General features: G+C 67.7%; 47 protein-coding genes and 2 tRNA genes (2 of these 49 only partly in view). 18 read left to right on the forward strand and 31 right to left on the reverse strand.

What is annotated here, in order from left to right; translation table 11 throughout:
• The 8 genes from FHW78_RS15385 to FHW78_RS15420 form a co-directional block, all read right to left on the reverse strand.
• Positions 1-503: the 5' portion of a glycosyltransferase family 2 protein gene (locus tag FHW78_RS15385; RefSeq protein ID WP_255443365.1), read on the reverse strand. The gene continues 280 nt to the left of window position 1, outside the view; the window shows 503 of its 783 coding nt (coding positions 1-503); it begins with the start codon at positions 501-503; its stop codon lies off the left edge, out of view.
• A gap of 5 nt (positions 504-508) precedes the next feature.
• Positions 509-1,714, reverse strand: a complete 1,206-nt coding sequence (locus FHW78_RS15390) for a hypothetical protein (RefSeq protein WP_183642539.1) — start codon at positions 1,712-1,714, stop codon at positions 509-511.
• 113 nt (positions 1,715-1,827) lie between these two features.
• Entirely contained in the window at positions 1,828-2,466 is a 639-nt protein-coding gene (locus FHW78_RS15395; protein WP_183642543.1) for a polysaccharide deacetylase family protein, read from the reverse strand.
• 109 nt (positions 2,467-2,575) lie between these two features.
• Entirely contained in the window at positions 2,576-3,730 is a 1,155-nt protein-coding gene (locus FHW78_RS15400; RefSeq protein WP_255443314.1) for a glycosyltransferase, read from the reverse strand.
• Complete coding sequence (locus FHW78_RS15405) at positions 3,727-5,067, reverse strand: phenylacetate--CoA ligase family protein (RefSeq protein ID WP_183642546.1); 1,341 nt, start codon at positions 5,065-5,067, stop codon at positions 3,727-3,729. The genes FHW78_RS15400 and FHW78_RS15405 overlap by 4 nt, the downstream gene beginning before the upstream one ends.
• Positions 5,064-6,617, reverse strand: a complete 1,554-nt coding sequence (locus FHW78_RS15410) for an oligosaccharide flippase family protein (protein WP_183642549.1) — start codon at positions 6,615-6,617, stop codon at positions 5,064-5,066. Before FHW78_RS15410 ends, FHW78_RS15405 begins: the two co-directional genes overlap by 4 nt.
• On the reverse strand, positions 6,614-7,909 hold the full coding sequence (locus FHW78_RS15415) for an O-antigen ligase family protein (RefSeq protein WP_183642552.1): 1,296 nt from the start codon (positions 7,907-7,909) through the stop codon (positions 6,614-6,616). The genes FHW78_RS15410 and FHW78_RS15415 overlap by 4 nt, the downstream gene beginning before the upstream one ends.
• A 22-nt stretch (positions 7,910-7,931) precedes the next feature.
• Positions 7,932-9,014: a polysaccharide deacetylase family protein gene (locus FHW78_RS15420; protein ID WP_255443316.1), complete on the reverse strand. Its 1,083-nt coding sequence runs from the start codon at positions 9,012-9,014 to the stop codon at positions 7,932-7,934.
• 168 nt (positions 9,015-9,182) lie between these two features.
• Between FHW78_RS15420 and FHW78_RS15425 the strand changes: the two genes are divergently transcribed.
• The 6 genes from FHW78_RS15425 to FHW78_RS15450 all read left to right on the forward strand — a co-directional run bounded on the left by FHW78_RS15425 (position 9,183) and on the right by FHW78_RS15450 (position 16,196).
• Entirely contained in the window at positions 9,183-9,944 is a 762-nt protein-coding gene (locus FHW78_RS15425; RefSeq protein WP_183642554.1) for a DnaJ domain-containing protein, read from the forward strand.
• Between the two features lie 25 nt (positions 9,945-9,969).
• On the forward strand, positions 9,970-10,581 hold the full coding sequence (locus tag FHW78_RS15430) for a class I SAM-dependent methyltransferase (RefSeq protein WP_183642557.1): 612 nt from the start codon (positions 9,970-9,972) through the stop codon (positions 10,579-10,581).
• Positions 10,574-11,761, forward strand: a complete 1,188-nt coding sequence (locus FHW78_RS15435; protein ID WP_183642560.1) for a glycosyltransferase — start codon at positions 10,574-10,576, stop codon at positions 11,759-11,761. The genes FHW78_RS15430 and FHW78_RS15435 overlap by 8 nt, the downstream gene beginning before the upstream one ends.
• Positions 11,762-11,778: 17 nt before the next feature.
• Positions 11,779-13,839: an NAD-dependent epimerase/dehydratase family protein gene (locus tag FHW78_RS15440; protein WP_183642563.1), complete on the forward strand. Its 2,061-nt coding sequence runs from the start codon at positions 11,779-11,781 to the stop codon at positions 13,837-13,839.
• A 132-nt stretch (positions 13,840-13,971) separates the two neighbouring features.
• Complete coding sequence (locus tag FHW78_RS15445; RefSeq protein WP_183642565.1) at positions 13,972-15,099, forward strand: GNAT family N-acetyltransferase; 1,128 nt, start codon at positions 13,972-13,974, stop codon at positions 15,097-15,099.
• Entirely contained in the window at positions 15,096-16,196 is a 1,101-nt protein-coding gene (locus tag FHW78_RS15450; RefSeq protein WP_183642568.1) for a GNAT family N-acetyltransferase, read from the forward strand. Before FHW78_RS15445 ends, FHW78_RS15450 begins: the two co-directional genes overlap by 4 nt.
• A 27-nt stretch (positions 16,197-16,223) precedes the next feature.
• Here FHW78_RS15450 and FHW78_RS15455 read toward each other — a convergent pair whose 3' ends face one another.
• The 3 genes from FHW78_RS15455 to FHW78_RS15465 form a co-directional block, all read right to left on the reverse strand.
• Positions 16,224-16,853, reverse strand: a complete 630-nt coding sequence (locus FHW78_RS15455) for a hypothetical protein (protein ID WP_183642571.1) — start codon at positions 16,851-16,853, stop codon at positions 16,224-16,226.
• A 78-nt stretch (positions 16,854-16,931) separates the two neighbouring features.
• Positions 16,932-18,404 carry an oligosaccharide flippase family protein gene (locus FHW78_RS15460; RefSeq protein WP_183642574.1) on the reverse strand — a complete coding sequence of 491 codons (1,473 nt, stop codon included), beginning with the start codon at positions 18,402-18,404 and terminating at the stop codon, positions 16,932-16,934.
• Positions 18,405-18,447: 43 nt separating this feature from the next.
• Positions 18,448-19,479, reverse strand: a complete 1,032-nt coding sequence (locus tag FHW78_RS15465) for an acyltransferase (protein ID WP_183642577.1) — start codon at positions 19,477-19,479, stop codon at positions 18,448-18,450.
• A gap of 94 nt (positions 19,480-19,573) precedes the next feature.
• On the opposite strand from FHW78_RS15465, the gene FHW78_RS15470 reads away from it, so the two are divergent.
• Genes FHW78_RS15470 through FHW78_RS15480 form a run of 3 tightly spaced genes read left to right on the forward strand, consistent with a single transcriptional unit; the run spans position 19,574 to position 23,767 of the window.
• Positions 19,574-20,758 carry a glycosyltransferase gene (locus FHW78_RS15470; protein ID WP_183642580.1) on the forward strand — a complete coding sequence of 395 codons (1,185 nt, stop codon included), beginning with the start codon at positions 19,574-19,576 and terminating at the stop codon, positions 20,756-20,758.
• A 24-nt stretch (positions 20,759-20,782) separates the two neighbouring features.
• Complete coding sequence (gene asnB / locus FHW78_RS15475; protein ID WP_183642583.1) at positions 20,783-22,777, forward strand: asparagine synthase (glutamine-hydrolyzing); 1,995 nt, start codon at positions 20,783-20,785, stop codon at positions 22,775-22,777.
• 48 nt (positions 22,778-22,825) lie between these two features.
• Positions 22,826-23,767 (forward strand): class I SAM-dependent methyltransferase, encoded by a 942-nt coding sequence (locus tag FHW78_RS15480; protein WP_218533581.1) that lies wholly within the window; start codon positions 22,826-22,828, stop codon positions 23,765-23,767.
• Here the strand turns inward: FHW78_RS15480 and FHW78_RS15485 are convergent.
• Complete coding sequence (locus tag FHW78_RS15485; RefSeq protein ID WP_183642586.1) at positions 23,764-24,957, reverse strand: PQQ-dependent sugar dehydrogenase; 1,194 nt, start codon at positions 24,955-24,957, stop codon at positions 23,764-23,766. The two genes, FHW78_RS15480 and FHW78_RS15485, sit on opposite strands and share 4 nt — an antisense overlap.
• 139 nt (positions 24,958-25,096) lie before the next feature.
• Between FHW78_RS15485 and FHW78_RS15490 the strand changes: the two genes are divergently transcribed.
• The 4 genes from FHW78_RS15490 to FHW78_RS15505 are packed head-to-tail and all read left to right on the forward strand — an operon-like array spanning position 25,097 to position 28,894.
• Entirely contained in the window at positions 25,097-25,345 is a 249-nt protein-coding gene (locus FHW78_RS15490) for an acyl carrier protein (protein ID WP_183642589.1), read from the forward strand.
• A gap of 10 nt (positions 25,346-25,355) precedes the next feature.
• Positions 25,356-26,864, forward strand: a complete 1,509-nt coding sequence (locus tag FHW78_RS15495) for a class I adenylate-forming enzyme family protein (protein ID WP_183642591.1) — start codon at positions 25,356-25,358, stop codon at positions 26,862-26,864.
• Entirely contained in the window at positions 26,861-27,841 is a 981-nt protein-coding gene (nadE, locus tag FHW78_RS15500) for an NAD(+) synthase (protein ID WP_183642593.1), read from the forward strand. Before FHW78_RS15495 ends, nadE begins: the two co-directional genes overlap by 4 nt.
• Positions 27,842-27,844: 3 nt before the next feature.
• Entirely contained in the window at positions 27,845-28,894 is a 1,050-nt protein-coding gene (locus FHW78_RS15505) for a GNAT family N-acetyltransferase (RefSeq protein WP_183642596.1), read from the forward strand.
• A gap of 16 nt (positions 28,895-28,910) precedes the next feature.
• Here the strand turns inward: FHW78_RS15505 and FHW78_RS15510 are convergent, their stop codons facing one another.
• Entirely contained in the window at positions 28,911-29,933 is a 1,023-nt protein-coding gene (locus FHW78_RS15510; protein WP_183642599.1) for a polysaccharide deacetylase family protein, read from the reverse strand.
• Here FHW78_RS15510 and FHW78_RS15515 point away from each other — a divergent pair.
• Entirely contained in the window at positions 29,932-30,846 is a 915-nt protein-coding gene (locus tag FHW78_RS15515) for a glycosyltransferase (protein WP_183642601.1), read from the forward strand. The two genes, FHW78_RS15510 and FHW78_RS15515, sit on opposite strands and share 2 nt — an antisense overlap.
• A gap of 31 nt (positions 30,847-30,877) precedes the next feature.
• On the opposite strand, the gene FHW78_RS15520 is transcribed toward FHW78_RS15515, so the two are convergent.
• Both FHW78_RS15520 and FHW78_RS15525 read right to left on the reverse strand, forming a co-directional pair.
• Positions 30,878-32,275, reverse strand: a complete 1,398-nt coding sequence (locus FHW78_RS15520; RefSeq protein ID WP_183642604.1) for a TIGR03013 family XrtA/PEP-CTERM system glycosyltransferase — start codon at positions 32,273-32,275, stop codon at positions 30,878-30,880.
• A 430-nt stretch (positions 32,276-32,705) separates the two neighbouring features.
• A complete protein-coding gene (locus FHW78_RS15525) occupies positions 32,706-34,262 on the reverse strand; it encodes a right-handed parallel beta-helix repeat-containing protein (RefSeq protein ID WP_183642607.1) in 1,557 nt (518 codons plus the stop codon).
• Between the two features lie 257 nt (positions 34,263-34,519).
• Between FHW78_RS15525 and FHW78_RS15530 the strand changes: the two genes are divergently transcribed.
• Positions 34,520-34,596, forward strand: a tRNA-Arg gene (locus FHW78_RS15530).
• Between the two features lie 157 nt (positions 34,597-34,753).
• Here FHW78_RS15530 and FHW78_RS15535 read toward each other — a convergent pair.
• The 13 genes from FHW78_RS15535 to FHW78_RS15595 all read right to left on the reverse strand — a co-directional run bounded on the left by FHW78_RS15535 (position 34,754) and on the right by FHW78_RS15595 (position 50,156).
• Entirely contained in the window at positions 34,754-35,335 is a 582-nt protein-coding gene (locus FHW78_RS15535) for a pilin (protein WP_183642610.1), read from the reverse strand.
• 147 nt (positions 35,336-35,482) lie between these two features.
• Positions 35,483-37,174 (reverse strand): M56 family metallopeptidase, encoded by a 1,692-nt coding sequence (locus FHW78_RS15540; RefSeq protein ID WP_183642614.1) that lies wholly within the window; start codon positions 37,172-37,174, stop codon positions 35,483-35,485.
• Between the two features lie 3 nt (positions 37,175-37,177).
• Positions 37,178-37,564 (reverse strand): BlaI/MecI/CopY family transcriptional regulator, encoded by a 387-nt coding sequence (locus FHW78_RS15545; RefSeq protein ID WP_183642616.1) that lies wholly within the window; start codon positions 37,562-37,564, stop codon positions 37,178-37,180.
• A gap of 351 nt (positions 37,565-37,915) precedes the next feature.
• Positions 37,916-38,008, reverse strand: a tRNA-Ser gene (locus FHW78_RS15550).
• Positions 38,009-38,079: 71 nt separating this feature from the next.
• Positions 38,080-38,289: a carbon storage regulator CsrA gene (csrA, locus tag FHW78_RS15555; protein WP_141453448.1), complete on the reverse strand. Its 210-nt coding sequence runs from the start codon at positions 38,287-38,289 to the stop codon at positions 38,080-38,082.
• 147 nt (positions 38,290-38,436) lie between these two features.
• Positions 38,437-41,085, reverse strand: a complete 2,649-nt coding sequence (alaS, locus tag FHW78_RS15560; RefSeq protein ID WP_183644738.1) for an alanine--tRNA ligase — start codon at positions 41,083-41,085, stop codon at positions 38,437-38,439.
• Positions 41,086-41,192: 107 nt separating this feature from the next.
• Positions 41,193-41,687, reverse strand: a complete 495-nt coding sequence (recX, locus tag FHW78_RS15565) for a recombination regulator RecX (protein WP_183642619.1) — start codon at positions 41,685-41,687, stop codon at positions 41,193-41,195.
• Between the two features lie 62 nt (positions 41,688-41,749).
• Positions 41,750-42,787, reverse strand: a complete 1,038-nt coding sequence (recA, locus tag FHW78_RS15570; RefSeq protein ID WP_183642622.1) for a recombinase RecA — start codon at positions 42,785-42,787, stop codon at positions 41,750-41,752.
• Between the two features lie 167 nt (positions 42,788-42,954).
• The gene (gene lexA, locus FHW78_RS15575) at positions 42,955-43,596 is read right to left on the reverse strand and encodes a transcriptional repressor LexA (RefSeq protein WP_141453455.1); all 642 of its coding nucleotides are present in this window, start codon (positions 43,594-43,596) and stop codon (positions 42,955-42,957) included.
• 100 nt (positions 43,597-43,696) lie between these two features.
• Positions 43,697-45,379 carry an AarF/UbiB family protein gene (locus FHW78_RS15580; RefSeq protein ID WP_183642625.1) on the reverse strand — a complete coding sequence of 561 codons (1,683 nt, stop codon included), beginning with the start codon at positions 45,377-45,379 and terminating at the stop codon, positions 43,697-43,699.
• A gap of 33 nt (positions 45,380-45,412) precedes the next feature.
• Positions 45,413-45,916, reverse strand: a complete 504-nt coding sequence (locus FHW78_RS15585) for a CinA family protein (protein WP_181444093.1) — start codon at positions 45,914-45,916, stop codon at positions 45,413-45,415.
• A gap of 125 nt (positions 45,917-46,041) precedes the next feature.
• Positions 46,042-48,627, reverse strand: a complete 2,586-nt coding sequence (locus tag FHW78_RS15590; RefSeq protein ID WP_183642628.1) for a TonB-dependent receptor — start codon at positions 48,625-48,627, stop codon at positions 46,042-46,044.
• A gap of 734 nt (positions 48,628-49,361) precedes the next feature.
• Complete coding sequence (locus FHW78_RS15595; protein ID WP_255443320.1) at positions 49,362-50,156, reverse strand: M15 family metallopeptidase; 795 nt, start codon at positions 50,154-50,156, stop codon at positions 49,362-49,364.
• Positions 50,157-50,413: 257 nt separating this feature from the next.
• Between FHW78_RS15595 and FHW78_RS15600 the strand changes: the two genes are divergently transcribed.
• A complete protein-coding gene (locus FHW78_RS15600; RefSeq protein ID WP_183642631.1) occupies positions 50,414-52,507 on the forward strand; it encodes a hypothetical protein in 2,094 nt (697 codons plus the stop codon).
• A gap of 8 nt (positions 52,508-52,515) precedes the next feature.
• A complete protein-coding gene (locus tag FHW78_RS15605; protein WP_183642634.1) occupies positions 52,516-52,932 on the forward strand; it encodes a hypothetical protein in 417 nt (138 codons plus the stop codon).
• A 63-nt stretch (positions 52,933-52,995) separates the two neighbouring features.
• Here FHW78_RS15605 and FHW78_RS15610 read toward each other — a convergent pair whose 3' ends face one another.
• Positions 52,996-53,580: an ankyrin repeat domain-containing protein gene (locus FHW78_RS15610; RefSeq protein ID WP_183642638.1), complete on the reverse strand. Its 585-nt coding sequence runs from the start codon at positions 53,578-53,580 to the stop codon at positions 52,996-52,998.
• Between the two features lie 117 nt (positions 53,581-53,697).
• Here FHW78_RS15610 and FHW78_RS15615 point away from each other — a divergent pair, with 117 nt between their 5' ends.
• Positions 53,698-54,153 carry a GIY-YIG nuclease family protein gene (locus FHW78_RS15615; RefSeq protein WP_183642641.1) on the forward strand — a complete coding sequence of 152 codons (456 nt, stop codon included), beginning with the start codon at positions 53,698-53,700 and terminating at the stop codon, positions 54,151-54,153.
• On the opposite strand, the gene mobF is transcribed toward FHW78_RS15615, so the two are convergent.
• Both mobF and FHW78_RS15625 read right to left on the reverse strand, forming a co-directional pair.
• Positions 54,143-56,971: a MobF family relaxase gene (gene mobF, locus FHW78_RS15620; RefSeq protein ID WP_183642644.1), complete on the reverse strand. Its 2,829-nt coding sequence runs from the start codon at positions 56,969-56,971 to the stop codon at positions 54,143-54,145. The two genes, FHW78_RS15615 and mobF, sit on opposite strands and share 11 nt — an antisense overlap.
• A gap of 61 nt (positions 56,972-57,032) precedes the next feature.
• Positions 57,033-57,671, reverse strand: partial view of a helicase HerA-like domain-containing protein gene (locus FHW78_RS15625; protein WP_183642647.1) — the 3' end only. 1,239 nt of this gene lie beyond the right edge of the window; the window shows 639 of its 1,878 coding nt (coding positions 1,240-1,878); its start codon lies beyond the right edge, outside the window; it ends in the stop codon at positions 57,033-57,035.

Consider the following 57,671-nt stretch of genomic DNA (forward strand, 5'->3'; position numbering starts at 1 on the left):
CGGCGGTCGTAGATGCCGGTGAGATTGCCGATGTGGTTGCTGCCCAGCATGCGGCGATAGTCGACTTCCAGCGGCGGCGACACCTTCGACAGCAGGCGGCCGTCCTCCGCCACCCGCTGGTAGCTGGCGTAGCAGACCATCGCGCCGGTCTCGCGCATCCACGCGAGCTGCAGTTCCAGCTTGCGCGGTTCCCACCAGTCGTCGCTGTCGAGAAAGGCGATGTGGGTGCCGCGCGCGGCGCGCAGCCCGGTGTTGCGCGCCGCCGCCACCCCGCCGTTGGGCTGGCGCACGGCCACGACGCGTTCGTCGCGGCGCGCCAGTTCCTCGACGATGGCGGCGGAACCATCGCGCGAGCCGTCGTCGATCAGGATCAGTTCCAGCTGCCCGAAGCTCTGCGCCAGCACCGAGTCGGCCGAACGCCGCAGGGTCTGCTCGGCGTTGTAGACCGGCATGATCACGCTCACCAGCGTGTCGGCGTCCTGCGCGGGCAAGCGGGCGGCCATGGTGTTCACGCGGCGTCCCGGGCGACCGTGTTGCGACCCGAGCCCGCCCACGACGAACGCGGCGCCGGCAGGACGAAATCGCGGTAGTCGTTGGGATTGCCCTGGCGCCCGGCCTCGGCGGCCTTGGCGATGTTGTAGGCCTCGCGCGCGCTGACGTAGTGCAGCACGTAGCGCTGGCCATCGTTGTAGACCGATTCCAGATGCGCGTGCATGGCATCCACCGGCGCGCCGAGCAGCGTGTCCATGTCCGCTTCCTGGGTGCCGTGGGTGTGGATCTTGATGAACACCCACTCCGGCCGGCCCTCGACGTGCACGCCGGTACGCACCCACGCGTCCACGCGTTCGGCGGTGGGCGGCTGGCCGCCGCGCACGTCGGCATTCTCGATGCGCGGGATCAGGCCCATCCGGCGGTCCCGCCAGTTCAGTCCCAGCGGTCCCTGGATCAGCATCAGGTCGCCGCTGGGCGTACCACCCACCCGCACCAGGGTGCCGTCGTCGTGCGACTTGGGCGCGTGCGGATCGTCGGTGGCGTAGTAGATCGAGTTGATGATCCGGGTCTGGGTATCGCTCGGCGCCGAGGGCATGGTGAAGTCGGCGTAGCAACCCAGCTCGCGCAGCAGGATCAGTTCGTTGTCGATGCCGCACCAGCGGCCGTCGGGACGCGAATTGTCCAGGCACCAGTTGCCGTGGATGAAGCCGAAGCGCAGTTCACCGCTGGCCGGATCGCGCGGCAGCGCGCCGTGCCGCTCGTGCAGGATATGGCAGAAGCGGGTGATGCTCTGGCGGAAATTGGCCTCGGTGTCGTTGTCGTGGTGCAGGTGCACCTCGATTTCGCCGTAACCATCAGCACACAGTTCGGCCAGCTTCTCCAGGTGTTCCGGCGCGTACTCCTCTTCCGGATAGAAGAAGCTGTGCTGCGGCGGGCGCCCGTCCGCGTCGCGGTGGCGCGCGGCCATGTCCCTGTACTCGCGGCACCAGCGATCCACCCGCGTGCGCTGGGTGGCCAGGTCGGCGCCGCGCCACATCGGTTCGAAGTGATCGACGAAGCAGAACATCACGTGGACCGGCCGGCCGGTGACCTGCGGCGGCTTGCGGCGCAGGTAACTGCCGATCCAGATTTCCATGTTGCGGGCGCGCAGCAGGCGCCAGATCGCGAAGGCACCGAGCGCCACGATGGCGGCCAGCACGGCCACTCCTGTCAGAACGTTCAAGCCTTCCCCCTGTCGCTGCCTTCGTCCGGCGTCTGCCGCCATTCCCAACAACGCGGTGCGGGGGGCGAACCGGCCACGGGCTCACGGGCGGTGGGGCTCTCCCGCCAGTGCATTCATTCCGGCGTGGGCAGTGCCCTCAGCGCGAAGCCGGCCGCCTTCCAGCCCGGGATCAGCTCGCGCAGCAGGTCCAGCGACAGTTGGCTGTCATCGTGCATCAGCACGATTTCGCCGGGCCGCATCGGATGGCGTTCGATGACTTCCAGCAGTTCGCCGGCGGACCGCCGGCTGTAGTCCAGGCTGTCGTAGGACCAGTAGAGGATACGGCGGCGCTCGCGGATGCAGCGGGCGATCATCGGCAGCGACAGCACGCCGCGCGGTGGACGGAAGCCATGTCGCTCGCGGCCGTTGATGGCGGTCAGCAGCCGGTCGGTGCGATCGATCTCCTCGAACTGCTGCCGCAGCGACAGCGTTTCGAATCGCGGATGGGAGAACGAATGGTTGCCCAGCGTGTGCCCCTCGGCGGCAATCCGCCGGGCCAGCTCCGGGTGCCGTTCGATCTGCTGGCCGATCAGGAAGAAGCTGGCCCGCGCATCGTGCTCGGCCAACAGGTCCAGCAGCGGCGCGGTGTGCTCGGGATGCGGGCCGTCGTCGAAGGTCAGATAGATCGCGCGGCCGTCAGCCGGGCCAGCGGTCGTCAGCCAGGCATTGGGCATCCATTGCAGGACTTTCAGGCGGCGCGGCCGGGGGTTCATGCGGCGTAGGGTCCGGATTCGGGGGAATAAATGCCGCGGTGCGCGCCCGCGCACGAAGCCGCACGCGGATCATGACGGTTGCGGATGACAATGTGGCGAATCGCGCGCATCAGCCGACCTCCACCTCGGGAGCCAGCTCGCCCAGCGCGCTCGGCTGGCCGGCATACAGGCGTTCGTAACGCAACGCCATGGTCCGGAACGAACCTTCCGCCAGCACCCAGTCCCGGCCGGCACGGCCCATCCGCATCGCGGTCTCCGGCGCTTCCAGCAGGGCCAGCAGCGCCGCCGCCAGCGCGTCGGGATCTCCCGGGGCGATCAGTTTTCCGTTGTGGCCGTCGCGGACGATCTCGCGATTGCCGCCGACGTCGGTGGCCACGATCGGCAGGCCCGCGGCGCAGGCCTCCAGCAACGCGATCGAATAGCCCTCGCTGCGCGAAGGCAGTGCGAACACTTCCATCCCGGTCAGCAGCCGCGGCACATCGCTGCGGTCGCCAAGGAAACGCACGGCATCGCCCAGGGCCAATTCACCGGCCAGGCGTTCAAGCGGGGCACGCAGGGCGCCATCGCCGACGACCGCCAGCACCGCCTGCGGCATCTCCTCACGCAAGCTCGCGAACGCGCGCAACAGTCCCTGCTGCTCCTTGACCGGCTGCAGCCGCCCGACCGTGCCGATGATGCGGCAGTCGGCGGGCCAGCCCAGCTCCGCGGCCAGCGCCGCGCGCCCGGCCGCATCGGCGGCCTGGAAGCGTTCCAGGCGGATGCCGTTGGGCACCGCCAGCAGGCGCTCGCGCGGGCGCACGCCCTGGTCGTCGAAACACCGGCGCGCGGCTTCGCACACGCCGGCGACGTAGTCGGTCAGGCGCATGCTGCGGCGATACAGCCATTCCTTGCGACTGCGCGGATCCACGGCCCCCATGCTGTGGCGGGTGTTGATCACCCGCACCAGCGGCAGGCCCCACGCCGCCAGCACCGCATGGTAGTGCGCGGTGGCGTTGTGGGTATGCAGCACCGCGCCGGGGTGGCGGCGGAGCAGCGCGCGGGCGCGGCGCACCGCCGACCAGTCCAGGCCACGCCGCTTGTGGCAGGCGGTCACTTCCACGCCCTGCGCGGTCAGTTCCGATGCCAACTGGCCGGGTTCGAACAGGCAGATCACCCGGCACTCGTGGCCGGCGTCGCGCTGGGCCGCGACCAGATCGATGACGGTGCGCTCAAGCCCGCCGCGCTCCAGGTTCTCGACGAAGTGGATGACTTCCATACCCTTCATGTCAGTTCAGATACCGTCACGCGTTGTTTGCCGGTCGCGGTCAGCGGAATGTCGTCGGCGAAGCGGAAATCCAGCGCGACCTGCTGGCCGATCACCTTGCGCAGTTCCGCGCCCATCCGTTCGACCACCGACGGATCGAAATCATGATCGCGCACCAGGGTGATCTCGAAGGCGTCCAGGCGCTTCTGCACCACCTGGTAGCGGCGGATGCCGGTGGCGCCCAGGAAAGCGTACACGATGAACTCGCCGGGAATGTAACGGCCGTCCGGCGTGCGCAGGGCGTCCAGCTTGCGGCCATCGACGCTGGCCAGCAGCGGCAACGCGCGTCCGCAGCTGCAGCGCCCCTGCCCCGGTGTCGCCAGGTCGCCGTTGACGTAGCGCAGCAGCGGCATGCCCAGGTTGTGCAGGTCGGTGACGATGATCTCGCGCGGGCCGGCAGCGTCGTCGCCAACGCCCGCGCCCAGTTCCACGTGCAGGTGGTCGACGTTGATGTGCAGCCCTTTGCGGTGCTCGCACTCGGCCGCGATCAGCATGAACTCGCGGCAGCCGTAGGTGTTGTAGGCGGGACAACCGAAAGCCTGCTCAATCAACGCGCGCTGGCTCTCGTGCAGCGTCTCGGCCGCGCCGAGGATGCGCTGGGGCCGATGCACGCGGCGGCCGTTGGCGATCAGCCATTCGGACATCTTCACGATCGGCGCGACATAGGAAACGATGGTCTCGGGGCGGAACCGGTCGATGGCGTCGGCATACTCGGCCATGCGCGCATCGCTCATCTCGAAGGCGCTGAGCATGTAGCGGTTGAAGGCCGCGTGGTACAGGCGATCCTTGCGCTTCTGCGCGCCGACCGGCGTGCCCCACAGGTACAGCGTGCGCTGGCCCAGGCGCGCGCCGGCCCAGCCGTAGCCGCGCCACATGATCGCCATGCGGCGCTCGTAGCTTTCGTGGGTGTAGCCGAACTTCAGCGGTTCGCCGGTGGATCCGCCGGTGGTCTTGTACAGCAGGCCCTCGCGCCGGTTGGTCGCGATAAGCTCTTCGAAGTTGGCACGGATGGTCGGCTTGTCCAGCAACGGCAGGCGGGCGTAATCGTCCTGGTCGCGGATGTCCTCGGGCGAGCGGATGCCCAGCTCGCTCCAGGTCCGCCGGTAGAACGGCACCTGCTCCCAGCAATGGCGCAGCAGTTGCTGCAGCTTGCGCCATTGCAGCGCGCGCAGCGCCTCCTCGTCCAGTGTCTGGCTGCGCTCGTACTCGTCCAGGTAGCGCAATGTCTTGCGTCGGCGCAGGCCGGATTCGTACAGCGGGAACAACACGCGCCGGAACAGCGGTTCGTACAGGCTCATGAGGTGCCCTCCCCCGGCGCGCGCTGGTAGGCCCAGGCCAGGAAACGTGCGCCCAGCCGTGGACGGCCCGCGGCGAAGCGCTGGTGCAGGTGCTGCAGGTGTTCGATATCGCCGCGGCTCCAGCACCCCAGCAGCAGCGTCAACGGTACGTAGGCCAGGACCAGGACCGTTCCACCGGCCAGCACGGAGGCGATCGGCAGCAGGCCGCGCAACGGCCAGGCGAGCAGGCCGGCCAGCGCGGCGGCGAGCAGGATGCGCGCCAGCCGCGCCCATTCCGGCTGCGCGTGACTGACCCGGGTGGCCAGGGTCATGTAGACCGCCGCGTTGACGGTGGCGACGGTGATGTAGGCGACCACCGCGCCCTTCAGCGCGAAATGCGCGATCAGCACCGCGTCCAGGACCACCTTGAGCAGCGCGCAGATGATCACGAGCACCAGGATGCTGCGCTGGCGGTCGGCGCTGACCAGCAGGCTGGAGCCGCCCTGGGTCATCGCGGTCAGGCAGGCCGCCACCAGGCAGACCGCGAACACCGGTCCGGCCGCGTAGTACTCGCGGCCGTACAGCAAATGGATGACGTCGTTGCAGAACACCACGCCGAACGCCGCCAGCGGCGCGGCCAGCAGGACGAGATAGCCGGTGGTGGCGACGAAGCGCTGCGCGGCGATCTCGCGCCCGCGGCTCAATGCATTGGCCATCATCGGCAGCAGCAGCGCCCCGAACACGCCCGGCACCAGCATCGCCGCGCCGATGGCCAACTGGTAGGCGACCTTGAACTGGCCGGCGGCATGGCTGTCGGCGTACATGTTCAGGAACATCACTTCCACTTCGCTGGCCGCCATGAAGCCGACCGATACCGTCAGCGCGGTCCAGCCCATGTGCCGTCGTACCCGCGCCAGCAGCGGGGCCGGCAACTGCACGCCCGGCTGGCGCGCCGGCACCATCGGTGCGATCTGGCGGAACGAGATGCCGAAGAACACGAAGCTGGAAATGACGAACACCGCCAGCAGCCACTCCACCGGCGCATCCAGCCGCCAAGCCAGCAGCACCAGCAGCAGGTTGATCGGCGTGGATACCAGCGCCACCGTCGCGGTGGCGCGGAAATTCTCGAAGCCCTTGGCCACGCCGATGTTGAACATGTACGACGAGCGCAGCGCCACCGCCACCACCAGGAAACCCAGCAGCAACTTGTGGTTCATGCCCGGGGCGATGTGGTCGCCGCCGAAGATGAATACCGCCGCGCCGGCCAGCAGTACCACCAGCAGGAAAATCCGCTGCGCGCGCCGCAGGTAGTCCAGCAGGTACGGCACCATCTCCGTGCGCTCGGTGCCGCGCAGTTCGGCGACGAACTTGATCGCCGCGCTGGCGGTGCCCGAGTTGGTGATCGCCACGCCCATCGCCACCAGCCAGATGACCAGGCTGTAGGTACCGAAACCGTCCGGCCCCAGGTGCCGGGCGATGACGATCGAGGTGAGCATGCCCAGCACGTACTCGGTGTAGGTGCCCACCGAGGAGAACAGGGTGTTGCTGAGGGTGCGCGACCGACTGTTCATGCCATTGCCAGGAGGACCTTGACCACCACGTACAGCCCGATAACGCCGATTACGGCGTAAATCGGCCAGCGCAGCAGGTCCTTGTCCAGGCTGAACGCGGGCAGGCTCGGGTAGACCTCGCGCAGGCGGGTGTAGTGGGCAACCACGATGGCGATCAGCAGGTACAGGATGATCACGTAGCTGCGGCTGAGGAAGAACGCGGCGGTGATGAAGCCGCTCAGCGACATCAGCAGGGTCAGGGTCAGCGCGCGATCCTTGCGCCAGTCCGCCAGCGCCTCATCGTCCGGCACTTCCGGCGGCACGTCGTTGATGATGTCGTCGCCGCGCTGCAGCGGCGCCAGCATCATCCGGAAGCTGTAGCCGACGATCGCCAGCCACAGGGTGAAACCGATGATGCCCATTTCGGCCAGCACCAGCACGAAGGAGTTGTGCGCGGTCAGCTCGTGCAGATCCGAGTAGCCACCGGCGCCGATGCCGAACACCGGGTTGCCGATGAACATCTGGATGCCTTCGTACCAGGAGTCCACCCGGCCCATCGCGGAGGCTTCGGAGACCTCCATGTCCTGCAGGCGCGAGGGCAGCATCATCAGCCCGCCCAGCGCCGCGACCCCGAGCAGGCCGGCGGTGAAGATGCCGCGCTTGCGCCACACGTACACGCCCAGCAGCGCGACCAGCGCCAGCAGGGTGCCACGCGAGTTGGTCAGGTAGCAGCCATAGACCAGCAGGCCGGCCACCGCCAGCCAGAACAGGCGGCGCAGGCCCATCAGGCCGCCCCGCGCGCTCAGGTAGAAGGCCATCGGCAGGCACATCACGAACAACAGGCCCAGGTCGTTGGGATCATTGAAGATGCCCACGTACTGGATGCGGGTGCCCTGCGAAAGTTCCACCCCCGTCCAGCCGATGCCGATGGTGGCCTGTTCCACGCCATGCAGCGCCAGCACGCCCGCGCAGATGGTCAGCACCGCCATCACCGTTTCCAGCCGCTCGCGGGTGTGGGCCGCGTTGGCCAGCAGCACGTAGGCCAGCAGCACCGGCGCGAAGATGAAGAACACGAACAGCGCGCCGCCCGGCCAGCCGTTCACCACCTTGGAAACCATGGCCACGAACAGGAAGCACGGTATCAGCAGGTACTGCGGCGCCGAGAACGACTTGCGCGCGGAGAACACCCACAGGCCGGCGGCCAGCAGCAGCGCAATCGACTGCAGCGGCGGCCCCGGGTTCTCGGCAATGGCCGGATAGTCCTGGGGCCGGATGATCACCAGCGCCAGATACACCAACAAGAAAAAGAACATCAGCCCCTGTCGCTCCGCTCGTTCAACCTGTGCGCAACCTTGATGTGTAGCTGAACACCTCCGGCACCGCCACCATCGCCTCGAACCATTCCCGGTCCATCTGCCGCTCCACCGGCAACCGCGGCACCGAGTACAGCGTGGTGGCCTCGATCGCGCGCGTGCCGGCCACGTAGCTGCAGGCCATCCGGAATCCCGCCGCCCGCACCGCCTCGACCGTGTCGCCGTCGAACGCGTCCGGCCCGCCGACCGGATAGGACAGCACCGCGACCGGGCCGCCCAGTTCGCGCTCCAGCGCCTGCTTGGAACCCTGCACCTCGGCAACCATCCGATCCCGCGGCAGCTTGGCCAGCATCCGGTGGTCCACGCCGTGCGAACCGATTTCCATGCCCGCCGCGCGCATTTCGCGCAACTGGTCCCAGGTCATCGGCCGGCAATGGGGATGTCCCTCCGAGCGCGGCAGGCTCCACTCGCGCTCCAGCCGCGCGATCAGCGCGCCCTGGCCCTCGTCATCCAGCGACTTGAGCCGGTCCAGCAATTCCGAGGCCTGCGCGCGGCGTTCGCCCAGGTCCGGGCCCAGCGCCCAGTCCACACCCAGCTCCGGCGCCTGCAGGCGCGCGGCCGGGGTCGAACACACCATGTGCACCAGCCAGTCATATGCGTAGGGACGGCCGGAATCGATATGGCCGGTCGATACGAAGAACATCGCCGACATGCCCAACTCGCGCAGGATCGGGAAGGCGATCCGGTAGTTGTCGTCGTAGCCGTCGTCGAAGGTCACCAGCACCGCACCGCGGGGAAGCCGCCGGCCCTGGTCCAGGTGATCCAGCACCTGTGCGAAAGTCATCGGCACGAAGTGGCGCTTCAGGTAGGCCATCTGCTGGCGGAACGCATCCGCCGAGGCGCTGATGAGATCGGTGTCGAAACTGAAGTCGGCCGGTTCGGCCGATTCCAGTACCCGGTGATAGGCCAGCACGCGCACCGCGTCGCCCGAGCGCAGCCGCATCCTGCCGAGCAGCGGCAGCACGCCGGCACGGTGGCACCAGCGCGCCAGCAGTTGCCTGCGGCCCGCACGCTCCCTTGCCTGTTTCGATGCTCCCCTGGCCATCATCCATCCGCATCCGGCAACCATGCCCGATGCCCTGAATACGCGGATTGCCGCCGAATCCGGCCACGCCGGCGCCGGTTGGCCGCATCCGCTCCGGTTTGTCGTCTGGCAGGCGAACGCAAGCGCGCTGCGCTAACGTAAACGGGGATTATCAGGGGCGTGTCCTGCATGTCGGACGATACCGACTTCGTCGCGTTGTACAACGAACTGGGGCTGGACGCGGAGTGCAGCATGCAGCTTTTCAAGCATGCCTACCGGCGCCGGGTGATGCAGTTGCATCCGGATCACCAGCGCCACCCCGCCGACGTCGCGCGACTGCAGCGGCTGAACCGCATGTACGCGGCGGCGCTGGAATTCCACCGCGCCCACGGCCGCCTGCCCGGCGCATCGCGGCCGACACCGGTGTCGCCGGACGACGGCGGCGATGCTCCCGTGCTGGTGGACGATTTCCCTCCTGCCCTGGCGCCGGGTCCCGCGCTCGCGTTCGCCGCCGAGCAGGCGCACTGGACCCGCGATTCCGAACCGGCCAACGATGCCGACGAGGAACCCGTGCCCGACCCGGTGACCGGATTTCCGCGTCGTCGCCGTTACTTACTGATATTGGCGCTGCTCGCGCTGGTGCTGTACTGGTGGGGCGCTCAGAAGAGCGCCACGCCCTCGCTGGATCCCGCAGGTCCCGGTGACGCGGTTTCGCCGGGACTGGGCACGCCGGAGATCACCAGCCGGCTTGCCGTCGGCATGGACACCCGGCAGGCCCGGCGCATCCTCGGCGAGCCCGATGGCGAGCACGCGGCCCGCTGGGACTACGGCCCTTCGTGGGTGGAGTTCCGCTGCGGCAGGGTGGCCGGCTGGTACAGCTCGCCACTGCGGCCGCTGCGGGTGGACGAGGCAAGCGCGCATGCGGCGACCGAGGAGGTGCCGCACTGCTGAAGGACGAAGGTTCAGGGGGATTCGAATGTTTGCTGGCACCGCCGGACTGCTGAAGAAGGCGCAGCGACGCCTGTGGATGAAGTACGCGCTGCGCGGCGTCGGCGGCAGCGACAACCATGCGCGGCTGGACATGGCCTATCGCATGGAGGATCCCTGGAACATGGATTCGGCGATGGAGCGGACCCGCTTCGAGGCCACCAACCGGGTGATCGAACAGGCCTTCGGCCGGGTCGGCAGCGTGCTCGAGATCGGTTGCGGCGAAGGCCACCAGACCGAATACCTGGCGCGCCTGAGCGATGAACAGTACGGCCTGGACGTCAGCGCGCACGCGGTGGCGCGCGCGCAGGCGCGGCTGCCGCGCGCGCATTTCGCCGCCGCCGACCTGTTCCACCAGCCCTGGGGCGAACAGCGCCACCGCTTCGATCTGGTCACCGCCTGCGAAGTGCTCTACTACCTGAGCGAGCCCGCCGCCACGATCGCGCGCATGCGTCACCTGGGCCGCAACGGGCTGGTGACATTCTTCGCGCCGGCCTGCGGGCGGATCGGCCCGCACGTGGAAGACATCCCGGGCGTGCGCAAGGACTGGATCCACCATGGCGCCACTGCCTGGCTGATCGCATGGTGGCGCGATGACTGACGCCGATACGACCCTGCAGGGGCTGGGCGTGGTCTATTTCGGCAACGACTGGAACGCGGAAAACCGCACCAGCAGCCACCACATCGCCACCCGCCTGGCCGGCCACATGCCGGTGCTGTACGTGGATTCCCCCGGCATGCGCGCGCCCAATGCGTCCGGACGGGATCTGAAGAAGGCATGGCGCAAGCTGAGCGCGGCGCTGCGCCGCCCCGAACGCATCCGCGAGGGATTCTGGCGCTGCACCGTGCCGCAGTTGCCGTTCCGGCGCTTTCCCGGCGTGGACGCATTCAACCGCCTGTTCGGGCGCTGGGCCGTGCGTCGCGCGCTGCGCGCGGTCGGCATCCAGCGGCGCATCTCCTGGTTCGCCGTTCCGCATCCGGGCTTCCTGGCCGGGCGCCTGGGCGAGGAGTTCTGCGTGTACTACTGCATCGACGACTACGCCGCGCACCCGGGCGTGGATCCGGAATTGATCGGTCGTCGCGACGAAGCCCTGAGCCGCGCCGCCGACCTCCAGTTCGTCGCCCCGCCGGCGCTGCTGGCGCGCAAGCGCGAACTGAATCCGCGCACGGTCTACTCCCCGCACGGCGTGGACGTGGATCTGTTCCGCCGCGCTAGCGAGGCCGGTACCGAACTGCCCGCCGCCGCGCGCGACCTGCCCGGGCCGGTGATTGGCTACATCGGCTCGCTGCACGAATGGATCGACCTGGACCTGATTGCATGGCTGGCGCGCCAGCGCCCGCAGTGGACCTTCCTGCTGGTCGGCCATGCCGCCGCCGACGTGAGCGAACTGCGCGCGCTGCCCAACGTGCGCCTGGCCGGAGCCCAGCCTTACGCCACCCTGCCGCAATGGGCCAAGGCCTTCGACGTGGCGATCATCCCGTACCGGATGAATCGCCAGGTGGCCAACTCCAATCCGCTCAAGCTGCGCGAGTACCTGGCCACCGGCAAGCCGGTGGTGAGCGTGCACAACCCCGAAATCGAGAAGTTCTCGCGCTGGGTGCGCATCGCCCGCGATCGCGAGGAGTACCTGCGCGCGCTGGAAAGCGCGCTGGCCGAGGACACGCCTCAAGCCGCCGCCGAACGCATCGCCGCGGTCGCCGACCAGACCTGGGATCGCCGCGTGGACACGGTGCTCGAGACCCTCGCGCAAGCCCTGCAACGCCAACGCCCCCTTTCCTGATCATGCTCAATACCCCCATGCCCGCTTCCGCTTCCACCCGGCTGCGCGTCGCCATCGTCGGCGCCGGCTATGTCGCCACCCACCACCTGGCCGCGCTCAAGCGCCTGGATTTCGTCGACGTGGTCGGCATTTGCGACAGCCAGCTGCCGGCGGCGCAGGCGCTGGCCCAGCGCTTCGGCGTGGCGCGCGCGGCCGCGCGCCTGGAGGATCTCGTCGACGCGCAGCCGCAGGCGGTGTACGTGCTCACCCCGCCTTCGTCGCACCCGGCCATCGCCCTGGCGGCGCTGGACATGGGCTGCCACGTGCTGGTCGAAAAGCCGATGGCCGACAGCGTGGCCGATTGCGAAGCGATGATCGCCAGCGCCCGCAGCCGCGGCCTGCTGCTGGGCGTGAATCATTCGGACCTGTTCGACCCGGTGCTGATGCAGGCCCTGCAGGCCGTGCGCGACGGCCAAATCGGCGAAGTGGTGTCGGTCGACATCATCCGCAATTCCGAATATCCGCCCTACGCCGGCGGCCCGCTGCCCGGTTCGGTGACCCAGGGTTCCTATCCGTTCCGCGATCTCGGCGTGCACGGCCTGTACACCATCGAGGCGTTCCTCGGCGACATCGAACATGCCGAGGTCGCGTTCCAGGCCCGCGGCGCCGATCCCAACCTGCACTTCGACGAGTGGCAGGCGCAGGTGCGCGCCGCGCGCGGCACCGGCCGGCTGCTGCTGTCCTGGAACGCGCGGCCGATGGAGAACCGCGTGTTCGTGCGCGGCACCCGCGGCACCATCGAGGTCGATCGTTTCCTGCAGACCTGCCGCGTCCACCGCGTGCTGCCCGGCCCGAAGTTCATCGGCATCGTCGCCAACTCTTTCATCAGCGCGTTCAAGGACGTGTTCCGGATTCCCTGGAACGTGGTGCGCTTCGCCACCGGGATGCTCAAGCCCTCTCCCGGCATCCGCCACGGCGCGCAGGCATTCGCGCAGGCCGCGCGCGATGGCGCCGCACCGCCGTTCACCGGCGAGGACGCGCTGCGCATCGCGCGCCTGCTGGAACCGCTGTGCGCCGAACCGGATCGCCAGCGCCTGGCGTTGCTGGAAAGCCGCTACACCGAATTGCCGCCCGTCGATGCGCTGGTCACCGGCGCCGCCGGTTTCCTCGGCCGCCGGCTGGTCGCGCGCCTGCGCGCCGAGGGCCGCAGCGTGCGCGTGCTGGTGCGTCGTCCGGTCGCCGCCTATGCACTGGATCCCGGCGTGCAGTCGGTGATCGGCGACCTGGGCGACCCGCGCATCGTCGACCACGCGGTCAAGGGCGCGGGCGTGGTCTATCACGTCGGCGCGGCCATGCGCGGCGGACCGCGCGATTTCGAGGCCGGCACGGTGTGGGGAACACGCAACGTCGTCGACGCCTGCCTGGCCCATGGCAGCCGCCGCCTGGTCTACGTCAGTTCGATGAGCGTGTTCGATCACGCCGGCCGCGCGCCGACCGCGGTGATGAACGAATCCTCCGCCTATGAACCGCATCCGGAATGGCGCGGCGCCTACACCCAGACCAAGCTGAGCGCCGAGCGCCATGTGCGCGAGGCGATCGAGCGCCAGGGCCTGCCGGCGGTGATCCTGCGGCCCGGCCAGATCTTCGGCCCCGGCGCGGAAAAGGTCACCCCCAACGGCGTCATCGGCCTGGCCGGTCGCTGGGTCGCGGTGGGCAGCGGCGCGCAGACCCTGCCGCTGGTCTACATCGACGACGTGGTGGACGCGCTGGTGCAGGCGGCCGACGCGCCCGGTGCGCCCGGCCGCATCTTCAACATCGTGGACACCTCCGCCGTCACCCAGGAAGCCTACCTGCAGCGCGCGCAGCGCAAGCTGGGCGGCGAACTCAAGCGGCTGCGGGTGCCGGTGGGGATTTTCATGCTGCTGGGCTGGGGCGTGGAACTGCTGGGCAAGCTGCTCAAGCGCGACGTGCCGTTGACCCGCTACCGCGTGCGTTCGCTGCGGCCGCTGGCCAATTTCGACACCACCGCCGCGCGCGAACAGCTGGGCTGGACGCCGCGCGTGGGCGTGGAGCAGGGGCTGGATGCGACGTTCGGTTGACCGCGTCGCGTTCCTTCCCGCTCCTTCCGCTGATGCGCGCCCGCGTGGCACAGCTCTTGCATCACCCGCCCTGATCCCGCGCGGTCGCGCGGGGTCGTGGTGACGCCTCTCCACGGATACGAGAAACCCGCGATGCTCTCGCCCGCCACCCGCTCATTCGAAGTCCGCCTGGAGCCGCTGCCGGATCTCGAGGTCCTGCGCCTGCGCTGGGAGGAGCTGGAAAGCCGCTCCCACTGCAGCGTGTTCCTCAGCTGGCTGTGGATCGGCACCTGGCTGAAGCTGATCTGCCCGCGCAGGACCGCGCGGCTGGCGTCGGTCTACTTGAACAAGCGCCTGGTCGGGCTGGGCATCGTCACCGCGCGCCGCCGCTTCTTCGGCCTGGGTCCCACCCACCTGCGGCTGCACCAGGTGGGCGATCGCGCGCTCGACAGCCTGACCATCGAATTCAACGGCCTGCTCAGCGAGGCCGGACTGGAAAGCGACACCTTGGTGGCATTCGTGGATCACCTGCATCGCCACGAGCGTCATTGGCTCACCCTGTTCCTGCCGGGCATCGAGGTCGATCGCATTCCGCTGGAACAGATGCGCGCGCCGGATCTCCGCCTGCGCATGTTCAAGCGGCCGACGCCGTACATCGATCTGACCGGCCTGCGCGAAGACCACGGCCTGTACCTGTCCAGCGTGCTCGGACGCAACACCCGCGCCCGCGTGCGCCGCACCGCCCGCAGGCTGGGCGAACGCTGGGGCGAACTGCAGGTGGCCGTGGCGGCCACGGCCCAGGAGCGGCTGGCGTTCTTCGATGGCCTGGTCGCGCTGCATCAGGCGCACTGGACCGCCGAAGCCGGTGAACAGGGCGCGTTCGCCGATCCGCGCATCGTCGCCTTCCATCGCCAGCTGATCGCCGACTCCGAGCCCGGACATGGCGCGCAACTGCTGCGCTTCCAGGCCGGCGGGCATGTGGTCGGCTATCTCTACCACCTGGTGTCGCGCGGCGTGGTCTGCTTCTACCAGGCCGGCATCGACTACCCGCGCATCGGCGACTGCGGCAGTCCCGGACTCCTGTTGCTGACCGAAGCGGTGCAGCACGCGATCCAGGAGGGCCAGTCGCGCTACGAACTGATGGCCGGCGACATGGACTACAAGCGCGTGCTGGCGATGGCCGAAGGCCGCATGGCCTGGCTGTCGGTGGATCGCGTGGGCCTGCGCACGCGGGTGATGGATGCATTGCGCGGCCGCAAGCATGGAACCGTGCCGGCATGACCGCCACGGTCGCCCTGGATCCCTGGGATCGCCTGCAGGCCGCCGACTTCGCGGAATGGGAGGCCCTGGCCGGCACCAGCGCGGCTTCCAATCCATTCCTGATGCCGGGCTTCGTGCAGGCGGCGGCGCGCTGGCTGACGCCGCACGCCCCGCCGACGCTGCTGCGCGTGCGCGACGGCGTCGGCGCACTGATCGGCCTGGCCTGCCTGGAACGCCGGCGGCCCAACCTGTTCGTGCCGCTGCCGCACTGGCGCGGCTATCGCCATGCGCACGCGTTCCAGTCCGGCCTGCTGCATGCGCCCGGCGCCGCCGAGACGGTCGCCGCCGCGATGATCGATCTGATGGCGCAGCCGCGGTCACCGGCCCCGGTACTGCTGTTGCACAACCTGGTGGCCGAATGCCCGCTGTCGGCGGCGCTGTGGGCCACCCGTGATCCACGCCTGCAATGGCACGAAACCCGGCGCTTCCAGCGACCGGTGCTCCGCGCCAGGGCCGGGATCTCCACCGCCGCGCGCATGCGCGCCTCGGTGCTCAAGGACCTGCGCCGACGCCTGCGCCGGCTGCAGGACCAGGGTGAAGTCGCCACCCGCATCCTGCAGGGGGGAGATGCCGACCAGGCCGCGGCCGAACGGCACCTCGCGCTCGAGCACGCCGGCTGGAAGGGCGAGGCCGGCAGCTCGCTGCATGCCAGCGCGGCCCAGCGCGGCTTCTTCCTTGAAATGGCGGCGCGGCTGGCGCCAACCGGCGCGCTGGTGTTCGTCGAGACGCTGTGCGCGGGCAAGGTCATCGCCTCGACCAGCAACCTGATGTCGGGCCAGGTCCTCAGCGGCTTCAAGACCGGTTGGGATCCCGAGTATCGCCAGGCCAGCCCCGGCCGGCTCAACGAGTGGCAGCTTTTCGAAGCGATGCATGCGCGCTGGCCGCACCTGCGCCAGTTCGACAGCCAGGCGCAGGAGAACTCCTACCTGGCCGAGCTGCTGCCGGATCAGCAGGTCATGGTGTCCGGCGTGCTCGCCGCCGGATCCGCGGCCAATCGCTGGCTGTCGGCGGCGCGCGCACTGCGGCCGTTGGCGTACCGGCTGGGCCACGACGACTGAAACCCGCCGTCCGCACGCACCGGCGGCTCAGGCGATCTCGGTGCGATGCCAGGCGCGCTCCTCGGCGCTCAACCACAGCAGGCGCTTGTGCGGATGCAGCGCCGTGGGCGCCGGCAGCAGCGTCGGCGGCTGGCTCCGCCACAGCAACCGCCCACCCAGCATCAGGCTGCACACGGTGGCGAACGGCTTGAAGCCCATCGTCCGGTGCGCACGCAGCGACGGACGATTGATGTAGCTGACATCGGACAGGTACTCCAGCGGCGCGGATTCCACCGTGCTGCCGATCGCCATCATCGCCAGCAGCAAGCGGCGGCCGCGACGGCGCGGCACGACGTAGGCATCGCGCAGCCAGACCTGGGTCCTGTCCAGCGGAAACAGCCAGCCCATCTCGTCGAAGTAACGCGGCACCCCGTGCAGCGCCCAGAACCAGGCGATCACTTCATCGCCCTCCTCGATCGCGAAACAGCGGAAACCGCGCTCGAAGCGCCGGCGCAGGCGCGCCGGGTCGCCGGTGCGGCCCTGCTGCCGGTACACCTTCGACAGCCGCGCCTCGTCGCCCAGCCTCAGCTCGACGAACCGCTGCTCCGGTGCCAGCGGATTGTCGCCCGCGCTGCCGGCCTCGCGTCGCAACAGCACGATGGCATTGAAATCGAACATCCCCTTTCTTCCCCTTCGGCTTCCCTGGAAGCCATGATTCCGCATGCGCGGGGCGATCGCCCCGCACCACCCCGTTCTTCAACCGCGCAACCAGCGTCCCAGCAACGGCAGCCGTCCCAGGCCCGCCGACTGCAGCAGGTTCCCCAGCAACCCGCCGCCAAAAACGCCCAGCGCCACCGGATAGGCCAGCACGCCGGTGGCCACTTCCAGCAGCAGCTGCGCGGAGGCCGGCACCTGGCCGGCGATCAGCGCGCGCGCGCCCCATACCGCCAGCGCCATCGCCACGCAAGCCAGCGCCACCCGTGACAGCGGCGACCACAGGCGTCCCAGCCGCACGCCATCGCGATGGCAGGCCTGGACGGTCAGCAACCACTGCACCAGCATCGCCACCCCGACCGCGAAAGCCGCCGCCATCACTCCCCAACGCGCCAGCACGGCAAACGCGGCCAACAGCACCGCCATCGTCGCGACCTCGATCCACATGAGGATCGCGTTGCGGCCGAGCGAGGTCAGGAACGAGGACAGGATGTAACTGCCCGGTCCCAGCAGGAGCATGAAGGCCAGCACGCCCAGCAGCGGCGCGACCAGCGCCCAGGTCGGCGGCAGCAACGCGGCGACCAGGGTCGGCGCGACCATCGCCAGGCCCGCCCCCATCGGGCACAGCAGCACCGCCGCCACCACCAGTGCGTTGACGATCAGCGGCGCGCGCGCCGCCGGTTCCGCGCGCACGATCGCCGGCACCATCACCGTGCCGATATGGCCGCCCACGTAGACCGCAGGCAATTGCGCCAGGTTGAAGGCCATGCCATAGGCGCCGGCGTCATGCGCGCCGACCAGCCGCAGCATCAGCGGCTTGTCCCAGTAGCGCCCGCCCTCGGCAAGGGTGATTTCGCCGGTGATCGGCGCGCCGAACCGGATGATGTCGCGCACCCGCGCCCAGCGCAGGCGGGCCGGCGCCAGCCAGCTGCGCCAGCCGGTGCCGGTGATGGTGATCCCCGCGATCACGCAGGACTGGGCGATGAAACCCAGGATCATCGCGCGACCGCCGAGATTGGTCGTGCTCACCAGGGTCACCGCGACGGTGGCGTAGGCCACGTCACCCAGCGCGGTGGCCATGGCGATGCGCCCGAACCGCAGTTCGCGCGCCAGCAGCTTGTCGGGGATCGCGCCCAGCCGGCGGATGCCGATGCCCAGCAGGGCACCGGGCAGGTAGGCCGCCAGGTTCGGCGCCTGCAACCAATCGGCCAGCCACGGCGTGGCCCACCAGGTCGCCGCGATCACCAGCGAACCGGCCAGCAGGTAGAACACGCTGGCGGTGAAGATCGCCTCGCGCCCCTCGCCGCCGCGCACCATCACGTACTGGCCGCAGCCCCAGGCACCGATCCAGTTGCCGGTCAGCGCGATGATGGTGGCGACCGTCACCTCGGCGACGATGTCCGGACTCAGGTGGCGGGCGATCAGCAGCGTGCCCAGCAACCCGACGGCACGGCCGGCGAGGCCGGCGCCAATGCTCCACGCGGCGGCGGAAACGATCTTGTGCCTGTCCTTCAAACCCCGTCCCCACCCCGCCCCGCGTGGGCGCCATCGTACGTGCTCACGCGGTCTCCAGACGCATGCCGCGCCGCTTCCACTCCGAACGGATCCAGCGCATCGCCGGCCTCTCCACCCCGTGGCTCAGCAGCACGGCCAGGGCGAACGCCACCCCCACCGCCGCGCCGCAGGCGGCCAGGCTCGGCACGCCCAACTGCTCCAGCCGGTACATCACCGCGAAGCCGATCGCCTGGTGGATCAGGTACAGCGAATAGGACAGCGTGCCCAGCCAGGCGAAGAAGCGCACATTGAGGAAGCGCAGCCAGCCAAGGGTGAAGGCGATGAAGATCGCGCAGCAGACCGTGCCCACCAGCAGGAACACCGGCCGCTCGCCGACCGCGATCGCCAGCAGGCACAGCCCGATCATGGTCGCGTTCAATCGCCATTCCTCCGGATTCTGGCGGATCCGGTAGAACAGGATGCCCATCGCGAAGAACGGGATGAAGCGCAGGATCAGCAGTTCGCGCAGCACGTAGGAAAAGTGCCAGCCATTCTTCTCGCACAGCCCTTCGATGGCGGCCAGCACCAGCCAGCCGGCGATGATCCAGTGGATCCGCTTCAGCAGCCCCAGCATGTACCAGAGCAGCATCTGCGCGTAGAAGAAGAGCTCGATCTGCAAGGTCCAGTACGAACCGTCCAGGTGCTCGCCGCCCAGGAACTCCTGGCACATCGTCAGGTTCAGCGCCCAGTCGTGCAGCGACAACTGCTGCAACGGCAGGCCGATCGAATAGACCACCAGGCTGGTCAGGGCCAGCGCCGCCCAGTAGGCGGGAAACAGCCGGGAAAATCGGGAGACCACGAAATCCATCGCGGTCCGGGTCCGTTCCAGGGTCATGAAGATGACGAAGCCGCTGATCAGGAAGAACAGTTGCACCCCGTACTTGCCGGCCAGCAGGTCCAGCGGCATGCCCCCCGCATGGCCTATCTGCTCCGTGTACCGCGTTGTGTAGTGGTAAGCCATCACGGCCACGGCGGCGATGCCCCGCAGGGCATCCAGCTCCACCACGCGCACGGAAGGCGAATTTTCGCGGACCACTTCAACTCCCGGAACCGGTTCACTGCATGGTCGATATAACGCTAGCGAGTCCCGCAACAGGCCAGTTCCCGGCATCCGGCCGAGGCGGGGCGACATGCGGCTGCTGATCGTCACTTCGCAGTTCCCGATTGCCGGCGAGCCCAACCGCGGCCGCCCGATCTACCAGACCGTGCGCGAGCTTTCGCGGCTGGCACAGGTGCGCGTGCTCAGCCCGGTCGCCACCTATCCGCGCTGGGCGCAGCCGCGCAGCTACCTCTACCGGGCCTCGGACGAGCACCACAGCGTGCCGGGCTGCGACGTCGAATACGTGCGCTACCCCGCCCTGCCGGCGGTCAGCCGCCCGTTCAACGGCCGGCTGTGCGCGCGCGCCATCGCCGCGCCCTTGCGCGCCTTCGCGCCGGACCTGGTGCTGTCCTACTGGCTCTATCCGGATGCTTACGGGGCGATGCTGGCCGCGCGCCAGGCCGAAGTGCCGCTGGTGGTGGGCGCGCGCGGCTCGGACCTGCGCGTGCGCGACGCCATCAGCCGCCGGCTGACCCGCCCGGTGCTGCATGCCGCCCGCCGCCTGCTGGTGGTCAGCGAGGATCTGGGCCGGGTCGCCGAACGCGACTACGGTGCCCATCCGGACCGCATCCGCGCCATCCCCAACGGCTGCGATGCGTCCATCTTCCATCCGGCCGACCGCGCCGAGGCCAGGCGGGCGCTGGATCTGCCCGCGGACGCCGAAGTGGTCACCTACGTGGGCCGGCTGGTGCCCGAGAAGGGACTGCGCGAACTGCTCGCCGCCGCCGGCGCGCTGCGCGCCAGCCGGCCGCGCCTGCAACTGGTGCTGGTGGGCGAAGGCCCGATGCACGGGGAACTGGCGGCGCTGGCCGCGGCCGGCGAGCTGCCGGTGCGTTTCGCCGGCACGCGCCCGCCGGCGGAAGTCGCGCGCTGGATGTGCGCCTCCGATCTGGTCACCCTGCCCAGCTATTCCGAAGGCCATCCCAACGTGCTGGTCGAGGCGCTGGCCTGCGGCCGGCCGGTGGTGGCCACCCCGGTCGGCGGCATTCCCGAGGTGGTCGACGCGGCCAGCGGCGTGCTGGTGCCGGCGCGCGATCCGGCCGCGTTGGCCGAGGGCCTGCGCGAAGCGCTGGAACGCGACTGGGACGAGGCCGCCCTGGCCCGCCGCTTCTCGCGCGACTGGCGCCAGGTCGCCCAGGACACCCTGCTGGCCTGCGAGGAAGTACTGGCCGAAGCCCGGGGCGAGCGTGCGCTGTACGCCGCCGGTTCCACCTGATTCCGCCGCGAAGGAGACCCGACCATGTGCGGAATCGCAGGTTTCAGCGGCGCTGACGTGACCCCGGACGGCGCCCGCCCGGCGCTGGAAAGGATGATCCATCCATTGGCCCATCGCGGCCCGGACGGCTTCGGCTTCCACGCCGAACCCGGCGCGGCGCTGGCGCATGCGCGGCTGTCGATCATCGACCTGGCCACCGGCGATCAACCGATCCACAACGAGCGCCGCACGGCGTGGACGGTGTTCAACGGCGAGATCTTCAACTACGTGGAACTGCGCCGGGATCTGGAAGCCCGCGGCCACCGCTTCTACACCCACTCCGATACCGAAGTGATCGTGCACCTGTACGACCGCTACGGCGACGATTTCGTCCAGCACCTCAACGGCCAGTTCGCGATCGCCCTGTGGGACGGCGAACGCCGGCGGCTGGTGCTGGCGCGGGATCGCGCCGGCATCCGTCCGCTGTACCACGCCCATCGCCATGGCCGGGTGTGGTTCGCCTCGGAAGTGAAGTCGCTGCTGGCGGTACTGCCCGAATGCGCGCAGCTCAATCCGCGCGCGCTGATGCAGACCCTGACCTACTGGGCGCCGGTGGATCCGGACACCCTGTACGACGGCGTGCAGAGCCTGCCGCCGGGTTGCCTGCTGAGCATCGAGGCCGACGGCAGCCAGCACCTGCGTCCCTACTGGAACTGGACGTTTCCGGACGCCGCCGAAACCTCGCCATCGCGCTACCCGCTGTCGGTGGAACAGGCCACCGCCGAACTACGCACGCTGCTGGTCGACGCGGTGCGCCTGCAACTGCGCGCCGACGTCCCGGTCGGCGCCTACCTGAGCGGCGGCCTGGATTCCTCCGGCATCGTCGCGCTGATCAAGGGGTTCACCGACACGCCCGTCCGCACTTTCTCGGTCGCGTTCGAGGACGGCGAGTTCGACGAGAGCGAACACCAGCAGGCGATGGTCCGCCACCTCGGCACCGATCACACCACCCTGCGCTGCACCCGCCGCGATATCGGCGAAGCGTTCCCGCGCCTGATCCGCCACACCGAGACGCCGGTGCTGCGCACCGCGCCGGTGCCGTTGATGCTGCTGGCCGGCAGCGTGCGCGAGCACGGCTACAAGGTGGTGCTGACCGGCGAAGGCGCCGACGAGGTGTTCGGCGGCTACGACCTGTTCAAGGAGGCCAAGGTGCGCCGGTTCTGGGCGCGGCAACCGGATTCGCGCCTGCGCCCGCGCCTGCTGGAACGCCTGTACGGCTACCTGCGCAACTCGCCGGTCAGCCACCCGGGTTTCGCCCAGTCGTTCTTCGGCCAGGGCATGGAGCACCTGCACCGGCCGGTGTTCGCGCACGTGCCGCGCTGGACCACTTCGCAGCGCGCGCTGGGATTCCTCTCGCCGGATCTGCGCGCGGCCTCCACCAGTTGGGATCCGCTCGACGCCTACGAGCAGACCCTGCCACCGGAGATCATGGCGTGGAGTCCGCTGGCGCGCGATCAGTACGTGGAGGCCAAGTCGCTGCTGGCCGGCTACCTGCTGTCCTCGCAGGGCGACCGGGTGGCGATGGCCAATTCCATCGAAGGCCGCTTCCCCTATCTGGATCACCGGGTCATCGAGTTCGCCAACCGGCTGCCGCCGAGCTTCAAGATCCGTGGCATGACCGAAAAGTACCTGTTGCGCCGCGCGCTGGCGGATCTGCTGCCGGCCGACATCGTGCAGCGTACCAAGCAGCCTTATCGCGCGCCGGACAGCCAGAGTTTCTTCTTCGACGGAAAGCCGCTGGACTACGTCGCCGAACTGCTCGCGCCGGCCTCCATCCGCGACGCCGGCTACTTCGAACCGCAGGCGGTGTCGCGGCTGGTGGAGAAATGCCGGCAGGGCCGCGCCACCGGTTTCGCCGACAACCAGGCGTTCGTCGGCATCCTCTCGACCATGCTGGTGCACCGCCAGCTCAACGAAACGCGCACCGCCCCCCACGCCCATCGCGCCACCGACGCGCCGCTGGCCGTCCCGGCGGGCTGAGCGCACCCACCCGATCACGGAGCCGACATGCACTGGCGAGTCAAAGGAATGGTCCAGAAAGTGCTGGGATACCTGCCCGGCGGCCATACCCTGCATTTCCACCTGCAACGCCAGTTCGGCGGCCTGCAGGACTTCGAGCGCGAACTGTCGGTGAAGATCGACGACTGGGCGATCATGGCAGGCCACCTGCGCGATGCCGGCGCGCCGTTCGCCGGCATGCGCGGTTTCGAGATCGGCACCGGCTGGTACCCGACCTTCCCGTTCGCCTGCTACCTGGCCGGCGCGGCGCGCATCACCACCTACGATCTGAACACCCACCTGCGCCGCGACCTCACCGAGCGGTGCGTGGCCATGCTGGAGAAATTCCTGCCGCGCATCGCCGAAGCCGGCGGCGCGGATCCGCATGCGGTGCGCGAGCGTTACCTGCGCCTGCGCAACCGCCTGCTGGCCGGCGATTCGCTGGAAGCGGCCACCGACGGCGTGATCCAGTACCGCGCCCCGGCTGACGCCACCCGCACCTCCCTGGCCGACGGCGAGGTCGACGTGGTGTTCTCCAACAGCGTGCTGGAACACGTGCCGCCGGAAGTCATCGGCGCGATGTATCGCGAGTCGATGCGGATCCTGGCGCCGGGCGGCATCATGTTCCACTCAGTCAACTGCGGCGATCACTACGCCTACGTGGATCGCGAGATTCACCAATTGCACTACCTGCGCTATTCCGATCGCCAGTGGCAACGCTGGAACAACGCCTTCCTGTACCAGAACCGGCTGCGCGCGCACCGCTTCGTCGATGACGCCCGCGACTGCGGCTTCGCCATCGTGCTGGACACCTCGAACGCGCGCCCAGAGCGCCTGCGGCAACTGGCGGCCACGCCGGTGCATCCGCAGTTCGCCGGCATTCCGCCGGAACAGCTTTGCATCACCAGCGTGGACTTCATCGCGCGCAAGCCCGCCATGGCGGTAGCGCCGGCGGTGGCCGCCGCGATCTAGCCGCCCGGCGCACCCGCGGCGCCCGCCGGCGGCGCGATCCGCAACAGCTTGCCGTCCGGCGCGTCCACCAGCACGTACAGCGCGCCGTCCGGTCCCTGGCGCACATCGCGGATGCGCTGGTTGCGCTCGCCCAGCAGGCGCTCTTCGTGCACCACCTTGTCGCCGTCCAGCTCCAGCCGGATCAGCTGCTTGGTCGCCAGCGCGCCCAGGAACAGGTTGCCCTGCCACTGCGGGAACAGGCCACCGGTGTAGAACGCCATGCCGCTGACCGCCGGCGATTTCTCCCAGACGTAATGCGGATCCTCCATCCCCGGCACGCTGCGCCCGCGCGCACCTTCCACCGGCTTGCCGCTGTAGTCGATGCCATGGGTGGCCAGCGGCCAGCCGTAGTTGGCGCCCGGTCGCGGCAGGTTGATCTCGTCGCCGCCCTGCGGGCCATGCTCGCTGGTCCACAGTGCGCGGGTGACCGGGTGCAGCGCCGCGCCCTGCATGTTGCGGTGCCCGTAGGACCAGATTTCCGGGCGCGCGCCGGCCTTGCCCACGAACGGGTTGTCGTCCGGGATGCGCCCGTCCGGCCAGATCCGCACCACCTTGCCCTGCAGCTTGTCCAGTTCCTGCGCGGCGGCGGCGGCCACCCGGTTGTCGCCCTGGGTGACGAACAGGTGGCCGGCGTCGTCGAACACCAGCCGCGCGCCGACGTGGGTGCCATGCGAGAGCTTGGGTTCCTGCCGGTACACCACCTCCACGTCCTTGATCTGGTCGCCCTCCAGCCTTCCGCGCGCCACCGCGGTGCCGGCCTTGTTGCCACGGAAGGTGGGTTCGGCGAACGCCAGATAGACCCAGGGCTCGCGCGCGAACTGCGGCGACAGCGCCACGTCCAGCAGCCCGGCCTGGCCGTCGACGAAGATGTCGGGCAGTCCGCCGATGGGCGCGGACACCTCGCCGTCCGCCGCGATGCGGCGCAGCCGGCCCGGGCGTTCCGTAATCAGGATGCCGCCATCCGGCAGGAAGGCCAGCGCCCAGGGGTGTTCCAGTCCGGTGACCAGTTCGGTCACGGTGTAAGCGCCCTTCTCCGAAACGTAGGGGACGGGGGTCGCCCCGCGGACCACGTGGGGCTGCACGGAAGGCGCCGGCGCATCCTGGCGGCAGGCCGCCAATCCCAGCAGCAGAACCAGTGGCAGACGGCGCATCGCGAGCTTCCCCGGCGTGAAGACCGCCGCGATGGTAACACCGCCACCAACCACGCCAACGCCACCGTACGGACTGGCCGGATGCCCGCCGGGCTTGCGTTTTCAATGACAGCAAGCGAAACCGCCACAGGGGACCCCCATGCAGCAGAAACAACAGATCAAGCAGTTCATCCTGGAGAACTTCCTGTTCTCGGATGACCCCACCGCCATCGGGGACCAGGATTCGCTGATTCGCGGCGGCATCATCGACTCGACCGGCATCCACGAGCTGATCTTCTTCCTGGAGGATCAGTTCAAGCTGCAGATCGTGCCGGAGGAAATGACCCCGGCCAACTTCGACACCATCGACACGGTGGACGAGTTCGTCACCCGCAAGCGGGCCGGCTGATCCATCGCCGATGGAAACCCTCTGCTCCCGGGTCGAACGCGTGGCGCGCGATGTGCCCGCGCGCACGGCCCTCGTCGACGGCGATCGCCACGCCGACTACGCCGGCTTCTGGCGGCAGGCGCGCCGGTTCGCCGCGCGCCTGCGCGAGACCGGCCTGCGCGACGGCGATCGGGTGGCGATCATCCTGCCCAACCGCATCGAGGCCGCGGTCGCCTGCTACGGCACCTGGCTGGCCGGCGGCATCGCGGTGCCGCTGAACGCGCAGGCGCGCCTGCGCGACTTCCTGCCCTGGCTGCAGCACTGCGGCGCACGCCACGTGGTGCATGAAGCCGCGCATCGCGATGTCGTCGAGGCGATCGCGCAGTTGCCCACGCCACCGGCTTGCACCGCGCTGGAAGACGGACAAGCGCTGGTGGACGGGAACGCTGGCGAACCGCCGCCCACCACATTGCTGCCGGAAGCCTCTGATCCGGCGCTGCTCCTGTATACCTCCGGCACCACCGGCGCGCCCAAGGGCGTGATGCTCACCCACGCCAACCTGCTGGCCAACGCACAAGCCATCGTGGATTACCTGCGCCTGGATGCTTCCGATCGCGTGCTCAGCGTGCTGCCGTTCTACTACGCCTATGGCGCATCGGTGCTGCATACCCATCTCATCAGCGGCGCCTGCGTGGTGCTCGGCCCCGGCCTGATGTTCCCGCACCTGGTGCTCGACGCCATCGAGCAGGCCGAAGCGACCGGCTTCTCCGGCGTGCCGTCCACTTTCGCCCTGCTGCTGGAGCCGCTGGCCGCGCGTGCGCGTCCGCTGTCCAGCCTGCGCTATCTCACCCAGGCCGGTGGCGCGATGTCGCCGGCGTTGACCCGCCGGGTACGCGAACTGCTGCCGACGCCGCGGTTGTACGTGATGTACGGGCAGACCGAGGCGACCTCGCGGATCAGCTGGCTGCCACCGGAACGGCTGGACGACAAGCTCGGTTCGGTCGGCATCCCGGTGACCGGCGTGCAATGGCGGATCCGCCGCGAGGACGGCGCCACCGCGGCGCCCGGCGAGGATGGCGAAGTCTGCGTGCGCGGCCCGAACGTGATGGCCGGCTACTGGAACAATCCCGACGCGACCGCGCAGGTGCTGCGCGACGGCTGGCTGCACACCGGTGACCTCGGCCACCTGGATGCGGACGGCTTCCTGTACCTGCAGGGCCGCCGCAGCGACATGATCAAGACCGGCGCCCACCGCGTGCACCCCACCGACGTGGAAGAGGTCATCGCCGAGTTGCCCGTCGTCCGCGAGGTCGCGGTGGTGGGCGTGGACGACGAAGTGATGGGGCAGGTCATCCGTGCCTTCGTCGTCGCCGCCGGCGAACTGCCGCCCCGCGCCGAGGACCGCATCAAGGCGCACTGCCGCGCGCGCCTGGCCCCGTACAAGATTCCCCGACAAGTCACCTTCGTCGACACCCTGCCCCGGACCGCCTCGGGCAAGGTGCGACGCTTCCAACTGATGGAGCAGACCGCAACGCCATGAGCAGCCTCGACCGCCACGTCCTCGACATCGACTACGAACAGGAAGCCGATCGCATCGCCGCGCGCCTGCGTGAAATCACCGCGCGGCAGTTGCACCGGCGCGGCCTGGTGGTCGCCATTTCCGGCGGCATCGACAGCTCGGTCAGCGCGGCGCTGGCCGTGCGCGCGCTGGGTCCGGATCGCGTGTTCACCCTGATCCTGCCGGAACGCGACTCCTCCGACGATAGCGCGGTGCGCGCCCGCCTGCTGGCCGAACACCTCGGCGTGCGCACCGAGACCGTCGACATCGCGCCGGCACTGGAAGCCATCGGCTGCTACCGCGCGCGCGACCAGGCGGTGCGCAACACCCTGCCCGAGTACGGCGAGGGCTGGAAGTTCAAGATCGTCATCGACGGCGGCACCGAGGGCCGCATCAACCGCTTCCGCCTGATCGCCGAATCGCCGGATGGGCGGCGCCACGAGCGCGAACTGGCGCTGGCCGATTACCTGGCCATCGTCGCCGCGACCAATTTCAAGCAGCGCATCCGCAAGACGCTGGAGTACTTCCACGCCGATCGCCTCAACTACGGCGTGGTCGGCACGCCCAACCGGGTCGAATATGACCAGGGCTTCTTCGTCAAGAACGGCGACGGCTCCGCCGACGTCAAGCCCATCGCCCACCTGTACAAATCGCAGGTGTACGGCATGGCGCGCCACCTGGGCCTGCCCGAGCGCGTTTGTGCGGCGATTCCCACCACCGACACCTACAGCCTCAGCCAGGGCCAGGACGAGTTCTACTTCGCCCTGCCCTACCAGCAGATGGATCTGGCGTTGTGGGCGCTCAACCACGCCCGTCCCGCCGGCGAACTGGCCACCGCGCTGGGCATCACCCCGGCGCAGGCCGAGGCGGTCTACGAGGACATCCGCAACAAGCGCCGCACCACCCGCTACCTGCACATGGCACCGGTGCTGGCCGGCGACGTGCCCGAGCTGGACTGATCCGTGAACCAATCCCCGCCCACGCCGCAGTACCTGGTCCATGCCGGCGATCCGCTGCGCGACCGCGACACCGTGCTGTCGATCTGGTGGGGCAATCTGGGCCGCACCGATCGGATCGCCGCCAAGTACGACTGGTTCTACCTGGGTTGCCCGCACGGCGCGCCGTTGCTGCAACTGCTGCAGGAAACCCGGACCGGCCAATGGGTGGGCACCGCCTGCGCCGGCCGCCGCCGGATGCGCCATCGTGGCCGCGATCTGGACGCCGGCGTGCTGGTCGATCTGGCGGTGCTGCCCGAGCACCGCTCGCTCGGCCCGGCGCTGATGCTGCAGCAGGGGCTGATCGACGCCGGCCGGGAGCAGGTGGACGTCCTGTACGGATTCCCCAATCCGAAGGCGGCGGCGGTGTTCAAGCGCATGGGCTACCAGCAGGCGACCCATCTGGTGCGCTATGCGCGGGTGATCCGCCACGCGCGCTACCTGCGCGCGCGGATGCCGGAATGGCTGGCACCCGCCGCGGGCTGGCTGCTTGATACGGGGGTGGCCTTGCGCGACGGCTGGCGCCGCTGGCATGGCCCGCGCCTGCGCACCGAATGGGGCAACCGCGCCGATCCGCGCATGGATGCCCTGTGGGCTGCCGCGTCGCAGGGCGATGGCGTGCTCGCGGTGCGCGACAGCGTGCACGCCAAGTGGCGCTTCGACGACTCGCCGCTGGCGACCACCCGCTACCTCTGGATCACTTCGCCCGGCAGCCACGCACTGAAGGCATGGTTCGCGGTGCAGGTGGAGGACGCCACCCTGCACGTGCGCGACTTCTGGTCCGACAACGGCGCGCACGGACTCACCGTGCACTACGTGCAGGCCCTGATCGCCGCCGCGCGCGCAGCGGGCCATGGCTCGGTATCGGTGGAGATCACCGGGCCGGAAGGCCAGTTGCAGGGATGGCGCGAGGCCGGCTTCAGCGAACGCAGCCAACGCCCGGTGTTCGTGCGCTGGAACCTCGCCAACGCCACCGAACCGGTCTGGTTCCTGACCTCGGCGGATGAGGACGAATGAGGCGCGCGGCCTGGCTTCAGGCCAGCCGCTGCGCCGGTTTGCGGAACAGGTAGAGCGCCAGCCAGTCCGGCCGGAAACGTCCGCGCGCATCGACCACCGCATCGGTCTCGAAGCCGGTGCGCCCCAGCAGCCAGCCAACCCCGCCGGCGACCGGATTGAGCACCGGCACGCTGGTGAAGATCAGCTCGTAGCCGGCATCGCGCGCGCGCTGCGCGATCGCATCGTCGAAGGAACCATGCGGGAAGGACATCGATTCGGCATTGGGCGCCGGCTGTCCCAGCTGCCGCGCCAGCGCGGCGCGCGCGCCGGACAGTTCCGCGTCGAGATCGGCCGCGTGCTTCATCGGCGCGTGGGTCTTGCCGTGCAGGCCCAGCGCCATGCCGCCGGCGGCCAGCCGATGCAATTCCTCCACGGTCACCATGTGCCGGTGGCCATCGTCCAGCGCCGCCATGAACGGCGCCAGCACCGCCTCGCGGTGTTCGGCCGGCATCCGTTCGAGCCGCGCGATCGCCTCGCGCAGCTCGTCCAGCGATTCATCGCGCGGCCGCCACCGTTCGGACAGGTGTGGCTGCATCGCGTCGGCCAGGTCGGCCAGCTTCAACGCGCCGCGGCGCAGCGCGGCGATCAGGCGTTCCTGGAAGAACGGCTGGCGGGTACCGACCGCATCGGACACCACGAACATCAACGCCGGCAGGCCCGCCTTGCGCAATTCGGGCAACGCGTAGTCGGCATTGTCGGCCCAGCCATCGTCGAAGGTGATCAGCAGCGCGCGTGGCGGCAGCGGCGCCCCCGTCCGGCGCGAGGCCAGCACCTGTTCCAGCGATACCACGTGGTAGTGCCTGCGGAAAAACGCCAGCGAATCGGCCAGCCAGCGCGTGGCCAGCGTGTAATCCGGATCGCAGGTCCGCCAGCGCGGATCGTCCGGGCTCAGGGTACGATGGAACATCACCACGGTCAGGCTGTCCGCGTTGCGCACACGGTGGTACAGGCCCAGCAGGCCACTGACGTATAGAAGCTTCTTGGAGAGATCCTTCAGCATGGCGCCAGCTATCGAGGTTTCAACGATTATACCCACCTACAACCGGCGGGACCTGGTGGTGCGCGCGATCGAAACGGTGCTCGCGCAGACCCGCGCCGTCGACGAAATCATCGTCGTCGACGATGGCTCCACCGATGGCACGGAACAACTCCTGCGCACGCGCTACGGCGATCGCGTGCGCTACGTATGGCAGGCCAACGCGGGCGTATCCGCCGCGCGCAACCACGGCATGCGCCTGGCCCGCGGCCGCTACTTCGCGTTGCTGGACAGCGACGACGAATGGCTGCCGGAAAAGACCGAACGGCAACTGGCCTGGCTGGAAGCGCACCCGGAGGCCGGCATGGTCCTGTGCGACGTCGAGCGGGTCGACAGCGAAGGCCGCCTGATCGACGTGTTTCGTCGCCGCGACGTCATCCGCGAAGACGGCCAGGTGCTGCGCTGGGTGATCCACAATCCCGCGCTCGCGCCGGCGTCGGCGATCCTGCGCCGCGAGGTGTTCGAGGACATCGGCGGTTTCGATGAAAGCCTGCGCACCGCCGAGGACATCGACTTCCACCTGCGCATCGCCCAACGCTGGCCGATCGGCGTGGTCGAGCAGTCGCTGGTGCGCGCCATGCGCGGACACGATGGCCTCTCCGCCGAAGCCAGCACCTATGACGACTACGTGCGCGTGGTCGAACGTGCGGTGCGCGCCGCGCGCGGGCAGGTCGCCGATGCGGAACTGGACCGCGCCCTGGCCGGCACCTACGCGCGCAACGCGCGTGGAATGCTGATTCGCGGGCGCTGGCGCGACGGCTGGCGACTGGCGCGCGATGCCTGGCGACTGACGCCGGATCCGGCGGTCCGCCGCGAACTGCTGCGGCTGGCGCCGTTCGCCGCGCGTCGCGCGATCCGCAGCCTGCTTCCCGGTTGAGCCGCGGCGTTCCCGCATCCCGGGAACGCCGTCAGCGCGCGCCACGTCCGAACAGCACGACCTCGACCGTCTGCAGCAGGATCATCAGGTCGAACACCAGGCCGTGGTTCTTCACGTAGAACAGATCGAACTTCAGCTTCTCCTCGGCGTCGCGCACCGAGGCACCGTAGGGATAGCGCAGTTGCGCCCAGCCGGTCAGGCCCGGCTTCACGCTGTGGCGAACGCCGTAGTAGCGGATCTCGTCGTTGAGCATGTCGACGAAGTGCGGCCGCTCCGGGCGCGGCCCGACGAAACTCATGTCGCCGCGGATCACCGCCACCAGTTGCGGCAGCTCGTCCAGGCGGGTCTTGCGGATGAACTTGCCGACCCGGGTACTGCGATCATCGTCCTTGCTCGCCCATATCGCCACGCCGTCCTTTTCCGCATCCACGCGCATGCTGCGGAACTTGGTCAGGGTGAAGTGGCGGCCACGCTCGCCCACCCGGGTCTGGCTGTAGAAAATCGGGCCACCCGATTCCACCCAGACCGCCAGCGCCACCAGCAGCATCAGCGGCCAGGCGATCAGCAGCAGCGCCAGCGCCGCCGCCAGATCGAAGAAGCGCTTGCTCAGCCGCCGCGGCGTCGAATAATCGAATCCGCCCGAGAACACCAGCCAGGAAGGATCCACCACGTTGAGCTGGACCATTCCGGCCTCGCGCTCGAAGAAGCTGGACAGGTCCACCACCGACACGCCGCGCTGCACGCACAGCAGCATCTCTTCCATCGGCAGGCCGCCGCGACGCTCGTCGGGCGCGATCACCAGTTCGTCGATCTGCATGCGCTCGACCAGTTCGGCCAGGCCCTCCTCGCCCGGGCGGACCAGCAGGTCCTCGCTCACCAGCACCGGCTGGCCGGGCACCGGCACGAAGCCGAGCACCAGGAACGAACGCCGATCGGACTTGCGGCGCATGCGTGAATTGATCAGGTCGGCGTTCTTGCCGGCGCCGAAAATCAGGATCCGCTGCTTGAGCACATCCGAGCCGTAGATGCGCATCCAGGCCAGCCGCACCAGGCAGACGCCCAACAGACCGAGCGCCAGCGACATCGCCTGCACGCCGCGGCCGATGTAAGTGGCCGGAATCAGGTAATACAGCACCACCAGGCCAATGCCGCCGAATGCGAACGAGAGGGTCAGCCGCAGGATGAAATCCAGCCGGGTGTGGCGGACGTGCACCTGGTACAGGCCGAACGCCGCCATCGCGCCGGTGAGGAACAGCGCCACCAGCACCGCGCGGATCGGCGCCTGTTCGACGAAGACGACGTGGTACTCGGGCTCGTTGTGGAAACGGATCCAGGCGGCGGCCATCACCGCGGCCATCAGCACGATGGCCTCCGCGATCCACAGGATGCGGGCGGCGCGCGCCTTGCGGCTGGCCTGGCTGGACTTCATGACAACCTCCCGGCCACCGGCATCGGCAGCGCCTTCGTCCGCAAGCCCCGCGGCGCGCGGCACCGGCCGCACGCATTCAAGCAATCCTGCATGTCTCCCCCTGTCCTGGCCCCCGAATCCCTGGTGTTCCTGCGGCCTGCCCGTACTAAGGTCATTCGCGGATACCCACGGTTTCACTTGCATTGGTAACACCGCTATCAACGCGACTTCAGCCGGCACCCGGCCACCTTCCGTCCGCTTCCCGGATCGGGAGTCCGCGCCGGGAAACACCCTGCCCCGACGGCGGGATACCTGTCCGGACAGGCCCCTGGCGATCCGTCCGCGGAGATCTCCCCCGCCCGCGACCACGAAAAAGGCCGGGTCGCCCCGGCCTTTCTTTTTCCGCAAGCGCCGGGAAGGCCGGAGCCTGCCCGGTTACCCGGCGCGTCCGTCAGGGCCTCACCACCGAACGGCGATAACGCGCCGCCGGTGCCTGCCGGTACGGCGACCGCCCGACATACACGCCACGCCCGCTCGACACCGGCTGGACCTGCCCTCCGGCGGTCGGCGGTGCGGCCGACGAAGCCGGCCCCTGTCCGGGAATCATCGGTTGTGCGCCGTTGACCCGGATGCGGGTATCGATGTCGCTCTGCTCCAGCGCACCGATGGCGATCCGGCTCGGCGCCAATCGCGCGTGCGCGTCGCCGATCGCCAGCTTGGCCCGCAGCGGCGGGTCGAACGCCGGCAACAGTTGCGGCGAGGGGAACGGGAACGCCGTCGGGGTCACCGGCGTGTTGTTGCCCGCGGCGAGCAGGGGACTGCCGGCGCGGGGACGCAGGCTGCGCTGGGTGAGATTGGTGAGCATCGGATCCGAGCCACGCACGGTGCCGCTCCACTCCGCCGGCACCAGGGTCGACCCGGTCTGCACCCAGTTGTTGCTGCCGGCGACCTTGCGGCCGTTCGACCACGGCTCGCGGCTCGACGGCCCACAGTAGGGCGCGGCCACGTCGCTGGCCGGGTTCTCACGCACGATCGCCGGGGTGCTGCCGCCATTCTGGTAGATGGCGTTGTTGTGCATCTCCAGCGAGCCCTGGCCCAGTTGCACCAACACCGCGTTGGCGTTGCCGCCGCGATCCAGGATGATCGTGTTGTTGACCAGGCGGGTACGGCCCTGGTTGCGGCCGTTGAGATCGCCGCCGATGCGGAATGCGTTGCCGGAACGGCTGCCGGCACGATGGATGATCACGTTGCCGACCACGTCGGCATCCTCGCGGCGCAGGTCCGCGGTCCAGCCGGACTTCTGGGTTTCGCAGTCCGGCCCGATCAGTTCCACCTCGTGCAGATCCGAGCCTTCGATCCAGTTGTAATAGATCTCCGCACGCTGGTGGCGCACCCGCACCAGCACGCCGCCGGTGGCGTCGTGCACGTAGTTGTAGCGCATCCGGAATACCGTGTCCGGGAACGCGACCTCGTCGGATTGCATGTAGATCGCATGACGGCGATCGCCCTGCCCGGCCCGCGCGACCTCGCTGTATTCGAGCGTGAACGAACCCGAATTCTGATCCGCGCCGAGGATGCCGTGCGACGGGCAGTCGTGGATGTAGGCATCACGCACGGTCGCGTTGTGGGCCTCGCTGAAGACGCAACTCGAACTGCCGCCGGTGATTTCGAATCCTTCCAGCACGACGTGGTTGGATTGTTCGAACTTGATGGTATGGGTGCCACCGCTCAGCACCGGCCGCGTGGCGCCGGCCACCCGCCGCCAGCGGATGGTCACCGGATTGGCTTCGGTGCCGCTGTCGTCGTCACCGATGACGATGTTGCCGCTGTAGGTCGCATTGCCATCCACCTCGACGATGTCGCCGGGGGCGAGATTGACGTTGTTGAACAGCGTGGACAGCTGGGTGTACTGGCGCCCGGACGGGCCGACCGTATAGGTCGCGGCCGCCGCGCTCAGCGGGGCAGCCGCAATCAGCCCCAGGCCGAGCAAGGACTTGGAAAAACGCATTGATTTGGAACTCCCGGAATTCTGGTTGTTCCCCCTGTGGACGGTATTGTCACGGGCCGACCGTGAAAGTCCCGCTAACCGGCGCCGATCGCGTCCCCGGCATTTTCCGAACTGCGACCGGGTCGTCATCCCGGCTCAATGGCGAGAGCGCCGGCGGTGCCCGCCCGCCGCGGGCCGGCATCGGCCCCGGAAATTCGTTACGGAAAAATGATTGACGACCGAAATCGAATCGTGCAGAATTCCGCCTCTAACGCAACGCGCCCGTAGCTCAGCTGGATAGAGTACCTGGCTACGAACCAGGCGGTCGGGAGTTCGAATCTCTCCGGGCGCGCCATTTGCAAGAACAGGCAGACTTCGGTCTGCCTGTTTTTTTATGTCCGCGACGCTGGAAACCTGAGGCATTCGCCCCGCCTTTTTCCCTTCATGGATGGGATGGCCGCACGAGCGGCTGTGCTCCACGACGCGTTCAGGCGATAGCCTGGTCCCCGTCGTCATTCCCTCAGCCACTTTCGCAGATCGTTGTCATCATGCTGGCAGGCGGCGGGCATGCATTTGTAGGCGCGCTCCTTGGCCTGCCAGTAGTAGTAGGCGGATACGCATAGCCAGTCCAGTCCGGACTGGCTGGCATTGAGCTTCGGATACAGCCAGAGCAGGGTGATGTCTTCCCCGCCGCCGATGTATGCCGCGCAACCGGTGTCCTCGGCTTGGACGATGATGACCCCGGTCTCGCTGATGACCGCCTGTTTGACGTGGCGGGTTCCCTGACTTCCCGGAAGATAACCGACCGGCGTGTAGCCGAAGACTTCCATCGGGCTCTTGCCCTGGATCGGCAGGGATGCCAGGAAAGTGGCCGGGTCCCCCTGGGTCATGACTGTCTCAAGTACCGCCGATTTGAGCGGCCCCACTACCGCAAAGGCTTCACTCATGCGCGCCCGGGCCATGAAATCCCGATAGGCCGGCACCACCAGGGCCAGCAAAAGTCCCGCGACGGCGAGCACCACCGCCAATTCGACCAGTGTGACCCCCGATACGTGATTCTTGCTGCCTATCCCCGGGAATGATTTGGACTGCATACGGCACAGTCTGAGAAACCGGGGACCGCCAGAAAATCGGATTCCTCTTAATTTTCCAGGGTGCAACGAAGCTCCGAAAACCGAAAAACCTCGCCGCGGCGAGGCTTTCGGGGCGCGGGTCGGCCAACGCCGGAGGGAGCCGCCCTCTTACTTCCCGATGGGCTGAGCGACGCCACTGGCGAACGCGGTGGCCAGCAGATGCTTCAGTCCCTCATTGGCGCGTTGGGACGCTTCGGCCTGGCGGGTACTGAGCACGGCCTGCTGCTGGCTCAGATCGGCCTGTCGGCGACTCAGGCCTTCCTGGCGCTCGCCCAATGCCTTCTGGCGCGCGGCGAGCTCGGCCTGTTCGCGCTTTTCACTGGCCGATTCATCACGCGAACCTCCGTCCATCGCCCGCTGCGCCGCCGCCAGCGCCAACCGCGCCTGGCGCTGGCCCAGCTCGCCCTGCTCCTGGCCGAGCTTGCCCTGCTGCTGGCCCAACGCGCCCTGGCGCTGGCCCAGGGCGCCCTGCTGATCGCCGAGTTCGCGGATGGGTGCGATCAGCGCGTCAAAGCGCGCCAGCGTCTCCGGATCCCGAATCAGGTAGCGCGCGCCGCCCTGGCGAACCCAGAGCGCGTCTCCCTGCCCGGCGATCGCGCGGCGCGCTTCTTCCAGATCATCGGTGGAGCCGTTCATGACTGTGCGCTCGCCCTTGCCGCGGATGCGCACATAGGCCTGATCCGTACCGGACTTGGACAGGTGGATCTGTCCGCTGACTTCATCCTCCCCGCTCGCGGTGGTGACCAGGGAAGTGGTCGACTGGACGATGACCGTTCCGCCGCCGGCGGACTGCGGGCCCGCCGCGGCGGCACCCTCGCTGGGTGCGGCCACCAGCCGCAACGGCGCCACGCCGATGGCGGCCACCAGGATCAGCAGCGCGAAAGCACCCACGCGCGGAAAGGAAGCGGTGTTCTGCAACATGGTCAATCTCCTTTTGAGGCAGAGGAAAGTGGGAGAGGCGCTGGCCAGCCCGGTGCGCAGCGAGGGCGACGTGCCCAGCCGTACCAACAGGCGGCCGTAGTCATGACGGCAGCGGCGATCCCCCGCCACCACCGCCGCATCGCAGGCGGCTTCGCGGGCGATGCCGTACTCGCGCACCGCCAGGTGGATCAGCGGATGGAAGAAGAACAGGTGGCGCGCCAGGGTCGGGCCCCATCCCCACCACAGATCGCGCCGGTGCAGGTGCACCAGTTCGTGGGTCAGCGCCATGTCGAGGTCGTCGCCACCCAGCACCCGATGCGCGGGCAGCAGCAGGATCGGGCGCCAGGGCCCGACCAGTTGCGGGGAATCGATACCGTCGGAGACGCGCAATCGCGGAGTCCGCCGCAGTCCGTGGGCCTCGGCGGCGAGCGCCAGCGCCTCGACCAGCACTTCATCCGTGCATGGCGCCGAACGCCTGAGCAGTTCGCGGCTGCGCCACCAGTCACGCAGCGTCACGCCGCTCATGACGATCACGCCTGCCAGCCATAGCGCCACCAGGCCAAGCTGCCAGGAAAACCCGGGCGGGACCGCTGGCGCGGCGGTGTTCGCACCCGCCATGGCGTCGCCGCCCGCCGCGGCAAGCGGCATGGTTTCGACGACCGGGACGGCAGGCGCCTGCGCCAGCCACGGCAGTTCCAGCGGAGGCGCGACCAGCCCGAGCAGGGCCTGCAGGGCCACCAGCCACCACAACCAGCACTGGGTCGCCGGCGGCACGCGGGGCAACAGCCGGCAGAGACCCCAGACCAGGGTCACCAGCACCACGGTCTGCACGCTGGTCGCCGCCAGCCGCTCCAGGCACGCAACGATGAAGGCGTCCATCGATCAGTCCTCCTGCCGCTTGGATTGCAGTCGCGCCACCAGTGCTTCCAGTTCGGCCAGTTCCTCGTCGCTGACCTCGCCGCGCTTGGACATCCAGGCGACGAAAGGACTGACCGAGCCCCGCAGCGTCTTCTCCACGAAAGCCGCCACCGCGCCCTGCACCACGTCGTCCTCGCCGGTGGTGGCCGAATAACGGTAGAGGCCGTCGGCCTGGCGCCGCTTCAGATATCCCTTGGCGCGCAGCCGTTCCATCATGGTCAGCACGGTCGAGCGCGCCAGTCCCTGCACCTCGCCGAAACCGGCGGCGACCTCCCCGACCGACGCGTCTCCCTGCTGCCCCACATACTGGAGCAGGGCCAGCTCCTGGTCCCCGATGCTCTTGCGTGCCATGGTCCCCTCCACGGGGATGACTACAGATGTAGTCAAACTAGAACTGACTACATCTGTAGTCAAGCATGACCGATGGCAGGGGTGTCCCCGGATCGCCCTGGAAGGCCCCCAGGCCGCGAGGCGATACGATCGGTGAGCCCCCTGTCGGAGACGTCCCGAGCGACGCCGTGAAGAAAAATGCGAAGAACGAACACGTCGCCCGGTGGCCGGAAAGCATCGGTCACCTGCATGCCGCATGCGGTCGGCGCGTTGCGACCAACGAGCGTCACCGCGTCGGCGCGACTTCGCGCAATCGGATTCGCAGGCGCCGAAAACCAGAAACCCCGCCGAGGCGGGGTTTCTGGATGCAACTGGCGGAGTGAGAGGGATTCGAACCCTCGATAAGGCTTTTGACCCTATACTCCCTTAGCAGGGGAGCCCCTTCGGCCACTCGGGCATCACTCCGGGAAATGTTCCGCAGTCGAACGACGGCGGCCGCATAGGATAACGGCAGACCGGTTCGGCGGCAAACGGAATCAGCTCGAGGACGAATCGTCGTTGTGGGAAGCGGAACCCGCTTCCTCGCCGCGCTGGATGCGCTGGTAGATCTCTTCGCGGTGCACGGCAACGTCCTTGGGCGCGGTGATACCGATGCGCACCTGGTTGCCCTTCACGCCGAGCACAGTCACCGTGACCGAATCACCGATCATCAAGGTTTCGCCGACTCGGCGGGTCAAAATCAACATGTTTCTTCTCCTGAATCCGGCAAGATTAAGGCCGGGGCCGCGTTCCTGCATCGCTGGGCGCGAGGACGCTTCCAGATAGGTTCATCGTCGTGAATCATGGTACGGGCCGAAGCACGCGCCCGCAAGCGCGGGCGCGGGCCGGGCGGTTCATTGCAGGTGCCCGGCGACCCAGTCATTGACGCCCTTGAGGGCAGACACAAGGGCGGGCCCGTCCTCGCCACCACCCTGGGCGAGATCCGGGCGACCACCGCCCTTGCCGCCGATCTGACCGGCGACATGGGAGAGAAGTTCCCCGGCCTTGACCTTGCCGGCGGCCGCGCCGCTGACGCCGGCCACCAGCGCCGCCTTGCCGTCACTGGTACCGGCCAGCACGATCACCGCATCGCCCAATTGCTGCTTGAGCCGGTCGACCGCGTCACGCAAGGCCTTGGCGTCGAAACCTTCCAGTCGCGAAGCCAGCACGCGGACGCCCTTGACGTCCTGCGCCGCTCCGGCCAGATCGGCGGTGGCGCCCGAGGCCGCCTTCGCCTTGAGGACTTCCAGCTCGCGTTCCAGTTTCTTCTGCCGCTCGGCCAGGGCGCGGATCTTCTCAACCACGTCGTTGGCGTTGCCACCCAGCAGTTCGGCGGCCTGTTGCAGCCGGCGCTCCTCGGCGTCCACGTGATCCAGCGCGCCCTGCCCGGTCACCGCCTCGATCCGGCGCACGCCCGCGGAGACGCCGCCTTCGCTGACGATCTTGAACAGTCCGATGTCACCGGTCCGGCCCACATGGGTGCCGCCGCACAGCTCGGTGGAGTACTCGCCCATGCGCAGCACGCGCACGTTTTCGCCGTACTTCTCGCCGAACAACGCCATTGCGCCGAAATCCAATGCTTCCTGCATGCCCATGTGGTGCACTTCGGCCTCATGGTTGGCGCGCACCTGCGCGTTCACGCGACGCTCGACCTCGGCCAGTTCCTGCGGGCTGATGGCCTGGAAATGCGAGAAGTCGAAGCGCAGGCGATCCGGCGCCACCAGCGAGCCCTTCTGTTGCACATGGGTGCCCAGCACTTCGCGCAGCGCCGCATGCAGCAGGTGCGTCGCGGAGTGATTGAGGATGGTGGCCGCGCGCCGCGGCGCATCCACGCTCGCGGCAATCCGGTCGCCCAGCTTGAGGGTGCCGCGGGTCATCCGGCCCACATGGCCGTGGAACTGGCCGGCGAGTTTCTGCGTGTCCGACACTGCGAACTCGGCGTCGGGTCCGGCCAAGCGGCCCACGTCGCCCACCTGTCCGCCGGACTCGGCGTAGAACGGCGTGCGATCCAGCAGGACCAAAGCCTCGTCCCCGCTGCCGATCGACTCGACCGGACGACCGTCCTTCATCAGCGCCACCACACGCAGGTCGCCCGCGTCCAGTTGCTCGTAACCCAGGAACCCGGTCGGCTGCAGCTGCGCCACCAGATCGGCCGGCAGGCTGGCGCCGGAAGCGAATTTGCCGGCGGCGCGCGCGGTTTCGCGCTGCTGCTCCATCGCCGTCTCGAAACCGGCCATGTCCACCGTGAGGCCGCGCTCGCGGGCGATGTCGGCGGTCAGGTCAACCGGGAAGCCATACGTGTCGTACAGGCGGAAAGCCTCGACACCGGGAATCATGCCCTGGGCACGGGCGGCGATGTCGTCGAAGATCCGCATGCCCGAATCCAGCGTCTCGGCAAAGCGCTCCTCTTCGGCCTTCAACGCCCGTTCGACCAGATCGCGGGCGGCCGGCAGTTCGGGATAGGCCTCGCCCATCAGCTCGGACAGCGTGCCCACCATCTTGTGGAAGAACGGCTGGCGCACGCCCAGCATCCAGCCGTGGCGCAGGGCGCGACGGATAATCCGGCGCAGCACGTAGCCGCGGCCCTCGTTGGAAGGCAGCACGCCGTCCACGATGAGGAAACTGCAGGCGCGGATGTGATCGGCGATGACGCGCAGCGACTTGTTCTCGCGATCCTGCGTACCGGTCAGCTCGGCGGCCTTCTCGATCAGGGCCTGGAACAGATCGATTTCGTAGTTGCTGTGGACGTGCTGCAGGATCGCGGTCAGGCGCTCCAGGCCCATGCCGGTATCCACGCACGGCGCCGGCAATGGCACCAGAGTGCCATCCGGCTGGCGGTCGAACTGCATGAACACCAGGTTCCAGATTTCGATGAAACGATCGCCATCCTCATCGGGCGAACCCGGCGGACCACCAGCGATGTGATCGCCGTGATCGTAGAAGATCTCGGTGCACGGACCGCACGGACCGGTGTCGGCCATCTGCCAGAAATTGTCGGAAGCGAACGGCGCCCCCTTGTTGTCGCCGATGCGGACGATCCGCTCGACCGGGATGCCGATGCCCTTGTTCCAGATCTCGAAGGCCTCGTCATCGGTGTGATAGACGGTGACCAGCAGGCGCTCCTTCGGCAGCTTCCACACGCCGGTCAGCAGTTCCCACGCCCAGGCGATGGCTTCCTTCTTGAAGTAGTCGCCGAAGGACCAGTTGCCCAGCATCTCGAAGAAGGTGTGGTGGCGCGCGGTATAGCCCACCGAATCCAGATCGTTGTGCTTGCCACCGGCCCTCAGGCAGCGCTGCACGTCGGCCGCACGCACGTAGCTGCGTTTCTCCGCGCCCAGGAACACGTCCTTGAACTGGACCATGCCCGAGTTGGTGAACAGCAGGGTCGGATCGTTGCCCGGTACCAGCGGCGCCGAGGGCACGATGGTGTGGCCCTTGCTGTGGAAGAAATCGAGGAAATCCTGACGGATCTGGCGGGTGCTGATTTTGGGGAAGCTGGTCATCTGGCTGGCATTGGCTGACGGGCGCATCCGGACGCCGCGTCCCCCACAGATGCGGGCGCGAGCCTGCCGAAGCAACCCAATGCCCTAGATTAACAGGCCCGGCGGGTTCAGTCCTCCCAGTCCAGCCGGGTCGCCGCGCGGACACTGCCGCCGTCGAAACCTCGCCGGATCAGGAAATCGGCGGCCTTGCGCCGCCCGGCCAGATCGGTCAAGCCGGCCGGACCGAAACGGCGGCGGACGAGGTCGCACGCCGTTTCGGTCCAGTCGCCATCAAAAGTGTCCATGGCCGCCGCGATGGCATCGCGATCCAGCCCATGGGTCGCCAACTCCGCGCGGATGCGGAGCGGCCCATAACCGCTGCCAGCCCGGCTGCGGACCAGCAATTCGGCGAACCGGCGGTCATCCTGCCAACCCTCGCTGGCCAGTCGTTCCACCGCCGCCTTGGCCTCCCCTGCATCCACGCCGCGGGAGGCCAGCTTGCGTTCCAGCTCCCGCCGCGAATGCTCGCGACGGGTCAGCAACCCGAGTGCCCGCTGGACCGGCGTCTGCTCGGGACGGGACCGCCGCGGACGCGGCGAGCCCGGCTTTTCATCCCTGCCCATCATTCCATCCGCCGGGCCGGGCGGCCGGCATCCATTCCAGGCCACTTCCCATGCCGAACGGCTCAGTCATCCTGGTCCGCGTCGTCGCTCTCGCCACGCGAGGCTTCGGCCGGCTGGAACTTCTCGCGCAGTTCGCCCTCCAGCTTGGCCGCGATCTGCGGGTTCTCGCGCAGGAAGGTCCGCGAATTGTCCTTGCCCTGGCCGATGCGTTCGCTGCCGTAGCTGTACCAGGCACCGGCCTTCTCGACCAGCTTGGCTTCCACGCCCATGTCGATGAGTTCGCCTTCGCGGCTGATGCCCTCGCCGTAAAGGATCTCGGTGACGACCTGCTTGAACGGGGGCGCCAGCTTGTTCTTGACGACCTTGATCTTGGTCTGGTTGCCGATGATCTCGTCGCCCTTCTTGATCGCGCCGATACGGCGGATGTCCAGGCGCACGGAGGCGTAGAACTTCAGCGCGTTGCCGCCGGTGGTGGTTTCCGGGCTCTGGCCCGGCATCATCACGCCGATCTTCATGCGCAGCTGGTTGATGAAGACCACCAGGGTGTTGGAGCGCTTGATGTTGCCGGTCAGCTTGCGCAGGGCCTGGCTCATCAGGCGGGCCTGCAGGCCCGGCAGCTGGTCGCCCATCTCGCCCTCGATTTCCGCCTTCGGCGTCAGCGCGGCGACCGAGTCGATGACGACGATGTCGATGGAGCCCGAGCGCACCAGCATGTCGGCGATTTCCAGCGCCTGCTCGCCGGTATCCGGCTGCGAGACCAGCAGGTCGTCGACGTTGACGCCCAGCTTGGCGGCGTAGATGGGATCCAGCGCATGCTCGGCGTCGATGAAGGCCGCGGTGCCGCCCTGCTTCTGGCACTCGGCGATGGCCTGCAGGGTCAGGGTGGTCTTGCCCGAGGATTCCGGTCCGTAGATTTCCACCACGCGGCCCTTGGGCAGGCCACCGATGCCGAGGGCGATGTCCAGCATCAGCGAGCCGGTCGGGATGACTTCCACCGGTTCGATCACGCGGTCGCCCATGCGCATCACCGAGCCCTTGCCGAACTGGCGCTCGATCTGGGTCAGGGCCACGGAAAGGGCGCGCTTCTTGTTCTCGTCCATCATCAGTTCCTCGGAAGTATCAATCGTTGAATGCAAGGCTAGCGGGGGTGGATCGCACGGGCTGCGACAGCCCCGGAAAATCTGAAATTAAGGAAATCGCCGTGGTCCGGCCATCGGGGAATCCGGCGGCCGGGCGTCGGACAAACCCGCACGGTTCCGTCGGCCCTTCACCGGTTGGGCCTCACCAGGCCGCAATACAGGCCTTCGATGGCGAAATCCTGATCCGGCTGCACTTCGATGGGCGAATAGTCGGGATTGCGCGGCAGCAGGCGAATCCGGTCCTTGCCGACCTTGAGCAGCTTGACCGTGATCTCGTCGTCGATGCGGGCGACGACGATTTGCCCCGAACGCGCGTCACGGGTGCGGTGCACGCCGATCAGGTCACCGTCGAAGATGCCCTCGTCGCGCATGGAATCGCCCTTGACCCGCAGCAGGTAGTCCGGAGCCGGGGCGAAGAACGCCCGGTCCAGCAGCACGTAGTCATGATGGCCGGCATCTGCGCCAATCGGCGCGCCCGCCGCGACCTGGCCCAACACCGGAATCCGCAGCCCGTCGTCGTTGGCGGAGGGAAACGCCAGCTCCGGCTGCGGCTGCACCGGCGCCTTCAGCAGGCGGATGCCGCGCGCCCGGCCCGGCAGCCGCTCGATGGCGCCGGCCTGCTCCAGGGCTTCCAGGTGGTATTGCGCCGCCCGCACGCCCTTGAACCCGAAGGCCCGGGCAATCTCGGTCTGGGAGGGCGGCATGCCCTCGGCCTCGATGCGCTCGGCAATCAGGGCGAGGATGGCTTGCTGGGTATCGGTCAGGTCCATGGTTAGTAGTATTACTACTAACAAACGCACTTGGCAAGCCTGTGCCCCATTCCCTTTCGGCACGCCGGGGCCCCGCCAGCCTGCCGGCCGCGGAGTCGGCCTACTTCCGCCCGCTGCGCCAGATCGACAGCACGATCCAGACGCCGGTCATCGCCGCGAACACGAAGCCCAGCACGCCCATCGCCATCAGCCAGCGGTTGGAGATGCCGCCGCCCACGCTGTTCATCACAATGGACGAGCCGATGATCAGGGCGGCGGTGACCACGCCGATGGTCAGCCGGTTGGCGGCGCTGTTGAGCTGGTCGCCGAAGGCTTTCAGCGAGGTGATGTCCAGTTGCCCGCGCAGGCGTCCGCGGCGGGCCGCCTGCAGCAGGCGGCGCAGGTCCCGCGGCATGTCGCCGACCAGGTCCAGGGCGCCGGACAGGCTGCGGCGTCCCCGCCGGGCGACCGCGCGCGGTGAATAGCGATCCAGGATCGCCCGCTCCAGGTAGGGGCGCGCCTCGCTGGCCATGTCGAATTCCGGATCCAGTTGCCGGCCCAGGCCTTCCAGGGTCAGGAACGCCTTGATCATCAGCGCCAGATCCGGCGGCAGGCTCAGGCCGTGCCGGCGCAGCAGCGCGGCCACGTCGGTGAGCATCGCGCCCATCCGCAGTTGTTTCAGCGGCACGCCGCGATAGCGATCGGTGAACACGCCGACGTCGGCCTGCAGACGGGTTTCGTCGACCGACGCGTCGCCCTCGGTCCAGTCGAGCAGGATGTCGGTGACGGCCTCCGGGTCCTCGCCGACCAGCCCGTTGAGCAAGCGCGCGACCTGGAATCGCCGCTGTTCGGACACGCCGCCGACCATGCCGAAGTCGATCAGGCCGATGCGACCGTCGCGAAGATAGAACACGTTGCCGGGGTGCGGATCGGCATGGAACAAGCCATCCACCAGCACCATCTTGAGCACGATCGCCGCGCCCGTGCTCGCCAGCGCATGGCGATCCAGTCCCGCCGCGTCGACGGCCGCCAAATCGCAGCCGGGAATGCCGTCCACCCAGTCCTGCACGCTCAGGCGCTCGCTGGTCCATTGCCAGTGCACCGCCGGAATCAGCACTTCGGGATGGTCGCGGAAATTGAACGCGATGCGCTCGGCGTTGCGGCATTCGCTCGCGAAATCCAGTTCCGCGCGCAGCGACGCGGCGAATTGCTGGGCGATGCCCACCGGGTGATAGCGGCGCAGGTCGGGAACCTGCGCCTGGATGATTTCGGCCAACCGCGCCAGCAGGCGCAGATCCGCTTCGACCACTTCGCGGATGCCCGGCCGGCGCACCTTCAGCACCACCGCCGTGCCGTCATCGAGCCAGGCGCGGTGCGCCTGCGCCAGCGACGCGGCCGCGAGTGGTTCCGGATCCAGTCGGGCGAAGATGTTCTCCGGCGCGTCGCCCAGGTCTTCGATCAATTGCGGGCGGATGGCGTCATACGGCAACGCCGGCACCGCGTTCTGCAACCGGCTCAGCTCGGCGATCCATTCCGGCGGCAGCAGGTCGATGCGGGTGGCCAGCACCTGTCCAAGCTTGACGAAGGTCGGGCCCAGCGCTTCCAGCGCGCGGCGCAGGCGCTCGGGCGGCTCCATCCGCAGGGTTTCCTCCGCATGCTGCCAGTGCAGCAGCCGGCCGGCCCGTTCCAGCGCGCCGGCCAGACCGACGCGCCGCACCATGTCGCCGAAACCGTTGCGGATCAGGACCGACGCGATTTCCTGCAGCCGCCCCAGATCGCGTACCGCCCCCAAGGTCTCCCACATGTCAGCGTCGCCCGTCCCTGCCCGTCTGCATCGTCACAGCCGTTCCAGTCCGCGCAGCGCGGAGGCCACGGTCTGCCGGCGCACGGCGTCGCGATCGCCGTCGAACTGGAACACTTCGGCGCGCGCGTAGCCGCCGCGCCGCTTCCAGCCAATCCAGACCGTGCCGACCGGCTTGCCCTCGCTGCCGCCGCCAGGGCCGGCGATGCCGGTCACCGCCACGGCGACGCTGGCGCCGGAATTGACCAGCGCGCCGGACACCATCTCGATGACGGTCTCGCGACTGACCGCGCCATGGGTTTCCAGGGTCTGCGGACGCACCCCCAGCAAGGCCTGCTTGGCCTCGTAGCTGTACGCCACCATGCCGCTGTCGAACCAGTCCGAGGAGCCGGCGATGTCGGTCACCGTCTTGGCGATCCAGCCGCCGGTGCAGCTTTCCGCGGTCACCAGGTGATCGTGCTCGGCGCGCAGGCGGGCGCCAATCAGTTCGGCCTGCTCGCGCAGTTCGGCGTCGGAAGGAATCGCGGCCACGGTCGACATCGGCGAAGCTCGGGGGAAGAAGTCCCCGTTTTAGCCGAATTCGATGTCCCTGTCTGCCCGCCATCGGCATGCACCCGCCCGGAACGGGACGGGTGCATGCGTCATGCCGGCGGAATCGCCCGGGGTCAGTACGTCACGCGCAGGGTCACGCCGTAGGTGCGTGGCGCGCCCAGGAACGCGTTGAACGAATTGGTCGGATCGCCCGGCGTCGGCGAGAAGTTCTGCAGCGGGGCGTCGAAGCCGACCTGCTGGTAGGTCTCGTCGGTCAGGTTCTGTCCCCACAGCTCCACCATCCAGCGCTTGTTATTCGCGCCGAAGCCGATGCGGGCGTTGACCAGCGTGTAGCCCTCCTGGATCTTCTCGATGTCCATGTCCGAACCGGTGTTGTGTTCGGAGATGTACTTGGCGCCGACATTGAAGCGCCCGATCAGGCTGCTGCCGAAGTCCCACTGGTAGGTCAGCGACGCCGAACCCGACCACAGCGGCGCGAAGCTGATGTGGTTGCCCGGCAGCTTGTACAGGGTGCCGCCGGGAGCGGCGAATTCCGAGGTGGGCCTGTCGTTGCCATAGCGGGTGTCGGCATAGGTGAGGCCGGCCTGCAGCATCAGGCCATCCAGTCCGGTCTGCCACAGCACTTCGGCGTCGATGCCCTTGGAGGTGACCTTGGGAATCGAGCGCACCACATAGCTGGTGCCGAGGAAACTGTTGAGCTGGAAGTCGGTGAACTCCTGGTAGAACAGGGTGCCGTTGAGCAGCAGGTTGCCGTCCAGCCAGGTGGATTTGGCGCCGAGCTCATAGCTGTCGACGAATTCGCCGGGGAACGAGGTGTCCCTGACCGGCAGGATGCCGGCGGTGCCGCTGGACAGGCCCGTGTTCGACTGCACGCGATCCAGGTTGAAACCGCCGCCCTTGTAGCCGCGCGCGCCGGACAGGTAGGTCATCAGGTGGTCGTTCCAGCGGTAGGCGAACTTGAGCGTGCCGGACCACTCGCTTTCGGACCGGTCCTGCTTCGTGTGGCGTCCGTTGTGGGCGATGTTGGCCCAGGGCAGGCACATGTAGCCGATCGTGGTTGGCGCGAGCTGTTGGGCGACCGCCTGCGGAATCCCGCGCGCCATCAACGCGCCCACCACCTGCGCCGGAGCCATCAGCGCGGTCGCGCACCCAAGGCTGCCGTTTGGATTGGTGTAGACCGAATCCAGTTCCTTCTTTTCGTGGGTATAGCGCAGGCCGAGCGTGATCGCCAACTGGTCGGTGGCATGCCAGGTGTTGTTGGTGAACAAGGCCGCGGTCCTGGCGTTCTGGTTGTAGGTGTCGTGCGCGCCCTCGCTTTCCCCCGGGAATACGCTGCCGAACGCCCGACCGGTGGCCTGCGAGGCGAACAGGAACGGATTGGCGGTGTTGACGGTGATGCCCAGCGGAGCGAGCTGGCGGGCGAACAGGCTCAACAGCGCAGTCGACAGATACGCTTCGTAGTGCCTGCCAATCATGTACTGGTCGTGGCGCTCCAGGTCCTCATCCGAATAGAAGAAACCCACCATCCAGTCCAGCTTGTCGGTGCTGCCGGTCAGCCGGAGTTCCTGGCTGAAGGTCTTGAACTTGGTCGAGGAGTCATCGAAGTTGTTGCGCCGGTACAGCAGGTCCGCGCCGCTGAAGTCGAAGTCCAGCGCGTTGACCGACTGCCAGTCGCGCGCGGCGGTGATCGAGGTGAGGGTGGCGCCGTTGAACCAGGGCGTGTTCCAGTCGATCTGGGTGGAGAAGCCCTTGTCCAGCACGCTCTGCTCGGTGCCGCGGTTGCTGTAGGCCAGGCGCCGTTCGGGATCGGCGACCGGAATGACCGCGCGCCCCACCCCGCCCGCGAGCGCATCCAGGATGTTGGCGGTCAGGCCGCGCACGGTGGTCACGCCGACGCAGCAGTTCTCGTCACGGCGGGTGTAGTCGGCGATGAAGGTGAAGTCGAGGTCGTCGTTCGGTTCCCACAGCAATTGCGCGCGCAGGGTGCGGAAGTCGCGGTCGCTGTCCTCGCGTTGCGTGCGCGGTCCGGTGCCGGTGTTCACATCGGTCACACCATCGCGGGTGCGCTTGGCGGCATAGATGCGGAAGGCGGCGTGGTCGCTGATGGCGTCGTTGTAGGCGCCCGAAATGCCGAACTCGCCGTAGTTGCCGAAGGTCAGCTCACCTTCCGCGCTCTGGGTGTAGCTGGGACGGCGGGTGATGACATTGATCACGCCGGCGGAGGTGTTCTTGCCGAACACGGTGCCCTGCGGTCCTTTCAGGACCTCGATGCGTTCCAGTTCGCCCAGATCGCCGAAACCCACGCCGGTGCGCGGCCGGTAGACGCCGTCGATCACCACGCCCACCGCCGACTCCAGGCCGGCGTTGTCGCCGTTGGTGCCGACGCCGCGGATGCGCGCGGTGGTCTGCGACTCGTTGGTGGTCGAACTGACATGCAGGCCCGGCACCAGCAACTGCACGTCCTTGATGTCGGACACCCCGGCGTCCTGCAGCAGTTGCTCCGGCAACGCGGTCAGCATGATCGGCACATCCTGCATCGCTTCCTCGCGCTTCTGCGCGGTGACCGTCATGGTCGCGAGCGTGGTCGCCTCCTCGTCGGGTTTGGTCTGGGCTGGCGTGGCTTCCTGCGCTTGCAGATTGGCGGACAGTGCGGCGAAAACGGCGAGCGCGAGTGCGCGGTGCTGCGGTTTGGCGACCATGTGTTCCCCTCCCCCGGGTCATGTCGGATGTAATCAATCGACTGCGATATTCGGACCTGCCTTGCGACTGCTGATATTCATTTGCGCGCATTGCGCGCCCCCTGTGCGAGGGAAGCTAGCACCCCTGGCCGCAACGAAGCATTTTGCAGCGCACCCATACGCAGACCGCGCACTTTGCACGGGAAAATAAGCACGCTCGTGCGGAAAATAGGTTACTCGCGCGATGGCGCGAACCGGGGCCCGACGTCTTCCTTCCAGCCCTTTGAGCGAGGGTGGCCACGCCTTGGCGATGCGATCAGGAACGACCGCATGGCCCATGCATGCCGACGGCGCGCGTGGCAATCCGCCGACCGCGGGTGCCAGCCATCGCCGGCGGCGGCGCGCCCGCTCCTCGGTCCACCAGCGATCCCCTAAACTTGCAGCCTTTCCCCGCCCGGCTGCATGGCCTTTCCGCCGATGTCGGACGGGCGCCCGGCGCGCCGGATGTTTTCCAGAAGGTCACATGAAGCAGGACAAGTCGCAGGAACACACGCCCCTGATGAAGCAGTAAGCGCGTGTGCTTCTTGCTCATATCCATGCCATTGTTTTAAAAGCTTTATTTTTGGCACCAAAGCCGCGTTCACCGTTTTGGCTACCCCTTGGCGACCACTTTTCTAGCTTTTTTAGCTAGGAACACACGCAACTGACGATCGGCAATCGGTGGGTGATGCGACGAGATGAGTGGACTCACCCACTCATCCAAGCCACGGAGTCCTTATGTCCGTGATTGCCGGGCACCGCTGAGGCTCCTCGAACACGGGCATCTGCAACGACCACCACGCGCTCCAGCCCATCATCGAAGTGGACAGGTTCCACTCCAGCTGACTCCGGCACACGAAACCCTCGCACGCCTCAACTGGTGTAATGGCAAGCGGGTCCAGGCCCGGCCAGAGCGGTGGCAAGGGCTCGGGCACCACGGTCGCCACCCTCACCTCCTGTCCAGCCCTGTAAGAGCGAATGGCCATCAAGCAGGGCGCCCGAAGCTCGACGTGGGGCATGTCCTTGAAGTCCGTCCAAGCCCCACCCCACCGCAAGCCGGCCGCCTGGGCCAGTTCCCCATACCGCTCGTATCCCTGGCGAACGTGGTCGTTCTTGAGGTTCCAGCTGGGTCGCCCCCGCTTGTGGATGACCATGTCGGCGGCGAAGCCGTGGTTGTGGCAGCTTCGACCCGGGCCGACCTGAGTCACGCCCTTCTGGCTGGCCAGGAGTTCGGCCTGGCGTTCCTCGGACCGGTAGCCCTCGGCCAGGCGCAGGTCATAGCCCTCCTCTTTCATCTGCTGCTGGATCCTTTCCAGCTTGGCCCGCAGGTCGGGGTGGACGCCGTCCCACTGAGGAGCGTCCTTGTGGCGGTGGAACAGCCGCTTGAACAGCCCCGGCTTCTTGCCGTGGACATCCGCGATCGAGCCGGCAGGAACGTGGGCATGCGCCGGCATGGTGACAACGAAGAACAGGACAGACGCCAGCAGCGCCTTCATTGAACGGGATTTCATGAGTAGGCCTCCTTACTCACATGGGTCTACTCTTCATGCAAAAGGAAAATTGGAAACGCGCAAGGCCCCCTTGCCAATCTGAAATCCTTGTATAGAAAAGAAGAGGCAGGCTTCCTCCTTGCCTGCTGCTTCCCGGCCCGATGAGGTCTCCTGTCGGCCCCGTAGTCGGGTCGGGAAGCTCTTCTACCCCCCCTTGCGCGTTTCCCGCTGCGTGTTACTCGTGAGTAGACACCCCTACTCGTCGGAGGATACCCACCATGAAACGCTCCCTCATTCACTTGGCGCTGCTCGCCTGCCTCTTCTCGGGCACGGCGATGGCGCAGGTCCAGGTTGGCGACAACGCCAACGCCGTGGATCCCGAAAGCACCGCGGTGGGCGACAACGCCACCGCCTTCAACAACTGCGTGGCCGTGGGCGAAAACGCCCTGGCGGGCGCGCCAGGCCCGTTTGGCGACTGCACCGCCATCGGAGCCGACAGCGAGGCTGCCCTCGGCTCCATTGGCATCGGCACCCGCGCAAAGGTGAGAGGCAACGGCACGATCGGCATCGGCAACGACGTCAACGTGCCGGCAGGCGCCGTCGCTGGAACGGTTGTGGTGGGCCACAACAGCTCTGGCAACAACGCGACGGTGCTGGGCAGCAACAGCAGCGTGACCGGCAACCCGTCGAACGCGATGGAAGGTGCCGTGGGCGTGGGCAAGAACGTCTTCGCTCAAGGCGCTGGTGCGGCGGCCATCGGTGACGGCGCCCGTGCCACGAACACCCACCACCTCGGCGTGACCGCGGCGACCACCGCGTTGGGCGCCCAGTCCAACGCGGATGCCGAAGGGTGCGTGGCCTTGGGTGCGACAAGCGATTGCGGTGGGGAAGCCAACACCGTTTCCCTGGGCAACAGCTCGCTCAAGCGCCGGGTGACCAACCTGGCTGACGGCGTCTACGACACGGACGCCGCCTCTGTGAGCCAGCTCAACACGATGGCCAGCGCCATCGGCGGCGGGGCGGGTTTCGTCAACGGTGTCTTCGTGCCGCCGACCATCACCCTGTCCAGCGGCAACACCCACACCAACGTCACGGCCGCCATTTACGACCTGGACGGGCGCCTTCACAACCTGGAGCAGAACCCGGGTGGCGGCTCGCAAGGCCCGGTCGGTCCTGCCGGTGCCAGCGCCTACCAGGTCGCCGTTTCCAACGGCTACGCGGGAACGGAAGCGGAGTGGCTCGTATCGCTGAAGGGCGACAAGGGAGACCGCGGCGAAGTGGGTCCGCAAGGGCCTGCGGGCGCCAACGGTCAAGACGGGCGTGACGGGGTGGACGGTCAAGAGGGCCCCCAAGGTCCTGCCGGGCAAGACGGGCGCGATGGCATCGATGGCCAAGACGCGCAAGGCGACAGCACTAACCCCTACTTCGTCGCCAACGGCAACAACGACGGGTCCGACAACGCGCAGGCGGACAAGCTGGGCGGCGTAGCGGCTGGTCGGAACGCCGCTGCAGCAGGCTTCGGTGATGTGGCCATTGGCGAGGACGCGCGTGCGGACTCTGGTCCGGATGGGTCGGGCGCCGTCACCATCGGCCCCCGCTCCAGCGCCACGGGTGGTGGAACCACCGCTGTGGGCGACCAAGCCACTGCGCAAGACCGTGGTTCCGCCGCGTTCGGCCAGGGCGCCACCGCACGCGATACCAGCTTGGCTGCTGGCATGGGCTCTGCGGCCACCGGTCATGTCAGCACTGCTGTGGGCCCGAACGCCCAGGCTTCCGGCCGCGCGTCCTCGGCCTTCGGAAACAACGCCCAGGCTCAACATGCCAATGCCACGGCCGTGGGCTCCGCCACCGTGGCTCAGCAAAACGGCACGGCGGTTGGCACCGGTTCGGCTGCAGGCGTGAACGGCACGGCTCTGGGTGTGAACGCCAGCGCCTCGCACACCAACTCGGTGGCCATCGGCGCCAACACCCGCACCACGGGATCCAACCAGGTGGCCATGGGCTACCGCCAGGTCACCCAGGTGGCTGATGGCCGAGTGGCGCAAGGCTCCACCGATGCAGTGAACGGGGGCCAGCTGTGGAACCTCCAGCAGTCCCTCGATGACCGGTGGGTTCAGATCGATCGCCGACTTGAGCGAACCGACAAGCGCATGGACGGGCTCGGAGCGCAGATGGGCGCATTCGCCAATATGGCTGCAACACCCGGCGAGGGAGGTGTTGTGATGGGAATGGGTTTGAGCGGCGGTCGAGCTGCTGCCGCCATCGGTTGGAGTCGCCGCTTCAACAACGGCGTTGGCGTGAGCGTTGGCGCTGCCTTTGGGGGCGGAAACAAGCCCGTCTTCGGGGTCGGCATCCGGATTGGTGGTCGTTGATAAAGGAGGTGATGCGTCTCGGCAGGGGCCCTTCGGGGCCCTTGTTTGCTGCCGGATGTATGAATTTATTATTTACTTACATTATCTCCCGCTTGAAAGTTGTTAGTTTTTCGTCTATAATCACCATTAACGAATTCGAGGAGCTGGGGTTCGACTCCCTAGTTAACTCGATGGTCGTGGTAATGCCGACAACTGCCATTGCCTTGGCAATCGCCAAAGAATGGTTCCTCAACCGAAACAAGACTGGTGGTCAACTTAACAACACAAGCGAGGTGAATATGAAAACAGACAACCACTCAAGCAATTTCAATAACAATCTGACACTGAAGACCGCAATCGGCACGGTTCTGAAAGTGGCGTATGACACGACCATCGGGATTGGCGTAGGTAAGCTCCTCGCCGCACCGCAGGTCAGTGCACGGTGAGCTTCGCTCCCTGCTGACCCACACGAAGAGCCCGGGCTGGTCCCGGGCTTTTCTTTTGAGCGCTTACAGCCTCGGCCGGGCGGGAGCGGAATGAGGCGTGGCCCACGCCAGCGCCAAGCGCTCGGCCTTCTTGGCCGCTCGCCAGGCTCGAAGCACTTCCAGTGTTGCGGCGTCGGCCGCCAGATCCATGGCCCCCTCGCCGTCCTGATTGAACGCTTCCAGGTCCGCTCCGTGTTCGAGGAGCAGTTGGCACATGGTCGGCTGGCCCGATCGGGCCGCGGCCAGCAAGGGTGTGTCGCCTGTCATCCCGTCGACGTCGTCCACGTCCGCGCCCGCCTCCAGCAGCAATTCGGCCACCGGTATCGAGCGGCCCCAAACGGCGCGCATCAACGGCGTGTCTCCGCTTTCCATGCGCTCCGTCGGCAAGGTCAACGCATCTACCTCTGCGCCATTCGCAATTAGCATTCGGCAGGCATCGAGGTGGCCCCCGAATGCGGCGAGGTGGAGCGCCGTCACCTGCTCGGCCATCGGGGAGACCATGCCCTGATCGACCAGCACGTAGCGGCCGGGATCCATGCCCGCCTGCAGGAGCTGGCCCAATTCGTCGGTGTCACCCACGCGGGCCGCGCGCATCCATCGGTTGTCCATACATTCTTCTCCCGTGGTCAATAAGCCACCGTAGATCGGCACGGCGAACGCGCAAGGGGTTGCCAGTTCGGGAATCTGATCTATTCGTGAGTGGGTCGTTTTACTCACGGAGAGACCATGGCCCACCGCCACAACCTGGGACGTAGCGAGAAGTATCACGCCCTGCCCCGCACCATTTACGCCCTCTTGTTCGACGATGGGGGCTGCTACATCGGCCAGAGCTCGAACCCGGAGCAGCGGGAGAAGCAACACCGCTCACACCAGGGCGGCTGGCATCGTCCCTTTCGCTTCCATGTGCTGGAGGTGGTGACGGCGACCAGGGCGGAAGCCGAGGCCTACGAGCAGGCTTGGCGCGTGAGGGCGTCGAAGGAAGGCTGGCGCGTCTACGCCAAGCCTCCTGGCGTCGTGATCAATCCCCATCGCCGCGCCACGCCCCACGTGCGCTGGTTGGCGGCGCATCGTCGATGGACGTTGGGCACGCCTGGCAGGCGCCCTTCGGAACGTATGCGGTGGTGGCCGTGGATCTTGGTGGGGGCCAGCGTTTTGCTTCTGGCCCGCTGCGTCACCGGGTGAGCACGGGGCCTTTCTGCTTCTCCACCGGCATCGCGGGCTTGGGCTTCAAGCCGGCCAGCAGCTTTTCCACGTCCTGGACCAGGTTGCGCACGGGAGCGGCCTGGCTTTCCGACAGTCCTGCGCTCAGCGCCATTTCCTTGTGCCGCTCCGTGCCCAAGCGCTCGGCCAAGCGCTCCTTGACCTCGTCGGTCGTATACATCCTGTAGCTGCCCTTCGTCAGGCGCGTGAACGCCACCAGGGCCGATTGCTGGTCCAGCATCCCCAGGTTCGTCGCCAGGTGGTAGATCTCTGCCTTGCCCTGCCCCTGCGCCTTGTGAACCGTCATCGCCCATCGGTGGGCCAGCGCGTTGTGCTCGCTGGTGTTGAACTTCACCAAGCGGCCTTCTTCCTTCGGATTGGTGGACTCGATGCGCACCACCAAGTCATAGCCACCGGCCTTGTCCTTGCGAATGCTCTCCACCGTGCCTTCCGTGCCGTTGATCACACCCAGGTCGTTGTTGGTCGCGGTGAACATGACCCGGTCGCGGCGCGATACGGTCAGGTCTTCCCACGTTCCCTTCACGATCGTGCGAAACGTGAACTCCTCCTTGTCCAGCTCGCCCTTGTCCTGCATCCCCTTGCGGATGCCGGCGGTCAACGCCTTGATCTCCGCCCGTGTGTGGCCGAGCACCAGCTTCTCGTTCAACGGGGTGGGGTCTTTCAAGTAATCGTCCACCAGCGCCTTGATCGCCTGCTTCTCGGTGCCGAAGTCATCGATACACTTGCGCTCCTTGAGGTTACGCAGGGTTTCTGTCCCCATGTCGAGCGTGCCCTGGCGGCTGCGGTGGCCGCGGCGCACGTCTTTGACCTTGCCCAGGCGGTCGCGCTCGTAGAAGCTGTTGGCGGTGATCAGGTCTCCAGCGTTCTTCTGCCGGCGGATCTCGGTCAGCTTCGCATCGCCCAGGGCCATCTTCGCCAACTCGAATCCGTTGCCGGCCGCGATCGGCTGCAGTTGATCGCCATCGCCCTGCAAAATCAGCTTGCAGCCCACCTTCTGGCAGTAGGTCATGAGCTTGAGGGTGTCCCCGGTGGCCACCATGCCGGCTTCGTCGAGCACCACCACGTCTTTCCTGGTCAAGGCCACCTTGCCCTGACGCAACTGGGAGAAGAATCGCGCCACGGTCATGCAGGGCATACCCGACTCCAATTCCAGCTTCTCAGCTGCTCTTCCGCCAACGGCCAGCCCCATCAACTGCTTTCCTTCCGCTTCGAAGCACTGCTTGTAGACCTCCGCCACCGTGGTCTTGCCCGTGCCGGCCAACCCCGACATCACGCCCACGCCGGCCGTTCCATGGGTCAGGTGGCCGATCGCCGCCTTCTGTTCGTCGGTCAGCGTGAATCCTTTTCGCTTCTCGTAAGCGGCCACCTCTCGATCGACGGTGGAGCGGAACACTTTGAGATCGGTCTCGCTTTCGCGCTCCTTGGCCCGTCGAACGATTTCGGCTTCCCACTCGACCATCCACGTCGCGGCGAACCGATCCTCGCGGTGCCTGCGCGCCAGCCGGTTGCCCCGATCGTCCTCGTGGAGGTATTCGGCGTTCACACGGACCAAGTCGTCCTGCTGCGTGAACTCCCTGACCATCTTCAGCACTTCCTCGGCGTTCTTCTGCCCGGCGAACTCCATCCCCAGCTCCCTGACTAGGTCGTGTTCGCAGAACATCGCTTCATTCTCGTGCATGCGCTTCAAGACCTCGTCAAACGTATGCGGGTCCAGGTGCTGGCCACGGGTCTGCTTGAGCGACCGGGTGGTAGGCACCAGCCCCGGGTTCTCTTGGGCGATGTTGGCGAAGGTCTGCTGCCAGTCCTTGACCACCTGCTCGAACGGCGGTTCTTCCTTCTTCTTGCGGGTGGCCTTGCAGGCTTCGTCGTGGCTGGCGCTGGGGTGCTCCTTGACGTAGTCGAGGATTTCCTGGCGACGGGTCTTCACCTGGAGCACCAGTTCGCGATCGATGCCCGCGAGGGTGGTGAGGATCTGGCCGGTCTCGCGCCCCTGGACGTCCACCTCTCGCTCGCGATGGATGTTGTATCCCAGCGCTTTCATCGCGGTGTAGAGCTCGGCCTTGTAGAGGTGATCTGCCGCATGTCGATGTCGATACAGCTCGATGGCGTCGAACGTCCCCCACTTGCCGTCCTCGCCTTTTGAAACCCCGTAGACCAGGTGATGGGTATGCAGATCCGGCTCCACGTTTCGGTTGCTGACATGGTCGGCCGCAGTCCACACCAGACCTTGGGTGTCGATGACTTCAACTCCACCTTCCCCACGACGTGTTTCCACCTTGCTCTCGATGTAGTGCATGGCCACGGCGCAGGCCTGGCGGTGTGCTTCAAGGATGGCTACCTTTTCCCGATCATCCGCAAGCGCGAAAGCCACGCTCACGTCCCCGGGGGCCGAAATGGTCAGATCGAACCCCACACGGTGGCCGCCCTCCCACTTCTCCATCGGCTTGCCATCGTCATCCAGTCGCACGTTGCCCCAGCGGTCCCTTTTGATGACCAGTTGGGGTTCCTCGCCCGCGTTTTGGCACAACGGCCTTCCGGTGGGTGAAAAGCCCTTGCCGAGCTTTTCCATCACCTCGCGGGTGACCGGCTGACCTTTCAGGCCCAGTTCGGCCGCAAGGCTCCCGCCCCAATTGAGGGTCTGGCGGGGATCGGGCCCGCCTCCGGCGTAGTAGGCCACGGCGCCGTCGATGGACAGGCGCTCGGTGGCCAACATGTAGTCGAACATGTTCCCGTTGCGCTTGTTGTGGCCGCGGGCATCGATGCGCGTGCAGTTGATCATGGGGAGCTCCGAAACCTTGACTGATCCAAGGTCCCAGAAATCGAAGAGTTGGCAAGGCCGCTCACCGCTTGAACAGCGCGTCGATCTCTTCGGGGGTCATGGCCAGCACGCGCTGGACGTCTTCGACGCCGCTCTGGGTGATAGGGAAGGCAAACGCACCGCCCGGCAACGTTGTCGACTGCGTCGCATCCCCTTGAACAGGCCCAGCGGGCTTGGTGGTCCACTTTGCAGGCTCCTGCCCTTCGCGCACCTGCGGGTAGGTCTTCCCTGGCCATGCGAGCAGGAGCACGTCCCCACCCATCTGGACGATCGCCTCAATGCCCCACTTCTCAGGTCCGTAGCGCTTGCCCTTGCGGAAGCCCAGTCGGTCGGTCAGCTCCCCACTGGAGATCAGCGCCCTGCTCTCTTCATGGACCTGCGCCTTGTCCTCGTGCGAACGCCAGGCGATCTTGTGCTTGCCGAGCTGGCTGGCCAGCTTGTCGCGGGTCGCCCCCATCTGCACCTGGCACACCACATGGGTGCCCACCAGGGATGAGAACGCCTGAGCGGTCTTCTCCCCGTAAACCAGTTCGATCTGGGCATGGTCCTGGACCGCCATGACGGCCACCACGCCCTTGCTGCGCCCCAGTGCCAGCAACGGGTCGATGTTCAGCCGTCCTGCACTGGTGAGCTCGTCGAACACGAAGTAGAGCCCTCGCCC

The organism is Pseudoxanthomonas sp. OG2 (genome assembly GCF_014192765.1).
GTDB classification, from domain to species: domain Bacteria; phylum Pseudomonadota; class Gammaproteobacteria; order Xanthomonadales; family Xanthomonadaceae; genus Pseudoxanthomonas_A; species Pseudoxanthomonas_A beigongshangi.

What these genes read in the sequence shown, in the direction of transcription:
- asnB (WP_183642583.1), top strand. Translation starts at nt 20,783, where the DNA reads ATGTGCGGAATCGCAGGTTTCAGCGGCGCTGACGTGACCCCGGACGGC.
- FHW78_RS15430 (WP_183642557.1), top strand. Translation starts at nt 9,970, where the DNA reads ATGTTTGCTGGCACCGCCGGACTGCTGAAGAAGGCGCAGCGACGCCTG.
- FHW78_RS15525 (WP_183642607.1), bottom strand. Translation starts at nt 34,262, where the DNA reads ATGCGTTTTTCCAAGTCCTTGCTCGGCCTGGGGCTGATTGCGGCTGCC.
- FHW78_RS15410 (WP_183642549.1), bottom strand. Translation starts at nt 6,617, where the DNA reads ATGAACAGTCGGTCGCGCACCCTCAGCAACACCCTGTTCTCCTCGGTG.
- FHW78_RS15400 (WP_255443314.1), bottom strand. Translation starts at nt 3,730, where the DNA reads ATGAAGGGTATGGAAGTCATCCACTTCGTCGAGAACCTGGAGCGCGGC.
- FHW78_RS15395 (WP_183642543.1), bottom strand. Translation starts at nt 2,466, where the DNA reads ATGAACCCCCGGCCGCGCCGCCTGAAAGTCCTGCAATGGATGCCCAAT.
- FHW78_RS15440 (WP_183642563.1), top strand. Translation starts at nt 11,779, where the DNA reads ATGCCCGCTTCCGCTTCCACCCGGCTGCGCGTCGCCATCGTCGGCGCC.
- FHW78_RS15535 (WP_183642610.1), bottom strand. Translation starts at nt 35,335, where the DNA reads ATGCAGTCCAAATCATTCCCGGGGATAGGCAGCAAGAATCACGTATCG.
- mobF (WP_183642644.1), bottom strand. Translation starts at nt 56,971, where the DNA reads ATGATCAACTGCACGCGCATCGATGCCCGCGGCCACAACAAGCGCAAC.
- FHW78_RS15585 (WP_181444093.1), bottom strand. Translation starts at nt 45,916, where the DNA reads ATGTCGACCGTGGCCGCGATTCCTTCCGACGCCGAACTGCGCGAGCAG.
- recX (WP_183642619.1), bottom strand. Translation starts at nt 41,687, where the DNA reads ATGGGCAGGGATGAAAAGCCGGGCTCGCCGCGTCCGCGGCGGTCCCGT.
- FHW78_RS15490 (WP_183642589.1), top strand. Translation starts at nt 25,097, where the DNA reads ATGCAGCAGAAACAACAGATCAAGCAGTTCATCCTGGAGAACTTCCTG.
- FHW78_RS15580 (WP_183642625.1), bottom strand. Translation starts at nt 45,379, where the DNA reads ATGTGGGAGACCTTGGGGGCGGTACGCGATCTGGGGCGGCTGCAGGAA.
- FHW78_RS15590 (WP_183642628.1), bottom strand. Translation starts at nt 48,627, where the DNA reads ATGGTCGCCAAACCGCAGCACCGCGCACTCGCGCTCGCCGTTTTCGCC.
- FHW78_RS15445 (WP_183642565.1), top strand. Translation starts at nt 13,972, where the DNA reads ATGCTCTCGCCCGCCACCCGCTCATTCGAAGTCCGCCTGGAGCCGCTG.
- FHW78_RS15520 (WP_183642604.1), bottom strand. Translation starts at nt 32,275, where the DNA reads ATGAAGTCCAGCCAGGCCAGCCGCAAGGCGCGCGCCGCCCGCATCCTG.
- FHW78_RS15510 (WP_183642599.1), bottom strand. Translation starts at nt 29,933, where the DNA reads ATGCTGAAGGATCTCTCCAAGAAGCTTCTATACGTCAGTGGCCTGCTG.
- FHW78_RS15485 (WP_183642586.1), bottom strand. Translation starts at nt 24,957, where the DNA reads ATGCGCCGTCTGCCACTGGTTCTGCTGCTGGGATTGGCGGCCTGCCGC.
- FHW78_RS15480 (WP_218533581.1), top strand. Translation starts at nt 22,826, where the DNA reads ATGGTCCAGAAAGTGCTGGGATACCTGCCCGGCGGCCATACCCTGCAT.
- csrA (WP_141453448.1), bottom strand. Translation starts at nt 38,289, where the DNA reads ATGTTGATTTTGACCCGCCGAGTCGGCGAAACCTTGATGATCGGTGAT.
- FHW78_RS15420 (WP_255443316.1), bottom strand. Translation starts at nt 9,014, where the DNA reads ATGGCCAGGGGAGCATCGAAACAGGCAAGGGAGCGTGCGGGCCGCAGG.
- FHW78_RS15415 (WP_183642552.1), bottom strand. Translation starts at nt 7,909, where the DNA reads ATGTTCTTTTTCTTGTTGGTGTATCTGGCGCTGGTGATCATCCGGCCC.
- FHW78_RS15405 (WP_183642546.1), bottom strand. Translation starts at nt 5,067, where the DNA reads ATGAGCCTGTACGAACCGCTGTTCCGGCGCGTGTTGTTCCCGCTGTAC.
- alaS (WP_183644738.1), bottom strand. Translation starts at nt 41,085, where the DNA reads ATGACCAGCTTCCCCAAAATCAGCACCCGCCAGATCCGTCAGGATTTC.
- FHW78_RS15610 (WP_183642638.1), bottom strand. Translation starts at nt 53,580, where the DNA reads ATGGACAACCGATGGATGCGCGCGGCCCGCGTGGGTGACACCGACGAA.
- FHW78_RS15595 (WP_255443320.1), bottom strand. Translation starts at nt 50,156, where the DNA reads ATGAAATCCCGTTCAATGAAGGCGCTGCTGGCGTCTGTCCTGTTCTTC.
- lexA (WP_141453455.1), bottom strand. Translation starts at nt 43,596, where the DNA reads ATGGACCTGACCGATACCCAGCAAGCCATCCTCGCCCTGATTGCCGAG.
- FHW78_RS15495 (WP_183642591.1), top strand. Translation starts at nt 25,356, where the DNA reads ATGGAAACCCTCTGCTCCCGGGTCGAACGCGTGGCGCGCGATGTGCCC.
- FHW78_RS15470 (WP_183642580.1), top strand. Translation starts at nt 19,574, where the DNA reads ATGCGGCTGCTGATCGTCACTTCGCAGTTCCCGATTGCCGGCGAGCCC.
- FHW78_RS15545 (WP_183642616.1), bottom strand. Translation starts at nt 37,564, where the DNA reads ATGGCACGCAAGAGCATCGGGGACCAGGAGCTGGCCCTGCTCCAGTAT.
- FHW78_RS15450 (WP_183642568.1), top strand. Translation starts at nt 15,096, where the DNA reads ATGACCGCCACGGTCGCCCTGGATCCCTGGGATCGCCTGCAGGCCGCC.
- FHW78_RS15435 (WP_183642560.1), top strand. Translation starts at nt 10,574, where the DNA reads ATGACTGACGCCGATACGACCCTGCAGGGGCTGGGCGTGGTCTATTTC.
- recA (WP_183642622.1), bottom strand. Translation starts at nt 42,787, where the DNA reads ATGGACGAGAACAAGAAGCGCGCCCTTTCCGTGGCCCTGACCCAGATC.
- FHW78_RS15425 (WP_183642554.1), top strand. Translation starts at nt 9,183, where the DNA reads ATGTCGGACGATACCGACTTCGTCGCGTTGTACAACGAACTGGGGCTG.
- FHW78_RS15540 (WP_183642614.1), bottom strand. Translation starts at nt 37,174, where the DNA reads ATGGACGCCTTCATCGTTGCGTGCCTGGAGCGGCTGGCGGCGACCAGC.
- FHW78_RS15615 (WP_183642641.1), top strand. Translation starts at nt 53,698, where the DNA reads ATGGCCCACCGCCACAACCTGGGACGTAGCGAGAAGTATCACGCCCTG.
- FHW78_RS15600 (WP_183642631.1), top strand. Translation starts at nt 50,414, where the DNA reads ATGAAACGCTCCCTCATTCACTTGGCGCTGCTCGCCTGCCTCTTCTCG.
- FHW78_RS15515 (WP_183642601.1), top strand. Translation starts at nt 29,932, where the DNA reads ATGGCGCCAGCTATCGAGGTTTCAACGATTATACCCACCTACAACCGG.
- FHW78_RS15455 (WP_183642571.1), bottom strand. Translation starts at nt 16,853, where the DNA reads ATGTTCGATTTCAATGCCATCGTGCTGTTGCGACGCGAGGCCGGCAGC.
- nadE (WP_183642593.1), top strand. Translation starts at nt 26,861, where the DNA reads ATGAGCAGCCTCGACCGCCACGTCCTCGACATCGACTACGAACAGGAA.